At 43.6% G+C, this 57,671-nt stretch carries 50 protein-coding genes (2 of these 50 cut by a window edge); 27 read left to right on the top strand and 23 right to left on the bottom strand.

What is annotated here, in order from left to right:
• On the bottom strand, positions 1 to 345 hold the 5' end (the start) of the coding sequence (locus JMX95_RS08605) for a DUF368 domain-containing protein (RefSeq protein ID WP_201560573.1). It extends 651 nt beyond the left edge of the window; 345 of the gene's 996 nt are visible here — the first part of the coding sequence; its start codon is at positions 343 to 345; the stop codon falls past the left edge of the window.
• A 176-nt stretch (positions 346 to 521) separates the two neighbouring features.
• On the bottom strand, positions 522 to 1,712 hold the full coding sequence (gene serB / locus JMX95_RS08600; protein WP_201560571.1) for a phosphoserine phosphatase SerB: 1,191 nt from the start codon (positions 1,710 to 1,712) through the stop codon (positions 522 to 524).
• Between the two features lie 495 nt (positions 1,713 to 2,207).
• Here serB and JMX95_RS08595 point away from each other — a divergent pair, with 495 nt between their 5' ends.
• The 7 genes from JMX95_RS08595 (at position 2,208) to JMX95_RS08565 (ending at position 7,534) form a co-directional block, all read left to right on the top strand.
• On the top strand, positions 2,208 to 3,674 hold the full coding sequence (locus JMX95_RS08595; RefSeq protein ID WP_201560570.1) for a hypothetical protein: 1,467 nt from the start codon (positions 2,208 to 2,210) through the stop codon (positions 3,672 to 3,674).
• Between the two features lie 184 nt (positions 3,675 to 3,858).
• Complete coding sequence (locus JMX95_RS08590; RefSeq protein ID WP_045443968.1) at positions 3,859 to 4,095, top strand: PA3496 family putative envelope integrity protein; 237 nt, start codon at positions 3,859 to 3,861, stop codon at positions 4,093 to 4,095.
• Positions 4,096 to 4,378: 283 nt separating this feature from the next.
• Positions 4,379 to 4,936, top strand: coding sequence for a YecA family protein (locus JMX95_RS08585; protein ID WP_055124803.1), 558 nt, complete (start codon positions 4,379 to 4,381; stop codon positions 4,934 to 4,936).
• A gap of 85 nt (positions 4,937 to 5,021) precedes the next feature.
• On the top strand, positions 5,022 to 5,468 hold the full coding sequence (locus tag JMX95_RS08580; RefSeq protein WP_201560568.1) for a YbjQ family protein: 447 nt from the start codon (positions 5,022 to 5,024) through the stop codon (positions 5,466 to 5,468).
• 60 nt (positions 5,469 to 5,528) lie between these two features.
• Positions 5,529 to 5,993: a YbjQ family protein gene (locus tag JMX95_RS08575; RefSeq protein WP_201560567.1), complete on the top strand. Its 465-nt coding sequence runs from the start codon at positions 5,529 to 5,531 to the stop codon at positions 5,991 to 5,993.
• 132 nt (positions 5,994 to 6,125) lie between these two features.
• Entirely contained in the window at positions 6,126 to 6,320 is a 195-nt protein-coding gene (locus tag JMX95_RS08570) for a hypothetical protein (RefSeq protein WP_201560566.1), read from the top strand.
• 290 nt (positions 6,321 to 6,610) lie between these two features.
• Positions 6,611 to 7,534 (top strand): bile acid:sodium symporter family protein, encoded by a 924-nt coding sequence (locus JMX95_RS08565; protein WP_055124799.1) that lies wholly within the window; start codon positions 6,611 to 6,613, stop codon positions 7,532 to 7,534.
• A 94-nt stretch (positions 7,535 to 7,628) separates the two neighbouring features.
• Here JMX95_RS08565 and JMX95_RS08560 read toward each other — a convergent pair whose 3' ends face one another.
• Positions 7,629 to 8,750 (bottom strand): formate/nitrite transporter family protein, encoded by a 1,122-nt coding sequence (locus tag JMX95_RS08560; RefSeq protein ID WP_193009055.1) that lies wholly within the window; start codon positions 8,748 to 8,750, stop codon positions 7,629 to 7,631.
• A 317-nt stretch (positions 8,751 to 9,067) separates the two neighbouring features.
• On the opposite strand from JMX95_RS08560, the gene JMX95_RS08555 reads away from it, so the two are divergent.
• The 6 genes from JMX95_RS08555 (at position 9,068) to JMX95_RS08530 (ending at position 16,325) form a co-directional block, all read left to right on the top strand.
• Complete coding sequence (locus tag JMX95_RS08555; RefSeq protein WP_201560565.1) at positions 9,068 to 12,001, top strand: valine--tRNA ligase; 2,934 nt, start codon at positions 9,068 to 9,070, stop codon at positions 11,999 to 12,001.
• Between the two features lie 321 nt (positions 12,002 to 12,322).
• Positions 12,323 to 12,499 carry a hypothetical protein gene (locus tag JMX95_RS08550; RefSeq protein WP_201560563.1) on the top strand — a complete coding sequence of 59 codons (177 nt, stop codon included), beginning with the start codon at positions 12,323 to 12,325 and terminating at the stop codon, positions 12,497 to 12,499.
• A 268-nt stretch (positions 12,500 to 12,767) separates the two neighbouring features.
• Complete coding sequence (locus JMX95_RS08545) at positions 12,768 to 13,832, top strand: RelA/SpoT domain-containing protein (protein WP_201560561.1); 1,065 nt, start codon at positions 12,768 to 12,770, stop codon at positions 13,830 to 13,832.
• A gap of 127 nt (positions 13,833 to 13,959) precedes the next feature.
• A complete protein-coding gene (locus JMX95_RS08540; RefSeq protein WP_265089721.1) occupies positions 13,960 to 15,153 on the top strand; it encodes a VWA domain-containing protein in 1,194 nt (397 codons plus the stop codon).
• Positions 15,154 to 15,448: 295 nt separating this feature from the next.
• Positions 15,449 to 15,871: a YbaN family protein gene (locus JMX95_RS08535; RefSeq protein ID WP_087813547.1), complete on the top strand. Its 423-nt coding sequence runs from the start codon at positions 15,449 to 15,451 to the stop codon at positions 15,869 to 15,871.
• A gap of 244 nt (positions 15,872 to 16,115) precedes the next feature.
• Complete coding sequence (locus JMX95_RS08530; RefSeq protein WP_045453470.1) at positions 16,116 to 16,325, top strand: cold-shock protein; 210 nt, start codon at positions 16,116 to 16,118, stop codon at positions 16,323 to 16,325.
• A gap of 180 nt (positions 16,326 to 16,505) precedes the next feature.
• Here the strand turns inward: JMX95_RS08530 and JMX95_RS08525 are convergent, their stop codons facing one another.
• A complete protein-coding gene (locus tag JMX95_RS08525) occupies positions 16,506 to 17,588 on the bottom strand; it encodes a YeiH family protein (protein WP_201560560.1) in 1,083 nt (360 codons plus the stop codon).
• Positions 17,589 to 17,821: 233 nt separating this feature from the next.
• Between JMX95_RS08525 and JMX95_RS08520 the strand changes: the two genes are divergently transcribed.
• Entirely contained in the window at positions 17,822 to 18,757 is a 936-nt protein-coding gene (locus tag JMX95_RS08520; RefSeq protein ID WP_201560558.1) for a LysR substrate-binding domain-containing protein, read from the top strand.
• Between the two features lie 345 nt (positions 18,758 to 19,102).
• On the opposite strand, the gene JMX95_RS08515 is transcribed toward JMX95_RS08520, so the two are convergent.
• Entirely contained in the window at positions 19,103 to 19,564 is a 462-nt protein-coding gene (locus JMX95_RS08515; RefSeq protein WP_045453475.1) for a universal stress protein, read from the bottom strand.
• Positions 19,565 to 20,001: 437 nt separating this feature from the next.
• Between JMX95_RS08515 and JMX95_RS08510 the strand changes: the two genes are divergently transcribed.
• Complete coding sequence (locus JMX95_RS08510; RefSeq protein WP_201560556.1) at positions 20,002 to 23,079, top strand: insulinase family protein; 3,078 nt, start codon at positions 20,002 to 20,004, stop codon at positions 23,077 to 23,079.
• A gap of 101 nt (positions 23,080 to 23,180) precedes the next feature.
• On the opposite strand, the gene JMX95_RS08505 is transcribed toward JMX95_RS08510, so the two are convergent.
• Both JMX95_RS08505 and JMX95_RS08500 read right to left on the bottom strand, forming a co-directional pair.
• Entirely contained in the window at positions 23,181 to 24,509 is a 1,329-nt protein-coding gene (locus JMX95_RS08505) for a serine hydrolase domain-containing protein (protein ID WP_201560554.1), read from the bottom strand.
• Positions 24,510 to 24,671: 162 nt separating this feature from the next.
• A complete protein-coding gene (locus JMX95_RS08500; RefSeq protein ID WP_045443995.1) occupies positions 24,672 to 25,235 on the bottom strand; it encodes an NUDIX hydrolase in 564 nt (187 codons plus the stop codon).
• A gap of 591 nt (positions 25,236 to 25,826) precedes the next feature.
• On the opposite strand from JMX95_RS08500, the gene JMX95_RS08495 reads away from it, so the two are divergent.
• Complete coding sequence (locus tag JMX95_RS08495; protein WP_201560553.1) at positions 25,827 to 26,561, top strand: NUDIX hydrolase; 735 nt, start codon at positions 25,827 to 25,829, stop codon at positions 26,559 to 26,561.
• A 67-nt stretch (positions 26,562 to 26,628) separates the two neighbouring features.
• Here the strand turns inward: JMX95_RS08495 and JMX95_RS08490 are convergent, their stop codons facing one another.
• The 3 genes from JMX95_RS08490 to nhaA all read right to left on the bottom strand — a co-directional run bounded on the left by JMX95_RS08490 (position 26,629) and on the right by nhaA (position 29,998).
• Entirely contained in the window at positions 26,629 to 27,999 is a 1,371-nt protein-coding gene (locus JMX95_RS08490; protein WP_201560551.1) for an oxygenase MpaB family protein, read from the bottom strand.
• Positions 28,000 to 28,061: 62 nt separating this feature from the next.
• A complete protein-coding gene (locus JMX95_RS08485) occupies positions 28,062 to 28,646 on the bottom strand; it encodes a DUF2799 domain-containing protein (RefSeq protein ID WP_201560549.1) in 585 nt (194 codons plus the stop codon).
• Positions 28,647 to 28,795: 149 nt separating this feature from the next.
• Positions 28,796 to 29,998 (bottom strand): Na+/H+ antiporter NhaA, encoded by a 1,203-nt coding sequence (nhaA, locus tag JMX95_RS08480; protein WP_201560547.1) that lies wholly within the window; start codon positions 29,996 to 29,998, stop codon positions 28,796 to 28,798.
• 496 nt (positions 29,999 to 30,494) lie between these two features.
• Between nhaA and JMX95_RS08475 the strand changes: the two genes are divergently transcribed.
• Positions 30,495 to 31,250: a TSUP family transporter gene (locus JMX95_RS08475; protein ID WP_201560545.1), complete on the top strand. Its 756-nt coding sequence runs from the start codon at positions 30,495 to 30,497 to the stop codon at positions 31,248 to 31,250.
• 106 nt (positions 31,251 to 31,356) lie between these two features.
• Here JMX95_RS08475 and JMX95_RS08470 read toward each other — a convergent pair whose 3' ends face one another.
• The 3 genes from JMX95_RS08470 to radC form a co-directional block, all read right to left on the bottom strand.
• Entirely contained in the window at positions 31,357 to 32,733 is a 1,377-nt protein-coding gene (locus tag JMX95_RS08470; RefSeq protein ID WP_045444003.1) for a dicarboxylate/amino acid:cation symporter, read from the bottom strand.
• 900 nt (positions 32,734 to 33,633) lie between these two features.
• Positions 33,634 to 36,579, bottom strand: coding sequence for an acyl-CoA dehydrogenase (locus JMX95_RS08465; RefSeq protein WP_201560543.1), 2,946 nt, complete (start codon positions 36,577 to 36,579; stop codon positions 33,634 to 33,636).
• 349 nt (positions 36,580 to 36,928) lie between these two features.
• A complete protein-coding gene (gene radC / locus JMX95_RS08460; RefSeq protein ID WP_109591854.1) occupies positions 36,929 to 37,612 on the bottom strand; it encodes a RadC family protein in 684 nt (227 codons plus the stop codon).
• Positions 37,613 to 37,739: 127 nt separating this feature from the next.
• Here radC and coaBC point away from each other — a divergent pair, with 127 nt between their 5' ends.
• Positions 37,740 to 39,167 (top strand): bifunctional phosphopantothenoylcysteine decarboxylase/phosphopantothenate--cysteine ligase CoaBC, encoded by a 1,428-nt coding sequence (gene coaBC, locus JMX95_RS08455; RefSeq protein WP_201560541.1) that lies wholly within the window; start codon positions 37,740 to 37,742, stop codon positions 39,165 to 39,167.
• 39 nt (positions 39,168 to 39,206) lie between these two features.
• Positions 39,207 to 39,989, top strand: a complete 783-nt coding sequence (locus tag JMX95_RS08450) for a sulfite exporter TauE/SafE family protein (RefSeq protein WP_201560539.1) — start codon at positions 39,207 to 39,209, stop codon at positions 39,987 to 39,989.
• 48 nt (positions 39,990 to 40,037) lie between these two features.
• Here JMX95_RS08450 and JMX95_RS08445 read toward each other — a convergent pair whose 3' ends face one another.
• The 3 genes from JMX95_RS08445 to JMX95_RS08435 form a co-directional block, all read right to left on the bottom strand.
• Positions 40,038 to 40,955 (bottom strand): histone deacetylase, encoded by a 918-nt coding sequence (locus tag JMX95_RS08445; protein WP_201540125.1) that lies wholly within the window; start codon positions 40,953 to 40,955, stop codon positions 40,038 to 40,040.
• Positions 40,956 to 41,073: 118 nt separating this feature from the next.
• Positions 41,074 to 41,883, bottom strand: a complete 810-nt coding sequence (locus JMX95_RS08440; RefSeq protein ID WP_201540124.1) for a YbjN domain-containing protein — start codon at positions 41,881 to 41,883, stop codon at positions 41,074 to 41,076.
• A 68-nt stretch (positions 41,884 to 41,951) separates the two neighbouring features.
• Positions 41,952 to 42,986 (bottom strand): hypothetical protein, encoded by a 1,035-nt coding sequence (locus tag JMX95_RS08435; protein ID WP_227676009.1) that lies wholly within the window; start codon positions 42,984 to 42,986, stop codon positions 41,952 to 41,954.
• Between the two features lie 133 nt (positions 42,987 to 43,119).
• Here JMX95_RS08435 and ccmA point away from each other — a divergent pair, with 133 nt between their 5' ends.
• The 5 genes from ccmA (at position 43,120) to ccmE (ending at position 46,613) form a co-directional block, all read left to right on the top strand.
• Positions 43,120 to 43,749 carry a heme ABC exporter ATP-binding protein CcmA gene (ccmA, locus tag JMX95_RS08430; RefSeq protein WP_201560535.1) on the top strand — a complete coding sequence of 210 codons (630 nt, stop codon included), beginning with the start codon at positions 43,120 to 43,122 and terminating at the stop codon, positions 43,747 to 43,749.
• 139 nt (positions 43,750 to 43,888) lie between these two features.
• Positions 43,889 to 44,545, top strand: coding sequence for a heme exporter protein CcmB (locus tag JMX95_RS08425; protein ID WP_201560581.1), 657 nt, complete (start codon positions 43,889 to 43,891; stop codon positions 44,543 to 44,545).
• Positions 44,546 to 44,786: 241 nt separating this feature from the next.
• Positions 44,787 to 45,575, top strand: a complete 789-nt coding sequence (gene ccmC, locus JMX95_RS08420; RefSeq protein WP_060491821.1) for a heme ABC transporter permease CcmC — start codon at positions 44,787 to 44,789, stop codon at positions 45,573 to 45,575.
• Between the two features lie 44 nt (positions 45,576 to 45,619).
• A complete protein-coding gene (gene ccmD / locus JMX95_RS08415) occupies positions 45,620 to 45,841 on the top strand; it encodes a heme exporter protein CcmD (RefSeq protein WP_045444018.1) in 222 nt (73 codons plus the stop codon).
• A 271-nt stretch (positions 45,842 to 46,112) separates the two neighbouring features.
• Positions 46,113 to 46,613 (top strand): cytochrome c maturation protein CcmE, encoded by a 501-nt coding sequence (ccmE, locus tag JMX95_RS08410; RefSeq protein ID WP_045453493.1) that lies wholly within the window; start codon positions 46,113 to 46,115, stop codon positions 46,611 to 46,613.
• A 278-nt stretch (positions 46,614 to 46,891) separates the two neighbouring features.
• Here the strand turns inward: ccmE and JMX95_RS08405 are convergent, their stop codons facing one another.
• The 7 genes from JMX95_RS08405 to JMX95_RS08375 form a co-directional block, all read right to left on the bottom strand.
• Positions 46,892 to 47,740, bottom strand: a complete 849-nt coding sequence (locus JMX95_RS08405; protein WP_201560533.1) for an aldo/keto reductase — start codon at positions 47,738 to 47,740, stop codon at positions 46,892 to 46,894.
• Positions 47,741 to 48,056: 316 nt separating this feature from the next.
• Positions 48,057 to 49,016, bottom strand: coding sequence for a MetQ/NlpA family ABC transporter substrate-binding protein (locus JMX95_RS08400; protein WP_201560531.1), 960 nt, complete (start codon positions 49,014 to 49,016; stop codon positions 48,057 to 48,059).
• Positions 49,017 to 49,234: 218 nt separating this feature from the next.
• Positions 49,235 to 49,921 (bottom strand): methionine ABC transporter permease, encoded by a 687-nt coding sequence (locus JMX95_RS08395; protein WP_060491817.1) that lies wholly within the window; start codon positions 49,919 to 49,921, stop codon positions 49,235 to 49,237.
• A gap of 19 nt (positions 49,922 to 49,940) precedes the next feature.
• The gene (locus JMX95_RS08390) at positions 49,941 to 50,711 is read right to left on the bottom strand and encodes a methionine ABC transporter ATP-binding protein (RefSeq protein ID WP_055124775.1); all 771 of its coding nucleotides are present in this window, start codon (positions 50,709 to 50,711) and stop codon (positions 49,941 to 49,943) included.
• 543 nt (positions 50,712 to 51,254) lie between these two features.
• Complete coding sequence (locus JMX95_RS08385) at positions 51,255 to 53,441, bottom strand: sensor histidine kinase (protein WP_201560529.1); 2,187 nt, start codon at positions 53,439 to 53,441, stop codon at positions 51,255 to 51,257.
• A gap of 102 nt (positions 53,442 to 53,543) precedes the next feature.
• Positions 53,544 to 54,266, bottom strand: a complete 723-nt coding sequence (locus JMX95_RS08380) for a response regulator transcription factor (RefSeq protein ID WP_045444030.1) — start codon at positions 54,264 to 54,266, stop codon at positions 53,544 to 53,546.
• A gap of 297 nt (positions 54,267 to 54,563) precedes the next feature.
• Positions 54,564 to 55,856: an efflux RND transporter periplasmic adaptor subunit gene (locus JMX95_RS08375; protein ID WP_227676008.1), complete on the bottom strand. Its 1,293-nt coding sequence runs from the start codon at positions 55,854 to 55,856 to the stop codon at positions 54,564 to 54,566.
• Between the two features lie 695 nt (positions 55,857 to 56,551).
• On the opposite strand from JMX95_RS08375, the gene pilG reads away from it, so the two are divergent.
• The 3 genes from pilG to JMX95_RS08360 all read left to right on the top strand — a co-directional run.
• A complete protein-coding gene (pilG, locus tag JMX95_RS08370) occupies positions 56,552 to 56,929 on the top strand; it encodes a twitching motility response regulator PilG (RefSeq protein ID WP_045453505.1) in 378 nt (125 codons plus the stop codon).
• Positions 56,930 to 57,211: 282 nt separating this feature from the next.
• The gene (locus JMX95_RS08365) at positions 57,212 to 57,574 is read left to right on the top strand and encodes a response regulator (RefSeq protein WP_045444033.1); all 363 of its coding nucleotides are present in this window, start codon (positions 57,212 to 57,214) and stop codon (positions 57,572 to 57,574) included.
• A gap of 3 nt (positions 57,575 to 57,577) precedes the next feature.
• Positions 57,578 to 57,671: the 5' portion of a chemotaxis protein CheW gene (locus JMX95_RS08360; protein ID WP_055124771.1), read on the top strand. Its footprint extends 437 nt past the window's final position; the window shows 94 of its 531 coding nt (coding positions 1–94); the start codon lies at positions 57,578 to 57,580; the stop codon falls past the right edge of the window.

Below are 57,671 nucleotides of genomic sequence, written 5' to 3'. Positions count from 1 at the left end.
AGCAAAACTGGTGGCGATTCCCAATAACAAAAATAACAAAAAAGTGGCATCAACTTGTCGCCACACCGCAACCAAACCTTTGATTCCGCCTTCCTGTCGGAATATCTGCCAGAGATTGGGGCCGATGCTACTCAGGGCGTTAATCAAGCGCTCATAAATACCAGCAATCAGCGCAATGGTGCCGCCAGAGACACCCGGTACGATATCCGCTGCCCCCATGGCCATTCCTCGGATATAAACCCCAAATAGTTGCTTTGGACTATCGGAGGATGCAGCAGTGCTGCTCTTATCCAGTGGTTGTGGCGCTGACGGCTCATTTTGCCGCGGTGATGGTGATGCCGTCATGGACAATCCTTTTTTATTTGAAAACACAGTGAAAGTTAATGCGATGCCGCTAAGTATGCTAGGACAGTGATACGAAAATTGACTGTTGCAATGTCGCAATGTAATAAGACATAAAAGCCAGATTAATGTTAAAAACACTAACCTAGCTCCATGGTATGGTGTTGCGAGTGTAGTTGTTACTCCGTGGGCGCAAGTGCTGGATAACCAAGGGCATAAAATATGCCTTCAAGCCCTGTGACATTGATGGCGGCATCAGCACGTGCTTGCACAATGGGCTTGGCGTGATAGGCGACGCCTAGGTCTGCAATGGCCATCATCGGTAAATCATTGGCACCGTCACCGATACAGACCACTTGTGACATCTCGATGCCTAAACGTTCAGCAGTATGCTCAACGATAGCCGCTTTTTTGGCACCATTGACGATGGGCAGCTGTACGTGACCAGTGACTTCCCCTTCGTCGATATCTAGGGCGTTGGCGTGAACTTCGTCAACGCCCAATTGCTCAGCGATGTAGCGGGCAAAGTAGGTAAAGCCGCCTGATACCAGTACGGTATGGTAGCCCAAAGCCTTTAGTGCACTGATGGTAGTGCGAGCGCCCATTGATAGCGTTAGGCGGCTGCAGATATCATCTAATACATCGGTCGAGATGCCTTTTAGTAACGCCACACGCTGAGCAAAAGACTCATCAAAATCCATCTCACCGCGCATTGCCGCTTCCGTAATGGCTTCGACTTCTTCACCGATGCCCGCTGTTTTTGCCAACTCAACGATGACTTCTTGCTCGATTAAGGTGGAATCCATATCAAAGCAGGCAAGCTTGTGGGTACGTAGCATATGACCGACTGATAAAATATGGCAATCGACAATATCCAAGCGTTCAGTACTGCTCGTTTGATGGCTATCGTTATAAGCTTCGGTCAAGTCATGACGCAAGCGCGTGGTCAGCTGATCATCAATGATGTGAGCTGCTGCGGTCTTTTTGCCAGGATGCATGAGCGTATCAGTGACTGGAACCAACAAATAGCGGAATACTTGTGCTTGGGTAAAAGGCAAGCGCTGTGCATTTGCTGCTGTTGGCTCTGTATCAGAAACGGTAATATTGACAAAACTGGCATCAGTATCTTCAGCGACGGTGACCAAATGCCAGCTTGGCTGTTCGTCGACCCACGATTGCACATACTGGTGGATATCAAGCGTCGATATTTTGGTCGGTAGCACAACAATAAGAGCAAAAACTGGCAGGGACTGTAGCGCATCAAAATCTTGTAAGTTCGTGTTATCGGGTAACAGTGACGCAATAGAGTCAACGGCTTGTTGCCATGCTTTGCTGTCTTTTGGTAACGAGTAAGATGTATTGTGTGGCATGGCTCAATGGTCCCTTGTATGCTCATATAAGATTGGGAATAATAGCAGCTTTACTCGGCAGCGCCTATAGATGACGCGCAAAGTATCACCGTCGATTAAAGATGGCAGCAATCGTTGAAAAATCATTTGAAATTGAATGTGATTATTATGATAAATTTATAAATCAACTAACGCTATAAGACTTATTATGGTGATATAGTAGATAAGATAAGCGGACTGTATTCATGATGATATCCACAACAATGACTCTCAGTCGCCGCTTACCAAATGTGCCGTAGATTATCCTGAGTATTCGTATTTGAGACAGCAGTTTTTAAGTAACCAAATCTTGTTGTAAATGTTATTTTAGGCAACAACAGACGTGTCGGGTTATGGTACTTAAGTTCAATACATACTTATTAAGATGCGCACTATTATAGTTTTTTTAAATTCGCCAAAAAATGAGGGATAGCCTTGTTTTTTTAATTTCTCTTATCCAAAAAAGTTTACCATATCATGACGTATTTAGCGCCGCGGCAAGGGTTGTTTGCCATTATTCTTCTGGTTAGTTTTTGTTTGCAGACGTTGTTATTGGTCATCAGTACCGATCAACAGCTGAGCAAAAGTCGTGCGTTAAAAGGCGAGCAGATGGTCGCCCAGCTGATTGATGAAGCAAGGTTGTCTTTAGAAAATAAAGACCGTGTCAGCTTGAGTGTCATTGCCAATCGCTATACCAGCGAGCAAGACGTGACGCGCATATTGATTAAAGACAATAACGACGACATCTTGGTGCCTGTTGGCAATGCGCCCATGCAGCAAGGTGATACCATTCGGCAGATTGCCACCAATGGCGATTCGGTGATTGGCAGTGTGTCGTTGACGTTAAAAGATATTAGCAAAGGCGAGATTATCGCTATGCAATGGCCGTTCGTCATCGGTACGATGCTGCTGCATTTGTTGCTTTGGCTGGTTTATGGTTACCTTGCCCGTCCAACCAAAGAGCAAATTAACGCGCTTAGCCGCGATATTCAAGATTTGCATCGTGAGCAGTATATGCAAATCGATCAGCGCAGTTATGATCGGGAGTTTGAACGCCGTGCCACGGATATGGATAAAGAAACATCGGAGCATTCTGTAGAGATTGCGACGGACGGTCAGCCAGCCAATGCACATAAATTGGATGTACATAGTGAAGTAAACCAGTATTTAAGAACGCAACAGAATCAAGCGGCGACTGATACCACTGGCTCTGATAGTCAGCCTATCGATAGTACGACTGAAGAGCGAGCGGAGCATGATGCAGCAAATGGTGCTGCCCAAGATGAGATAAGCCGTGCTCCTAAATCTGGTAGCGCCTCTCGGTTGTCTGCCACCCGCTCATTTGACAGTGTGAGAGTGCAGATTGTATTCCATGACGAGTTCAATATGCTTGAGCGTCTGGCACCGGCTCAGCGTTTACCTTATTTGGCATTATGTACGCAGCTATTGAATCAAGCGGTGACCGAGTTACTCAAGCAGCCATTGTTGTTGGGTGTCAGCGCGATGAACGAGCCGCGTTTCGATGACACGGGTGCTAGCGTGTTGTTAAAGGCGGACAATAGCCATGCCAAAGTGGCGTTAGCAGGTGTGATGCTTGGCAAGCTGTATCTGATGCTTAACAAAATCATCCATGACAAGCACATTGAGCTAAGTCGCTTTGCACTACCTGCTAAAGCAGGGGTCAGCGATGATGCACAGGCGCAAGCAATGACGCAATTATTACACAGCGTCGGCAAAAAAGAGCAAATGCTGATTTTGTTACCTAATGCAGGTCTCAAGCAAATCAGCCACCATGTGCAGGTGCAGAGTATCATGCGCCCAACCACGGTTTATGAGCGTGAATGTGCGGTGTTCGATGGTGGTAATGATTCGATGATTCAACGCTTAGCAGATGTGCGCAATGCGGTATTGATGATTGAAAGCGCAGATGAGTCGGCTATTTAATGCTGCTTATATTCGCTTATTACTATACAATTGTCTGAGATATTGTCTCTGTCGTTATCTTTAAACAGCCTAAAAATAGGGCATTAATAATAAAAAGCATTGACAACGTGAAGTAGAGACTTTATAAGGCATATATATATTAATGTATTCTTAATACCCTTGCTAAAAATGATAGGAGTTTGTCATGAGTGACGCTGATATTGACGACGATTTTGATGATGATTTTGTCGACGATGATGATGCAAAGATGGTGGAAGAAGCCGAGACGAGCGTGCGTACGCGCTTAAGTAGTCTTGAGAAGCGTCGACTGATCGATAATCTGCTAGAAGAAAAGCGTTTGGCCAAAGAGCTAAAGGATGATCTAGACGATATAGACAATTTCGATGAAGATGGCGATGATTGGGATGATGACGATCTTTAGTTTTTAAACTTAAGTCATAGCCTAATGTGAAAGTGCTCAGTCATTTAAGCCGACTAAAGCCTTTTAATAACGGCATATTAGCTGACAGTGTAATGCTAATGATATCGCGATCGTTACTTTTTGACGGTTGCTCGCAACCCGCTCTATGCAATGATTCTTATTTTATAAAGATGGTTTGGGTGCTTTACCGAAACCATTTTTACCTTCAAATTATCCATTATTCTGCACTTAACCGATCGTTTATGGCGACAGCCGCACTCTATCTTTCAAGGACAATTACATCATGAGTAACCAACTAAGCTTCGATGAATTATTAGACTATTTGGACAATCAAGAGAGCCCATTTGTGCTTGATAGTGTCGCCGCGCATGGTTTTTTGACAGCGACAGTTATTGGGCGTCCATTACCGAATTGGCTGGATGCACTGTTTGAAGGCCATGTTAGTGAAATTCCAGAAAACGTTATCGACGGTATTCAGCGCTGGCGCGATTCTATTATCGCTGAGCTAAAAAACGAGACGCCTATTGAGCTACCGTTTGGCGAAGATGCGGGTGATGAAGAAGTGGCCGTTGATTTTTCAGATGAATCAGATATCGTTGCTTGGTCAATTGGCTTTGTCGATGCGATGTATGGCGACGAAGCCAGCGATTGGTTTGAAGATGAAGAAACGGCTGAAGATGTGGCTGTCTTGACCTTACCAATGATTTTGCTAAGCGGTATCGATGATGAAGATCCAGAGCTTGCAGAGATGCGTAAAGATGAAGACAAGCTGGCACAAATGGCCAATAGCATCGAAGGCAATTTGACCGAGTTATTTTTATTGTTCCATACCAACGATTAGCCTTTTTTATCAATATACGGACAGCGTGGTTTGGTCTATATCCAAGTTGTTGCTGTCTATATAACGTTACCGATAAGGTCGTATTATGACTGTGCAACTCTCCAATCTTGAGCATTTGCCCAACTACCAAATCACCGAGCGTTTAGATGTGGTGTACGGCAGTACCGTACGCTCAAAACATGTCGGCAAAGACTTGTTTGCTGGACTTAAGAATATCGTCGGTGGTGAGTTAACGGCTTATACCGAGCTGTTAGAAGAGTCACGCCAAGAGGCGATCGATCGGATGATTGTCAAAGCAGAAGCTTTGGGTGCAGATGCGGTTGTGGGGTTGCGTTTTTCGACCTCTAGCATCGCGCAGGGAGCTTCTGAATTGTTTGTCTATGGCACCGCTGTCAAAGCCATACCGATGCCGCAGCAAGTCTATCAAACCCCACCAAGTGACTCTCATCATCAGTCTGGTCAACAGCCAAATCTACAAAATTCTGCACCGACAGCGACCGATGACTTGCCACGTTTCAAACCTTTTGGTTAGCTAACCAAATCTTAAAGCATCGATGTTTTTTTATGATAAGTTTATGACAAGAGACGTGCCATGAATAATTCCCTTACCCAAATGCTTATCAATTACGCACCGTTTATTTTACTATTCGCTGCTGGTTGGTTTTTTGGGTCGCGTCATGAGCGCCAACATCTCGCGCAGTTAAGCATTGCAGAGCAGGAATTAAGCCATATTATGGTCTCAAGCGAGCGCTTTTATGTGCCAAAACTTGTTGCCCATACTGAGGGCGAGCTGGTACTTGGTAGTGTGGTTATTGCCCAAGATTATTTCAAAATGATTATCGCTCGGGTATTGAGCATTTTTGGCAAAAACTTGACCACTTACGAGACCTTACTCGACCGTGCCCGCCGCGAGGCTCTTGTACGTATGCGTACCGAAGCACAAGCCAAAGGCTATAACCATATCTATGGCTTACGTCTAGAAGTTAGCAATATCAATCAATTGGGCAGCATGGTTGAAGCCATCGCTTATGGCACTGCAGTGAACAGCCGTGAGTAACTCTAAAGCGCAATGAATCACTCAGAATTAATGTAATCAATATCTACGATTGAATGTCAGTCATGCGTTTTGATTGTCCCTCATCTATACCGTCTCTTACTTACCTCACCTGTTATTTATAAAGAATAAACCATGCTTCTTCTACAGATTATCGCTGGATTTATAATCCTTTATATTGTCATAAAAGTCGCTAGTTGGTTTGGAAGCCGCGACAATTCGCCAGTTTTTTTGGATTCTTCTTGGGATCAGGATAATCTTGACGATAGCGATGGTAGTGATTCAAGCAGCAGCGACTCAAGTAGCGGTGATTCAGGTGGTGGTGATTGAAGGTTGTTGTTCAATGATATTTCATCGTTCTGTAAACCCAAACACCATATTTGACTGATGAGTCGTTGAATAAAGCAAATAAGGCTGGCTTTACCCCTATATACTTGCTTTTACCCTGTCTTATTTTTTGCTGTTTTTTTAATTGATTGTCGGTGTTTAACGGCTATTGATTATGAGGATACGCCTTAGCAAGGATTGCTAATCAAGCGTCATTTAATCAGCATACTCGGTCTATAAAATTCATCTATAAAATGAACCTATAAACAGCTCTTATCTACAAGGATGTAGTTATGGAAGGTCTTGCCATAGTCACGTTAGTCAATTCAGTTATCATTCCTATTTGTCTGTTTTTAATCATGATGGGCATGGGGCTGACCCTCGTCACCAACGATTTTAAACGGGTTTTAAAATATCCAAAAGCAGTCGGCATTGGCTTGACCAATCAGTTGATACTGTTACCTATCATTGGCTTTGCGTTAGCCAATATCATGCCATTACGCCCAGAGTATGCCGTCGGGGTTATGCTCCTCGTACTGTGTCCGGGTGGCACTACCTCAAACTTATTTACCTATTTAGCCAAAGGCGATGTGGCGCTGTCGGTGACGATGACCGCGATTGCGAGCGTGATTACCGTCTTTACCATTCCCATTGTGCTGAGCTTTTCATTGATTTATTTTATGGGCAGCGGTAGTGAGTTTGAGTTACCAGTAGTAAAAACGATGCTGACTTTGGTGGTGCTGACGATAGTGCCTATTAGTGTCGGTATGCTGATTAAACGCTATGCACCAACCGTTGCCGATCGCTCACAAGTTTATGTGTCTCGATTTGGGGTGATATTTTTAACGTTTTTAGTGCTATTTTTGGGCTATGTGCAACGCGATATCATTGTCGACGCCTTTATCGCTACGGGTCCCGTATCGGTATTATTAAATCTCTCAACCATGGCGCTCGGTTATTATAGTAGTAAATGGTTCGGTCTCAACTGGGCGCAAAGAACCTCGGTGACGCTAGAAGTCGGTCTACAAAACAGTACCTTGTCGATATTTATGGCATTGACGTTATTATCTAACTACGACATGTCGATGATGCCAGCCATTTATACCTTGGTGATGTTCTTAAGCGCGGGGATTTTGGTGCGTATATTTAGCGCTCAACACGATAAGCTGAGAAAATCTGAAATAGAAAATAGCGTGTTGGCAGCGCGTATGCTGTAGATGCTGAAAACCCATAACAGGTTTAAATATTGAACCTTGTTATGGGTAATAGGCGAATTATCTATTTATAGCATTTAGCATTAACCAATACCAATCAAGGTCGGTGGGTATTTATACTGCTTCTAGCTTCCGCTTGTTCACTAGCCGTTTGTTCTTTCACTTTTTCAATTTGAAATAAGAACGTACGGTTTTTGAGTACTGCCACAAACACCACGCCGCCGACGGTATTGCCCACCAATATCACTACTAAAAACAGTAAATAACGCCCCAAGCTGACGGTATTGCCGTATAGCAAGGCAGAAAAAATCTCAATGTTGCCCACGATACTGTGGTGCAGTCCTAAAAAACCAATACTGCCAGTAATAAGCGCTACCAAAACGATGCGGCTAAGGGTGTCGCGTGCTGAGGTCACAAGCCACGCAGTGACGCCCATCATCCAACCTGCTAAGATGGCGCTACCAAATATGACCCACCACCTAAATCCTAAAATGTGTTCGGCATAAGTGTCGATGTCGCTCACGCTAAACAGCTGCATATTTAAACCCAAACCTATCATCAATGCGGCAAACAGACAGCCGCCAACGATGTTGCCAGCGATGACAATACCCCAAAGGCGTAGCAATTTGTGTAGCGGTTCAATCTTGTTAAGCACAGGTAGGCTTAATAATGAGGTTTGTTCGGTGAATAATAGCGACTGACCAATGACGACGATGATAAAGCCAATTGGGTAAAGTAGGGAGGCGAGCACGATTGCGTATTGGCTTGGTAGCACACCACTCAACAGCGCAAAAGCCGATAAAATCATAAAGAAGCTAATGCCAATCTCAAGCCCAGCGGTAAAGGCACTGGTAAATAGCGAGCCAAGTGAGCGCTCAAAGGTTTCTTTGGCATCCATCACTTGCTCAACCAAGATACTGGCATAGCTCTTTGCTTGACTCAAGTTGTCATCATTGGCGACTTTTTTGATGGTTTCCTTATCTGCTTCGCTCATATCTTCAGAGAAATCTTCGTCTTCTAAACTTTCTGTCGCCTCGGTATCATCTGGAATCGCAGTCTTGCTAATGTCTTTATCTTCAGTAAGAGATGGTTGATAAACGCTATCATCAATCAAGCGCTTATCATCAATCAAGCGCTTATCGTCTCTTTCATTAGCGTCTATTTCATCAGCTTGAGAGTGGCTGCTATTGTTATAGGTGTGCTCGGTATCTTTGGACACGGTCGGCTCGCTGTTTATAAGATCATGATTTTAGGATAAAGACGCCATTTATATGCTAGTGATGTTATAGAATATACCTCATAGCATGACCCATATTTTATAACATCACTAGCACTTATTTTGTTGGAATCTCATTCGATTGGTGACGTTTATGGGCTTTTGCGCTTATTAATGGGGCAATGCCACTCTGCAAGTCTGATAAATTGCCTTAGCATCTAACAAAATCTGGCCATCTGCGTTAAAATCACTCTATTCATTATTTTCATAATTTTTATATTCGCTTTAATCACATTCAATCAATAAAAGATAATGCCATTATGAGTAACCACAACCTTACCACATCTATTCAAGCGGCCTTAAGCCAGTTAGAGAATGCCTATAATCCTGCGGAAGTCGAAGCAGGCATGTATCAAGGCTGGGAAGAAAGCGGCTATTTTAAGCCGACCTTTGATAAAGAAGAGTCGTTCTCTATCGCCTTGCCACCACCGAATGTCACTGGCTCGCTGCACATGGGTCATGGCTTTAACAATGCCATTATGGATGCGCTCACGCGTTATCACCGTATGGATGGTGATAATACGCTTTGGCAACCAGGTACGGACCATGCAGGTATCGCGACCCAAATGGTTGTTGAACGTCGTTTGGAAGCACAAGGCATCAAACGTCGTGACATGACGCGCGAAGACTTCATCGATAAAGTATGGGAATGGAAAGAAGAGTCGGGCGGCAATATCACCAGCCAAATTCGCCGTTTGGGCAGCTCGGTCGATTGGTCGCGTGAGCGTTTTACCATGGATGATGGTCTGTCTAACGCGGTAAAAGAAGTGTTCGTACGCCTATTCGATGATGGTTTGATATATCGTGGTAAGCGTTTGGTCAACTGGGATCCAAAGTTCCAAACTGCATTGTCTGATTTAGAAGTAGAAAACCATGACGAAAAAGGCAGCTTGTGGCATTTCCGCTATTATTTCACGGATAAAGATCTGACCACTCAAGATGGTAAAAACTATCTGGTGGTAGCGACTACGCGTCCTGAGACTTTGCTGGGTGATACCGCTGTTGCAGTCAATCCTAGCGATGAGCGTTATGCGCATTTGGTTGGCAAAACCATTACCTTGCCAATTACGGGTCGTGTCGTGCCTATCGTCGCTGATGATTATGTCGAAAAAGACTTCGGTACGGGCTGTGTAAAAATCACCCCAGCGCACGATTTCAACGATTATGAATTGGGTCGTCGTCATAGCTTACCATTGATTAATATCCTTGATGAGCGCGCCAATATCTTAGCAGCGATGGAAGTGTATCCTGATCTGCAAACACGTGAGCCAGAGTTGGAAACCACGCCAAGTGAGTATGCAGGACTTGAGCGTTTTGCCGCACGTAAGTTCCTTGTTGAGCAAGCAGGTGATCAAGGCTGGCTAGAAGACATCGAGGACTACGCACTCAAAGCGCCGCGTGCTGAGCGTGGTGGTACGATCGTTGAGCCGTGGTTGACCGATCAGTGGTATGTCGCGGTTAAAGAATTGGCTAAGCCTGCGATTGATGCGGTAGAAGACGGCAGCATCGAGTTTGTCCCTGCACAGTACAAAAACATGTATATGTCGTGGATGACCGATCTACAAGACTGGTGCATCAGCCGTCAGCTCTGGTGGGGACATCGTATCCCTGCATGGTATGACGATGAGACTGGTGAAGTTTATGTTGCCCGTGACGAAGCGGAAGTGCGTAGTAAATACAGTCTCAGCGATGACGTGATCTTGCGCCAAGATGATGACGTACTCGATACGTGGTTCAGCTCTGGTCTATGGACGTTCAGTACGCTTGACTGGGCAGACGTCAACGCCGACCCACGCGTGATGGACACCTTCCACCCGACCAGCGTGTTGGTGACAGGTTTTGACATTATTTTCTTTTGGGTGGCGCGCATGATCATGATGACCATGCACTTCGTGAAAAACGAAGACGGCACGCCGCAAGTACCGTTTAAGACCGTCTATGTGCATGGTCTGGTACGTGATGGCAATGGTCAAAAAATGTCAAAATCGAAAGGTAACGTCTTAGATCCGATTGACCTCATCGACGGTATTGATCTGGAAGCGCTGGTAGAAAAACGCACCAGCAATATGATGAATCCGAAAGACGCGGCTAAAATCGAAAAGCAAACGCGTAAAGAATTCCCAGAAGGCATCCCAGCCTTTGGTACGGATGCGCTACGTTTTACCTTTACCTCGCTTGCCAGTACCGGTCGCGATATCAACTTTGATCTAAAGCGTGTCGAAGGCTATCGTAACTTCTGTAATAAAATCTGGAACGCCAGCCGTTTTGTACTCATGAACTGTGTCGATAGCGAAGGTTCTGCCAAGCCTATCGACCAAGCGGCAAACCCTGACGTTTGGGAATTACCAGAAAAATGGATCATGAGTCGTCTGAACTCTACCGTTGCCGATATCCATCAGCATTTCGCTCAGTATCGTCTCGATATGGTCAGCCAAGATATCTATGAGTTTATCTGGAATGAGTACTGTGATTGGTATGTTGAGCTTGCCAAAGCCAGTCTAAATGATGACTCGGTGTCTGACGAACGCAAAGCGCAAATCCGTTATGTATTGCTGCATGTGCTAGAGACGGCGTTACGCTTTAGCCATCCAATCATGCCGTATCTGACCGAGCAAATTTGGCAGACGGTTGCACCGCTACTGAATCGCAAAAACACTGACAGCATCGTAGTCGCTGACTATCCAAAAACGGATGATGCACAAATCAGTGAGCAGGTCGAGGCGGATATGGCGTGGCTACAAGAGCTCATCGCTAGCGTCCGTAACATCCGTGGTGAGATGAAATTGGGTAATGCCGTACGTCTGCCAGTGCTACTACAAAATATCTCTAGCGATGAAGACGCGCGTCTGTCACGTATCAAAAACCAGTTCAAAGCGCTTGCTAAAGTTGAGAGCCTAGAGATCGTCAAAGAAGGCGATGAGGTGCCACTATCATCATCAAGTATGGTCGGGCAGCTACGGGTACTTGTACCGATGAAAGGGCTGATTGATCCAACGGCTGAGCTAGCACGTTTAGGTAAGTCATATGATAAGTTGAAAGGTCAAGCCGAAGGCATCGCACGCAAGCTAGGCAATGAAGGCTTCGTCAGTAAAGCACCTGCGGAAGTGGTCGATGCTGAGAAAGCAAAACTGGCTGAGCTAGAAGGGCAGTTGACCGCAATGACGGCGCAGATGGAACAGTTGAAAGCGTTGTAGTCTAAGCAATCATTATAATGGCCATAACTTTAATACTTGCATTCTTGATCATGGCGATTCTATTTTTCTATTGGAATCGTCATGAGTCATTAGATAAGCATGCCATTTTCGCCACTATATTTATGGTGGTATATGTGCTTGTTTATCTATTTTTAAATCCTCCATACTTTTCACCGAATCGTCATATTGATACCTTGCTGATGATATTACCTCTAGTATCGTATGGCGCTATTCTATTTCCTGAAATAAATGCGACGATACCAGTACAAGGAACAAAGGGATTTGGTTGGTTGGGACTGGTTGTAACTGTGATAGTTTTAGTTGGGTTTAAGTGGTTTTTTTAAGCAAGCTGAAAGTATCTTGCGTAAGCTAGGTAATGAAGGTTTTGTTAGCAAAGCACCTGCGGAAGTGTTAGAAGCAGAGAAGGCGAAACTGGCTGAGCTAGAAGGGCAGTTGACCGCGATGACGGCGCAGATGGAGCAGTTGAAAGCGTTGTAATTGGCATAGTCATATCTGTATGAATAAAAAACGCCATCACAATTGTGATGGCGTTTTTTATTATCTACTGGTTAGTTAGTTACTTAAGAGTTCATATCTATACCATTAATAAATATCTGTGTGCTATGATTTGTCACACTGTATGTCTCTACTACTTTGTCATTTAAAACAAAGTTGATATAAAATGTTTTCCAAAATTAATGACAAATATATTCTTCTATATTTTTTTCATATAACAAGATTTATATTAGATAGTGAGTACCTTCGAATGAAGTCAAACACATACTACAACAACGTATATCAGCTTATATCTGAAGATTTTAATAGCGGACAGGCTCACGAAGTAATAAGAGAATGGCGCTCGCACAACATTTATGCATTAGATATAGCTTCAAAACTACTAGAAAGAATCGTCAAAAACCTTGATCTTAAGAATTGCTACACAGGGCAACGACTAAAAAGGCTAGTGTCAATAAAACAAAAATTAGTCAAAAGTGAAGGTATGAGACTCACCAAAATGCAGGATATTGTAGGTGTAAGGCTTGTAGTCAATGATCTGAAAGAATTAGCAAAGGTAGTTAAGTTATTACAAGACGGTAAAATATTAGGTAGAAATATTTCTATCGTTAGAGAGTTTAATTATATAAAAAAACCAAAAGAAGATGGGTATAGAAGCTACCATATAACTTTCGAGATAAAAAATAAACATAGGGGCATAGAGTACAAAAGGTTATTTGAGTTACAAGTTAGGACGAAGTCACAGCATGCATGGTCTACTGTGGTAGAGACTATAGGAACTTATATGGGAGTAAACTTCAAAGGCGGCGATGGCGAAAAAGACTGGAAGAGTTTTTTTAAAGAGTCTTCTTATATATTTTCATGGTTTGAGAAATTTGAAAGTGGCCGTAAACACCTTACTATAGGTGATGCAGAAGAGGTAATCAGAGGTTCTATACGGCTCAAAGAAATAATGTTGGAGTTAAAAATAACAGAACTACTAGTGCTTCTTAATAATATGACTTCAGACATTAGCTATAAGCTAAATGAAACTTCTAAGAATGATTATGCAATTATATTTATTGACTACATTAAGAAAGAAAGTGTCGTGAGAACTTATCCCAAAGCAGCATCTAAAACTGTTAATAATCTTTATATCAGGTTAGAAGAAGAGCTGAATTATACAGATCAAATCCAAGTCTTATTCGTTGAAATTACAAATTTAACTAACTTGAGAAAGGCTTTTCCGAATTTCTATATAGATGTATCTGAATTCATAATTATTCTAAAAAGATACTTCAATAGATTGAATGATTATGCATCCAACTTGAGCTAAATTTTCAAATAGATCGAAGGAACACCATGAACCATCTCACCGTCGGACAACGCGCGCCTTTAAGCAATCTTGCTATTAATGACACCGCACCAATCACGCTAAGTTCACTCGTCAAAGTCCGATAGAGATGGACATCAGCTGCTTTGCCTTAGACGCAGCGGGCAAGCTGATCAATGATGATTACATGGTGTTTTACAATCAGCCAACCTCACCTTGTGGGCAAATCAAGCTCACCCATTATGAGTCGCAGCCAACGGCGAATAAAGGCATCCAAGCCGAGTTTGAAGTTAATTTATCCAAACTGGCGACTAATATAGACAGCTTGTTTTTTGTATTATCAGCCGACACGCCGCTCAATCAAATTCAATCGTTAGAGATTGGCATTTGGCAGCAATTACAAAAAGCGCAGGCAGCGTATCAAGCAGTAGACTTTGCCCAGCAGCAAGCCAGTATGCTGATGCAGCTTTACCGTAAGAGTGGCGTTTGGCGAGTATCTAACGTCGCGCAAGGCTTTAATGGTGGACTTGCCGCCATCGTGCAGCATTTCGGTGGCGATGTAGAAGAGAGTAGTCCGCAAGTACTCGAGCCGACCGCCACGCCAGTGCAAGCAAAACCATCGCTAGAAAAGGTCATGCTAGACAAAGCCCCAAAGCTCGTCAATCTGGCCAAAAAAGCCACGATATCGCTTGAGAAACGTCAATTGCAGCAATTAACCGCAAAAGTAGCGTTGGTGTTAGATGCCTCAGGCTCAATGAACAGACAATATAAACAAGGCCGCGTGCAAGAGGTGGTCAATCGTCTATTACCATTGGCAGTCAGCTTCGATGACGACCAAGCGCTAGACTGCTGGGCGTTTGCCCGAGATCCGCAGTATTTGGGTGAGATTGGACTGAGCAACTATGACGGCTTCATTGACAACGCTCATGGCGGCTGGCGCAAATGGGCACTTGGCCCGCGCATCAATAACGAAGCAGAAGTCATGAAAGCCGTGACGGAGTTTTATCAAAATGATGGGTTGGATGTACCTGTCTATGTTTTATTTATCAGTGATGGCGGGGTGAATGACAATCGCGGTATCACCAGAGTCATGACGGAAGCCGCGAAACTACCGATATTTTGGCAGTTCGTGGGCTTAGGTGGTCGTGGTTATGGCATCCTAAAAAAACTAGACGACATGGAAGGGCGCGTGATTGATAATTGCGACTTTTTTGAACTCGATGATTTGGATGACATTAGCGAAGAAGCCTTGTATGAAAACATGCTAGAAGAGTTTCCAAGCTGGCTAAAAGAGGCACGCCAGATAGGATTGATAGCGAAATAACTAAATCAGGATAGTATCTTTAACGATAAAACCGTTCATAATCCAGCTATGAGCGGTTTTTTATTGCTAAAAATTCAGTCAAAGGTGGTGAGCTCACTTACCCAACCACTAACCAAACATACCTATTGATAGCAAAAACCTCGTAAAAATAGCCTTGTACCGTTTTGAGTGATATTGCATGCTTAGCTACCTATATAGGTAGGCAGTTCTATAAATGATTATCTGGTTTAAAAATCTAGCTGTCTAACCTTTATCGAATATTAGCCACTCCATATCATTCAATGACAGTATTTTTATGAGCCAACACAAAAAAGCCTTTTACTATCGACCCAAAACCAATCAGCATAACAGCCCAACGGTGCGTTGGACGTTTGTCATACTGGGCTGGCTATTTTTTGTATTAGGGATTATCGGTGTATTGCTGCCAGTCATGCCGACTGCGCCTTTTATATTACTGGCAGCAGGTTGCTGGGCACGTAGTTCGCGACGCTTTCATTTTTGGTTGATTAATCATAAATACTTTGGGAAATTTGTCCGCGATTGGGAAAATAATCATGCCGTGCCACTCTATGCCAAGTGGTTAGCGACAATAATGATGACTATTTCAACAACGATGTTATTTTTTAATATTCCCGCCGATATGATATGGATGGCATGGCTGGTAGCCGTGGTCTGTACTGGGGTAGCGGTCTATTTGTTCCGTTTGCCAAATGCCTAAAATACATTGATTTTCAGGTCAAAAATCGTAATAAATGGGCTTTGGTTACATGAAAGCTAAGATAAGACTTGCGAAATCAGGATGTTCCCCCTATAATACGTCCAAGCTTAAGAGCAGTTCTGCACCAAATCATTACCTCGTAGTATTAGTTATAATCCTTCGTTTTAATATTTATCGTTCAGTAGCTATTTGCAAGCGTTATCGGTCACTAGGCCATTAATAAATTTAAAAGTAGGATTATATTATGTCAGACGTTCAAAAAGGTACAGTTAAGTGGTTCAACGAAGCTAAAGGCTTTGGTTTTATCGCTCCAGAAACTGGCGCAGACGTTTTTGCTCATTACAGCGAAATCACTGGTTCAGGCTTCAAAACTTTAGCTGAAGGCCAAGAAGTTGAGTTCACTGTAACTCAAGGTCAAAAAGGCCCACAAGCCCATAACATCGTTGCTATCTAATTTGTCTTTATAGACACTTAGAGCAAGATGAAAAAAAAGCGAACCTTCGGGTTCGTTTTTTTTCGTCTAAAATTTGGTGTAGATTATTTATAAAAAAGCCTACTTACTATGTTAATAGTCGTAGGCTTTGTTGATTCTGCATAAATTTATAGTGGGCAAGCTATCATAGGAATGAGCGTCTTATAAAAAACTGATACCTATATTGATTAGACCACCGCCAACGATCAGCCAAGCGAACATAATCGCCCCCAAGATAAGGGGTTTAACGCCAGCTTGTTTAATAGCGCCCAAATGCGTGGTTAGACCAAGCGCAAACATCGCCATGGTAAGCAGCACATCGTCTAGCATCACCATACTACGCTCAAAGCTTGCGGTCATCGGCACCCAAGTGTGTAGTAAGACGATGGCAATAAATATAAAGGCAAACCAAGGCACTTTGACTTGTTGGACGCGATTTATAAACGATGGTTTTTTGCCATTGTCGCTGCTACCTTTGGTTAAGGCAAACGATAAAATAAGTAAAAAAGGGGCAAGCATCATGACGCGTATCATCTTGGTGACAACCGCTGTGTCACCCACTTCGGGACTGACTGCGTTACCAGCGACGACGACTTGCGCCACTTCATGAATGGTGGAACCCGTATAAATCCCGTACTGCTGAGCATTTAGCCAAGGTTGCAACCAACCAAGATGGTATAAAAACGGATAGAGTAACATCGCAACCGTACCAAAGACCACCACTGTCGCCACGGCAATAGTGACTTTGTGTGCTTCTGCTTTGACCACAGGCTCGGCGGCAATCACCGCGGCGGCACCGCAAATGCTTGCGCCTGACCCAATTAATAGCGTCGTTTGTTTATCGACTTTTAACCATCGGGTACCTATCCAATAGGTGAGTAAAAAGGTCGATGTCAATACCAACGCATCGCTCATCACCGCAGACAGTCCGACACTTGATACTTGCGTTAGGGTCAGCTTAAAACCATAAAACATGATGGCGAGGCGCAATATTTGACCTTTGGCAAATGCCACGCCGACACTTAAGCGCTCAGCAAGGTTAGGATAGACCGTATTGCCCAATACCATACCAATGAGAATGGCTAAAGTGAGAGAAGACAAGCCAACGATACGTCCATTGGTCCATGTGTTGACACTAGTATTGAGCCACAAACAAAATAAGCTACCAATCAGCACGACAATAAGCCCTGCTAGATGGCGGCTGCGCGGGAGATAGTTATTTACTGATTGGGTCAAGGCGTACATGACTGACTGTCCTATTATGTATTATCTATAATCGAAATAAGCATAAGCTTATGAATAGACATTATAAGACAGACTAATCTATAATAAAAACAGATTAATTAGATAAAACCTATCGATTTTTTGGGTCAATGAAAGTCTTTGGGTTAAAAATATGGGTTTTTAGATAATAAAGGGTTTTTAAAATAACAGGTGGTTTTTAGGTTGTATCAATAAGATAGGGTATCAGAGAAAGTATGAAAAAAGCCATGCAGGTATTACCAAAGATTACCCTCAAGCAATTATCGGTGTTTGTCAGTATTTATCAAACCGGTAGTACCAGCCGTGCCAGTGAAGCGCTGCATTTGTCGCAGTCGGCCGTCAGTAGTGCGCTGACAGAATTAGAAGCAAGGCTGCAGATGCCATTGTTTGAGCGCGTCGGGCGTAGGCTCAATCAGCACCCCAACGCCCATCCTATTTATATACAGGCACAAGCTATCTTGGGGCAGGCCTTAACTCTAGAGCATTATCATAAGCATCAAGCAGGGCAGATTCATATCGGTGCCAGTACCACGATCGGCAATTATGCACTGCCACCGCTGCTTGCCAAGCTATATGCGGCGTTACCCGACGCCCATATCGATATGTATATTGCCAATACTCAAGAAGTGGTCAGCGAAGTTGAGCAGTTAAATATTGATATTGCGCTCGTAGAGGGTATGCCGCGCCCGACAGATATGAAAGTCATTGAGCAGCGTGCGTGGCGGACAGATACCTTGATGATCTTTACCAAGCGCGATAGCAAATGGTTGACAGACATGGCAGCGTATAACGATGCGGATAATTGCTACGAGCTTAGCATTGCACAACTGGCTAAGCTGCCGCTATTGGTACGAGAGGCAGGGTCAGGTACACGGCAAATTATCGACGAGCAGTTGCTCAAGCATTTGCCTGATGCGGAAATTGTGATGGCGATTCAGCAGTCGGAAGCTATTAAGCATATGGTGAGTGCAGATATTGGTCTTGGTTGTTTATCACAGCATGTCATTCAGGCAGAGCTGACAGCAGGAGCACTGGTACAGGTGAAAGTCGCGGGCATCGATTTGTCACGAACTTGGTGGCTAGTGTGGCATAAAGCCCGCCATCAAAGCCCTATTTGGCAAAGCTTTATTGATATTTTGACAGAAGATTAATTTTAGTGATAAATATAGAGGTATTAGCGAGAATATCTACTATTTTAATTAGGGCGTGTCTTCAATTCACTCGATAGTCCTCTAAATGGGCTAAAAATGGCTAAATCTTGCCAAACATCGTCAAATAGCTGGTTAATATCCCGATATTATCTGCGCTATTTTCCTTGTTTGACGGCAATTTATCTCATTTTTATCACCATTTTTGAAATGAAGACACGCCCTAGTAATAAAAAAGCGCAATGTAAGACAATGCGCTTTTTTTAATGAGCTTTTTTAATGAGCTTTTTTAATAGTTTTTTTAATAGCTTTAACTAACTTGGAAACAACGTTAAGTCTTTTTTTAAACTACTTATTAACGGGTTTATCCAGTCTTACGACCAAGCTATCGCATGGGACGTTAGGCAAGATATTATCTGCCGTCGCGCCACTGAGCCAAGCGGCGATACCATGGCGTTCATGACGACCGATGACCAACAAATCAACGTCATGCTTGTGGCAATAGTTGACGATGCCTTCACTGTTAGAGATGGCAGTGGTCACTTCAGAATTCACCGCATGTAGGTCATTACGCTCCAGAAACTGTGCCAGTTTGGCACGCGCTTCCTGACAGCGTTCATCGTCAATCTCATCGTATAAGCTGGAGGCTGGCACCAGCTCATAGCCAAAGCCAACCATGGTATCTTTGACGATATGTAATACCGATAACTTGGCGTTAGGACGATTCTCGACGATACGTTTGGCCTTTTGGGCGACCACATCAGCATCGGACATTAAGTCGGTGACCAATAAAATATGTTCGTAACTCATGAGCGGCTCCTTGTGACAGATGATTTTAACTATAGCATTACTGATGGCTGCTGTTAAGTAAGCTTTGAGTTCGCTTTGTGAAAATCCGACATTCTGCCATATTGGTCATCTTTATCACTACAGTATCTTGACTTATGAAGGTGCGAACCCCATCTAATTCCGTTAGGCAAATTCTTTTTAATTTATACCAGTGCATTGCTGTCACTTAAAATGATGCACGGGTACATGCCATTAAATTTGAATATTACTCATAGGTTAATCACAATAATACTCACAATATTTTTATATAATTATCATATAAAAAAGACCCTACGATAAGTATTACATACACTATTTATCTATTGTTTACTCCGATTTTATTTTATCGCCACTGGCTAGATTTAGTCACTAATCGCATATTATTCTAAATAAAATTAGAGCAATCCATAAGGAAAATTATGACCGACACGTTATCTACTACTGATCTAACTTTGCATCCTGCCTTTGAGCTGATTGAGCATCGCCATATCGATGCATTGTCGATGGACGTATTAATAAGCCAACACGTCAAAACAGGCGCGATGCATTACCATTTAGCACATCCGAGTGACGAAAATGCCTTTTTGGTTGGCTTTCGAACTCAGCCAATGGATTCAAAAGGTGAGGCGCATATTTTAGAGCACGTGGCTTTATGTGGCTCTGAGAAATTCCCCGTCCGTGACCCGTTTTTTTCGATGATTAAACGCTCATTAAACACGTTTATGAATGCGATGACCGCTGCCGATTGGACGGCGTATCCGTATGCAACGCAAAATAAGAACGATTATTTTAACTTGCTGGCTGTCTATCTTGATGCATCATTTTTTCCGAATATTCATCCGCTGGATTTTGCCCAAGAAGGTATTCGTGTAGAATTAGACGAAAATGATAAGCCGCAATTTAAAGGCATCGTCTTTAATGAAATGAAAGGCGCAATGAGTGGTGAGATTGACCAGTTGTATCATACGGTCGCCCATCATTTATTCCCAACGACGACGTATCACTATAATTCGGGCGGCGATCCTGCCGATATCCCAGACTTGACGCATACTGAGCTAGTTGAATTTCATCAGAGCCATTATCATCCGTCAAACAGTGTGATTATGAGCTTTGGTAATATTCCAGTCGCTGAAACCCAAGCTAAAATCCATGAAGATGCCTTGATTCAGTTTGAAGCGGGCAAAAAACATGTCTCGCGTCCTGAAAAACGCCTGTCTGCACCGATTAGCGCCGTTGATACTTATACCGCTGACGAAGCAGGTCCTGACCAAACTCATCACGTGATTGCATGGTTATTACCATCGATTACTGATCCAAAGCAGCGTTTGGCATTGCGTTTATTAGAAGGCGTGCTGGTTGAGCATGCTGGTTCGCCGCTACGTGCTTATTTGGACAGCCATCCACTTGGTAAAGCGCCAAGTCCGCTACTAGGTTTGGATGACAGTCATTATGAAATGGTCTTTTATACGGGACTACGTGGTTCTAACCCTGAACACGCCGAAGCGGTAGAGCAGGGCATTATTGATTTGCTTAAAGAGGTCGCGAGCCAACCAATTGATGATGAAACCATTGAGACGATTCTGCACCAAATCGAGATTGATCAGCGCCATATCGGCGGCGATAGCATGCCTTATGGTCTAAATCTCATGCTAGAAGGTTTTAGCACTGCCATTCATGATGGTAATCCTATTGATGTCTGGGAAGTTGATGAGCATTTGCAGTGGCTACGTGAGCAAGTAAAAGATGCGCAATGGTTACCGAATTTAATCAAGCAGCATTTGCTTGATAATCAGCATCGTGTGCGTGTGACCATGACGCCTGATAGTGAAAAATCCGCCCGTTTGGCGGCAGCTGAGCAGACTCGTCTTGATACCATCGAAATGGATTTGACCGCTGATGATAAAGCTATCTTAAAACAACAAGCGTTAGATTTGGCAGCGCGCCAAGCCGCGCCTGATGATTTAAGCTTATTGCCAAAAGTGGGTTTAGAAGACGTACCGACCGATATCAGCTTTAAACAAGGCACGCAAAAGCAGATTAATTTAAGTGGCAAAGACAGCACCTTATTTGAATATGAAGCGGGCACTAACGGCTTATATTATTATCAAATAATTGTACCGTTGACTGATGCGATTGGTAATGAGGATACAAGCGAGCTACCCGTTAATGAAGTCATTAATCATCCGCTGTTGCCTATCTATTTAAGCTTATTATCAGAGCTAGGTACAGATTCGCTCAGCGCTCACGAAATGCAGGCCAAGCAAGCGGCGCATTCATCAGGGGTGACGGCGCGTATTAGTCAGCGTACCAATGTCGATGACAGCCAAGCGATTAGCAGCTACTTTGTGGTGGCAACGCGCGCGCTGAATCGTAAACCTGAAGCGATTGATTTGCTCAAAGAAGTGATGGAACACAGTATCTTTAGTGAGCATGATCGTATCAAAGAAATCTTGCAGCAGCGTCAAGCAGGCTGGCAATCAAACCTTGCTGGTTCAGGGCATTCCTATGCCATGCAAACCGCCAGCCGTGGTATGAGTCGTCAAGCGCAGTTAGAGTACGTGCGCAGTGGTCTGCCAGCATTGAACGCGCTAAAAGACTTCTTAACTCATGCCAGTACCGACGACGCACAGTGGGATAAATTAGCAAACAGCTTGATGGACTTACATCAACGTCTAATTAGTTTGCCTAAGCACGCGGTTATTATTTGCGAAGCCGAGCAAACTGAACGCTTAAGCAATTTAATTGTTGATAGCTGGAAAGACAGTCAAGCGCCAAAGATTGCAGCGCAGTTAAAAAATACTGATGCGAGTATTGAAGACAATATCCCAAGCGAGTTTGCTGAATTGCAACTTGATACGGCGTTAAATGGTGATAAAGACGCGGTCGAAGCGCTAGAAAGTGATGTGGCGCTCGATGTTGAAGACTTAGCGTGGCTAGTCCCAACCAACGTCTATCATAATGCCAGCGCTTATACCGTACCAGCGGCTGATCATCCTGATACAGCAGCTCTCATGGTACTCGCGCCTTATCTACGCAATGGTTATCTGCATAGCGCTATTCGTGAGCGCGGCGGTGCTTATGGCGGCGGTGCGGGCTACGATGCCAATGCCTGTGCCTTTAAGTTCTTTAGCTACCGTGACCCGCAGTGTGCTGAAACTTTTGCCCATTTTGATGCCAGTATCGAATGGCTATTGAATGAGCCGCAAACAGACGAGCAGTTAGAAGAGGCCATCTTAGGTATTATCTCAGGAATGGATAAGCCAGGCTCTCCAGCAGGGGAGGCGGTTAAAGCCTGCTTTGCTGACTTACATCATCGCGGTGTAGAGTGGCAGCGTAAAATGCGCGCGTCAATATTGGCTGTGACCGTGGCTGACTTACAGCGCGTTGCTAAGCAATACCTACAAGGACAAAAGCACGTACGTGCAGTACTCGCGCCTTATGATAAAGAAGCGGCAGTGCAAGAGTTAGGCTTTAGCATTTATAAAATTAAAAGCTAATCTTCTTCAAGTCTGCTGATTTAATCGTTATATAAAAAACCGCCGCTTTCACTAAAAATGGAAGCGGCGGTTTTTATTGCTTGATAGTGTTTTTTACAGGCTTACTTTTTGATTAAGTAATTGGCGACTGCTTTATAGGCAGGTAAAGAAGTCGGGTCTATTTTGCCGTTACTGGCATCCGGATATGACGCAAAACGAACGATGACCATATCAGCTGCTGGATCCACATAGACAGTTTGACCGTGGACGCCGCGTGCTGCATAGATGGGCGTGGGGTTATTAAATAACCACCACATGCTTGTGTAGCTGCCGTTAGTCAGCTGCTTATAATCGGCTTTCGCAAAAGCCTCTTTATCGCCACCCGCTTCGATATTATCAACGACCGCAGCTGGGAATAAGCGCTCACCATTAATTTCGCCTTTATTGAGCATCAAGCTACCAATGCGTGCCATATCATGCAAGCCTGCACTAAGACCGCCGCCAGCAAACGGCGTACCTTTAGCATCGACCGTCATATAGGCGCTTTGTTCAGCACCGATTTTTTGCCATATGCGTTCCGAGAGTAATTCATTCACCGCTTTACCAGTCGTACGCGAAATAATCCAGCCTAGGGCATCGCTATTAATGGTTCGATAGTTGAAAGCTTCCCCATGTTCGCCGTTCTTCTTAACTGTTTGCAGGTACTCAAAGTAACCATTGGGTCCGTTATAATCTTTCGGTTTTGGTAATGGGCTTGCCGCTTCTGAATACTTCCAGATATCGGCATTAGGATCGGCATAGTCTTCGCTATAATCGAGCGCTGTGGTCATGTCCATGACTTGGCGTACGGTTGCATCACCAAAACCACTGTTTTTGAGCTCTGGAATGATAGACGCCACCAAAGCTTTATCGTCAAGCTTACCTTCGGTCACGAGGATCTCTGCTAACAGCCCAGTCATTGATTTGGTCATCGACATCGCCGCATGATTGCCCAGCTCATTGAGGCAGCCGTTTTGGCGCTCGTATACCACCTTGCCATGATGCATGACCATAATGCCGTCAGTATAATTGGCATCCAGTGATTGCTTCCAAGTCATCGGGCGCTTACTGTTAGTAGGCATAAAGGTGATGGCATCGATATTTTTATCTAACTCATAGCTGAGCTTGGAAGGTGCGCCGATACCGCGACTGACGTCAGTGGTGGGCATCAATTCACGGATATGACAGACCGTCCAACGCAGCTTGGGAAAACTAAAAAAATTAGAGGAAGGTTGAGTAATCAGTTTATCGGCAGGCGGCGGAAAACCTTGCATCCAGCCAAGGGTTTGTGGGTCGGATTGTTTGGCGGTTAACCGTGCATCTTCCGCATGGCTGGTGATACTTATACTGGTTAGGGTCATGGCGATGGTCAGCGGTAGTAGCGGTAAAGAGCGTTGCAATAAAGTCAGCATAATATTCTCGCAAGTCGGCTTAAACGATTAACTTCAGACAATAAAAAACCATTGATAAGTGGCTATATTCAAAACTTAGCATAAGACTTATCAATGGTTTTTACCAACCACTTTTGTAAAGCAATTGATTTTTTTATAAGGTTATTTTTTATATGCTTATGGCTAGTAGCGCTTGATAGCTTGGTCTTTACCGATGATATCCTGATGAATAGGGAAATTTTCATGGTTATCGTATTGCTTTCGGTCAGCAAAGTAACTTTTTAAAGTACGACGTACCGCTTCAAAGGCAAGTTTGTCCCATGGAATGTCTTCTTCGGTAAATAACGCACAATCAAGACTTTCAGAGCCGATGCCATAAGCACCGTCTTTTAGCTCAGTGATATAAATACTATAGATTTGCCCGATATCAGGAATGTCATATAGGCAATATAAATGCGGATTGACGACGACCGCTTCTGCTTCTTCAAAGCTTTCACGAGCAGCCCCTTCTGCCATGGTTTCGCCATTTTCCATAAAGCCCGCTGGCAGTGTCCATAAGCCATACTGTGGCTCGATCGCGCGGCGACATAGCAGTACCCGATGCTTATGCACAACGAGTGAGCCACAAATCACTTTTGGATTTTCATAGTGAATATAGTGGCAATTGGGGCATACCAAGCGTGGGATATTATCCGTGGCTGGTATTTTGCGTTCCGCTTCATGACCGCATTGTAAACAATAGCGCATATCAACTGCCTTATTTAATGATAAATATACATGATAAATAGAAATGAGAAAAAGGATTGTCGTTCTTTGAAGAATTATGATTCTTATTTTATAAAATAGTATGACTTTAGCTTATCAGATGTTAGGTGATCATAGCTGTTAATCCTAAGATAACACAAATTCTCATCACACTGGCAGTGATAATAACAAGCACACAGGTTTGCGCAACTGCTTACGGCTACGGTTGCTATTAATGAATGTATCAGCAGGCAGAGCAGGACAGTCACATAAAGTATATGCAGTCACGATAAGATTGCGCTAGGCTAGACTCACGCTAACTATTGAATGATAGCTTTACCTATAACGAGAGTAATGGCTTCCGCGACTGGTGTTGTTCTAAGTAAGGGCAACCAGCAAAGCGAGCGCATCTATCAGAGTAGGGGGTATTAAAAAATGCCACTTTACGTCGCCAAGCATGACGATGAATGAATGGAGGCCAGCATGTAGATGCGATACGCGTAGCAATAACACTGGCGCAAGCGTTGTACACATTGCGAGAGATAAGCTCCACAATCCGATGCTTAATTCTAATAAAAATATAGGGCAATAATCATGTTACTTCCCCCGCAGTCGCTACGTTTTGATGAGTTTTCAGTCGCTGTGCCGGACTTTATTCGTTATCCCACTATTAAAACGTTGGCGGAACGGGTGCAGCATGAGACCTTAAATGACGTCACCAGTCCTGCGCTGTATGATGCTAGCACTTCTCGTAGCACTCGCATTCTAGATAGCTTGTATCAAACACCCATTGCCGATGCCTCGGTATTGGTTGCCATTACTCATGAACGCCATCCAAAACTGCTACTGACACGCCGCGCTGCGCACATGAACAGCCATGCTGGCGAGGTCTCTTGCGTTGGTGGTAAACATGACGCAGGCGACGGTAATAATGTCGTCACCGCTTTGCGTGAAGCCTGCGAAGAGACGGCACTACCACCTAATAAAGTCCAGCTAATTGGTCAATTGCCCATTCAAACCTCCAAAAGCGGTATGAGTGTGCGTCCTATTGTGGCGCTGATTGCGCCCGATTTATTATTAGTCCCTGAGCTTGGCGAAATCTCGCGCATTTTTTGGGCAGATTTTGAAACCTTGCTGACTCAGCCTACTGTCGAGTATGCGGTAGAATATGCAATGCAAGATAAGATCGCGACCATTCTCACGCCTAGCTGGCAAGTGGATGGTGAAACGGTTTGGGGTCTGACAGGACGAGTCATTGCCAGCTTGTTAGAAACAGGCTTTGATCGCCAGCTTGAGTGGTATTATCGTATCCAAAATACGCGAAATTAATCCGTAAGGTGGCTGACGTCTAATCATTATTCGTTTCTTTTATCTACTATGCTTTATTTATAATTGCTTACTTATAATATTCGTCGTTTTTTTTAAGCCACCAGTTCATATTATCTTGGCGTTTGGCGCGGAAGGCTTCTAGTTTTTCGGCTATCGTTTGATTGTGTTGGCGTGCCGTATCGAGCGCAAAGAGAATCGGCACCGATGATAAGACACCAAAGCGGATTTTTGATTTTGGCAAATCCAGCCCATCGCCAATATCATCGCCGACCAAGGTACGGGTCACGCTAGCATTAACCATCTCAACGAAACGCCCCCGCCGATTGTCTTCGCCCATCAGCTGACGTGGCAAATCATGCAGAGCCTTGGCTAATGGTTGCCCCATTTTAAAATCAAGTTGCTGAATTGATAAATAAGTATAGAGCCATTCCCAGCAGGCGGTTTCATCTTTTGGTAGGCGATCTAAGTCAACCCCCATCCAATAACTGGCAAGATTCCATAGATGCAGAATACCTGCCGCTTCTTCAGTGCTGATGCGTGCGCCAAGCAGCCGTAACCCGCGCATAATCAACAATGAAAATTGCAAATGAGTAGCAATCATATCGGTTTGATTGATAGGAAGACCCCAATAATCAGTATTCCAGCTGCCATCTGGGTTGTGATGTTGGTCGGCATTTGGTATGACGCCTTTAGCAGCATTGCCTTTACCTTTGAGCAAGTTTTGCCGTACTAGGGTATGAATTTGCCGCACCTTGATTGATTGCCGCCAACCTTCTGAGCCAATCGCCAATACTTGCTCGATAGACTGACGTTGATTATGGGCGCTTGTATTTGGCTTATGTAATGGGGGATGTTCAGAGACGGCTAAGATATAGGCATACGTACGCATCAGGCGGGGCAAGGCATCGTGCATCAATGCGCCTGTCTGAATGAGCGGCAGGGAGAGGGCAGGAATGCTGTAGCCTGCCATCAAGGCGACATTACGTAGTAGCCAAATCAGCATCAGCGGATAGCGTCGATAGGCAACCGCACCAATTTGGGCAAGCTTAGGATCGAACCAATCGGGATGGTGGCTAAATTGTTCAGTCAAGGCGTTAAATGCAGAGTTGTTTGTGAGATTAGCATCGAATTTATTGCTATTGCTACTGTCGCTGATAATAAATTGCTGTAAGGGCTTTGCAAAACGAATGCCGTCAGTGGCTAACGCATCTGCCACTGGATCACCAATATCGTAGCCTGCGACTATTTCATTTAATAAATCTTGCGAGATAACGAAGTCTTTTGGCAATAAATAACGCTTGATGCGCTTTAATACTTGCAAGTCGCTATGGTCATCAATCGCGGTCGTCCGTCCGTGACGCTGATAAGGTTTTATTGAGGGTTGTTGGTGATTCAAAGTAGCAGCCGTCTGTTTATCAGTTATGTTGATTGAATCCATATTTATTAAATGCCTCTTTACCAAATATTTTCCTATTAGATCATTTCACAAGGTCAATCATATTAATAGCTATTTGACTGGTTTAGGGCTTCTAATTGTCTTTGCGTGGTGTTCATATGGCGCTTGGCTTTACGCAGTTCGTCGGCTAATGACAGTAGGCGCGCGCGTGCTTCTTTTTCATTAGCAAAGTTTAGCATCGCCCCACTTTCTAGCTTATCAAATTCTTCTTGGTAGGTTTCTATGAGGCGCTTGTCTTTGTCTAACTGACTGTCTAAGGCGTAATAGTCTAAGCCTTTTTGATTGGCAGTTTGCAGTGCATTCGCCAAGGTTAAGGGGCAGACATTATTGAGCTGACGTCCGCGCCGACCGACATTGTAAGCATTACTGGTCGTGCAGTATTGCTTAAGCCCCAGCTGGCGACCGCGCTCCCATGCCAGATAGTTGGGGGCAACACTGGCCTTGGCACAGGCTTTGGCATGTGATGCAAGGCGATCTGATTGGTAACCTGCCACGCCATCGTTGTAGCCAATAGCCTGCCAGTCACCAACGAGGCACTCCTGCTTAGAGAGCGTGGCACAGCTTGATAGTAAAACAATGCTACCAAGGAGCGCTAAGCTTAACAAAGGCCGCAGTACAAACTGTCGCATGATTATCTCTTCTATGGCTATTGATGCAAGTGCTGATATGGCGAATGAAAAATACTTTTAATGAACCATGCTCGGCTGCCAAAATACGTGAACTATAAAATCATAAGCCACCGATAAGCTAAATCGCCTTTAAGTGGCTTATTTTCTTATTAATGAGGGCGAGTCAGATCGACTGAGGTGCCGCTTACATTGTCTTTCAAGCTGACTTTGAGCATGAGGTAACCTGCGATACCAGAGACGATTGAGCCCATAATAATACCTAAGCGCTCATCAAATAAGGCTGTTTCACCAGCAAATGCCAGACCGCCAATGAACAGACTCATGGTAAAACCAACACCACAGAGTAAGGCTGCACCGTAAATCTGCTTATAATTCATGCCTCTTGGCATGGTTGAGATACCAAGCTTAAAGATTAACCAGCACATGATCATCACGCCCATTTGCTTACCGATGAATAGACCGGCCGCAATACCAAGCGGTACTGAATGGAACAGCTCAGCGAAGCCTGCACCTTTGAGCGATATGCCTGAGTTGGCAAATGCGAATAATGGCAAGATACCGAAGGCAACGGTGTTATGTAAATCGTGCTCTAGCTCTTCTAGCGGTGAGTGCTCAGGATCAGTACGGTCAAACATAGGAATAAATAGTGCTAAGACCACGCCAGCCAAGGTGGCATGGATGCCAGATTTGAGTACCGCAATCCACATGATCACACCGATCAGCAGATAAGGCGTGATGCTAGTGACGTTGCGACGATTGAGAAGGTATAAGAAGGGTAGACATAGACCTGCCACTGCCAATGACTCTAATGACAAATCACTGGTATAAAATAAAGCGATGATTAAAATGGCGCCAATATCATCAAAAATAGCAATTGATACTAAAAATACTTTTAAAGAGTTGGGAACGCGGTTGCCTAATAAGCTCAAAATACCTAGGGCAAAAGCAATATCGGTCGCGGCTGGAATCGCCCATCCTTTCCAAAACTCAGGCTCGTTATAGTTAAAGAGCAGATAGACAATCGCTGGCATAATCATGCCACCGAGCGCCGCACCAGCTGGCAGGATGATTTGCTTAACGTTAGACAGCTCACCGATCAGCACTTCACGCTTGAGCTCAAGTCCCACTAAGAAAAAGAAAATCGCCATCAAACCGTCATTAATCCAGTGATGAGCGTCTTTAGCGATAGCGAACTCACCGATTTGAATGGCAACGGGTGCGTGAATAAAGCCCTCATACCACACATTGAGAGGGGAGTTGGCAATAATCATTGCAGCAATGGCAGCCAATGCTAGGACGATACCGCCCGCTGCCTCAAATTCAAAAAATGCTTTAATCCTGCGTATTGCCATATCATCCTCATTTGCTAAACACGAATTACAAATTAATCCAATAACCTCAAATATCTATGACACGACTCATAAAGACATGATAGACAGCAACAGTTTCTCATACTCTTATTGATATAGACAACAAAATACGTCAACCAAAAGTTATAAGTGCCGCTTGCCACATTAATAATAGCGATATTATAAAGTCGATAGAGCAGACAAAAGCGTGCTCAGTCGTTACATAGTTTTAATCAATCGCTGCTTATTTTAGATACTTATTAGGCCGTTAGACAAATCTAGCAGACTTTTTTACGTTTTTGGCTTTTTTTAGCGTTTTATCTTTATAATGATTGGCATTTTGTGATGTTCTGTCACAGCTTTAATACATATCAGCAGTACTATCAGCTAATGAATAGCAAAGTTGATAGCAACATTGCTACTAATATTTTATTTCCCGTTCTTAAAGCCAGTTTTAGAACTTCCTCATTTTCCATCATAAAATTTACAGGTCAGCGTCATGGAATTATCGCTTTCGTTAGAGGTTATATTAATGCTTACCGCTGTGGCAGCGTTGGCAGGCTTTATTGATGCTATCGCTGGTGGTGGCGGTTTATTGACCATCCCCGCCATGTTACTTGCCAATATCCCACCAGTGCTAACGCTCGGTACCAATAAGCTACAAGCCGCTTCAGGTGCGCTAGCAGCCTCTATTACGATGATTAGAAAAGGGGTGGTCAAACCGCAACGTATCAAAGTAGCTATTGTTGGCGCTTTTATCGGTTCTGTTCTCGGCACTATCGCTGTACAGATGTCGCCGCCGGATCTGCTTGAGACACTGATTCCGTTTTTGATTGCGGCTATCGGGATTTATACCTTGTTTGCGCCTCGACTTGGCGAAGTAGAAGCTGCGCCGCGTATCTCAGAAGGCAAATGGCAAAAAGTGGTTGCACCATTAATTGGTTTTTATGATGGTTATATTGGACCAGGCACAGGGATGTTTTTTGCGCTCGGCAACGTGGCGTTGCGCGGTCGGCAAATTATCGAAGCAACAGGCGCAGCAAAGGTATTGAATTTATCGACCAATATTGGCTCGTTAATATTCTTTATTTTGGGCGGTAATGTGTTGTGGAAAGTAGGGCTTGCCATGATGGTGGGACAAACGATAGGTGCATATTTTGGCTCTCATATGGTGGTCAAGGGCGGTAGTAAGCTGATTCGTCCGATGATTGTAGTGGTATGCTTGGCGATGGTAACCAAATACGTTTTTGGTTGATTGTTGTTCATCAAGTAAATGTATTTAGTAAGGCCAAAAAAACCTCAGCCAATATGACTGAGGTTTTTTATGGATCGTGAATAAATTATCAAAATCTATTCAATGCCTAGCGGCGACGATCGATATCATCGTACTCACTGCCCATGATCCCATCACTAAAGACTTCAGAGAATTCACGCTCATTGTCTTCATCAATGTGACCATCGAACACGTCTTTTGCACCAGCGTTAGGATCGTTATAAATAGCCAAATCCATTTTGCCTTCTGATTTTGCCACAATAGCCGTCACAGCGGCATCGCCACCGACGTTCACTGCGGTACGTAACATATCAAGGATACGATCCACACCTAAGATAAGACCGATGCCTTCGATAGGTAGACCGACTTGGGCAAATACCATTGATAGCATAATCAGACCAACACCCGGTACACCAGCAGTACCGACGGAAGCCAAAACAGACATTAGAATGACAGTCAGATACTCAGTCACGCCCAAGTCAATACCATAAATATTGGCAATGAAAATGGTCGCCGTACCCTGCATGATGGCGGTACCATCCATGTTGATGGTCGCACCAAAAGGCACCGTAAACGAAGCAACTGAGTTATTGACACCCATGCGCTTGGTGACCGTACGCAAGGTAATAGGAATCGTCGCGTTCGAGCTTGACGTACTAAAAGCAAAAATCTGAACTTCACGCATTTTTGCCAAAAAGGTTTTGATGGATAAGCCCGAAGAGACTTTGAGTACAATCATCATAGTGACAAAGAAATGGAATGCCAATGAGCCGACCAATACCGCCACATAACCGAGCAGTGACCAAATCAAGTCTAAACCCAGCTCTGCCATTGCTTTGGTCAATAGCGCAAATACACCATAAGGTGCAAGATTCATAATGATGGTCACCATTTTTAAGATGACTTCATTGATTAATTCTAAGCTCTGCACTAAGCCTTTGGCAGGTTTACCCACCATCAAGATACTAACACCGATCAAAATAGCAAAGAAAATAATCGATAACATATCACCATTTGCCATCGCGCTGATGGGGTTTGATGGGATAATATTAGAGAACACATCTAGCAGTGGTGGTGCTGAAGCTGCTTCAAATGCCGCTTCGGTTTCGATATTCATGCCTTTACCGATACCAAATAGCACGCCAAGCCCAATCGCTGTTGCGATAGCCAGAGCTGTTGTCATCATATAAATAAGAAATGTCTTGGTGCCGATGCGACCAAGCAAACGAATATCCCCAATACCGCAAACACCGCAAATCAGTGAGATCAGCACCAAAGGCACGACTAACATTTTGAGTGAGTTGACAAATAGCTTGCCGACAATGGCGAGAAAGCCATTGGTAATGTACGTATGAATGAAACCGCCTTCAGCGTTCAGTCCTGAATAGTTTATAAACAATCCCAGTATGATACCGAGTACCATAGCGACAATAATCTTGCCGGTCAGTCCCATATTTTTCCACATAACTTATATCCTTTGTGTACGTGCCCCAGTAGCGAATAGATAGGCTGCTCACATCAATGTGATTGTTGCCATTGTTATCACCGCTCTTGCTACGTCTATTAAATTCTTTCAACTTCCACTTAGTGTCACGTTTTCGGGGCACAATATAAAATAATTGTTAAGGATACTGCAACGTTTTTTTATGACTAAGGTAATATAAATCAATAGTTAAGTTGTCTGCGCCGAATTTTTCGCGAGTAAAGTAGGTAAATGACAAGGCATATTGACCAATATTAGCGCGTGTTGAACATTCAAAAATAGATACTGCTGATCGCTAAAACTGTTCCAGATAAGGCGTAGAACAACGGTAATGTTCATGCCTTAATTAGTTTTATAACACATTTCCTATATGGAGCTGGAAGAATTTAGTATTATTTCCAATATTAATAGAGAGAGACAGGGCTGTTTTTTACCATTTCATTGTTAAAAGTAGACGCTTAGAATGACTAAGCTGACTATTTTTAATGTTGAGCTGCCTAAAAAACAGTCTTTGTCAATTGCCATGGTTGAATCATCAAACACGCCTTAATGGTTAAAAATGGCGATTCATAACTAAAAAAAGACTGCTCAAATTGGGCAGTCTTTTCTAAGTGAATGATCAGAATGTATCGTGCAAGGCTTCTATAGTCATTCCACTATAAAAGTATTACTGCGTTAACCTCGCTTGAAGTATTAAATATACATCTACACTCGGTTGCCTTGTACTACTTTTAAATTGAAACGACTATAGCAGCCTTAACACCTATTGTTTTTTAAATATTTTAAGCCTGATTCTTTTGTGTCTTGTTATTTCAAAGCTTGTTATTTCAAAGCCTATTGTTTCAAAGCTTGTCATTTTAAGAATTATCAAAGCTTTTTATTCTAAACTTTGTCACTTTCATCACGGCGTAGACCATCCTGCCATTTAGGATCAGTAGCGGCAGGTTTGTCTATATTATTTTTCACATTTTCTGCATCTTCAGATATTTCAGAACGCTCTAGGTCGTCAGCATTATGTTGATTCAGACGATGGTTGTTACTCATGCGTTCACTTAAGTGTGACTCTGCATCACGGTGGCGATGATCTAGTGCTTCCACCTCAGGCTCAGACTCATCAAAGTCGGTCTGTGCACGTACCTCCTCAATGGTATCTTGCTCTTTGACCATTTCTACATCACCGTCACTCTCATAACCATGATTGGGATTGGCATCGCCAGTTGGTTTGTCTGTACTGACGGGCGTACCCAAATCATTAGAGTCGACATCATTTTCAGCTGTGATGTTTGTCGCAATACCATTTCTGGCTTGCGCGTCATTTTTTAATTGTGCATAGTCCGTCAGTTGCTGTACGGCATTATCAAGGCTGTGTGGATTGGTGCGCTCCTGAGCATGCAATAAATGTTTATCGAACACGTCAGTCAATAATGAGTCAAAGCGTATGGCGTTGTACTGAATAAGCACTTCAGCTTCTTCTTCGGTAATATCGCCGTTTTGGCTGGCATATACCACATGATCCTCAAAAGTAAGCCCTTCAAAACTGTCCTTGTGTTCAGCCTTTTTAAACCTCTGCCATAATGGCTCGATGCTAAGTAACGTTTGATAAGCGTGTTCCATACGTCCAGTGACATCATCGGCTTCAGTATTATAATAGACCATGGTTTTAAGATAATCACGGAACGGATTGGCTTCAAAGTCATCCATAAAAGCATCGCCCAGCTTGCGTTTGAGCTCATCGCTTGGCGGCGTAAAGATAGAGCCGCTGGGGAAAGTCACAAAACTGACCAAACTGGCCGCCATACGATTAGGGAAGTTTGCAAAAAAGGCTTCAAAAGCTTCTTGAATGGTATATAAGCTATTTTGTAAGGCAACCTCAGCATGCAAGCGTTCGGAAGCTGATTTAGTACCATGCTCATAAAACTGCAAAATAGCAGTGCTAATGAATAAATGGCTATGAATATCAGCTAAGCGTCCAGACAGCATCTCTTTACGTTTTAAGTCACCAGCGAGCAACCCTAATGCCATGTCAGCCGTTAAGGCAAAGCTTGCGCTCAGGCGGTTGATGTGTTTGTAGTAGGGACGAGTAAAGCTGTCCGCAAAGCTTGGTGCATGATTACTGCCACCGACATAACCTGCGACAAATGCCTTTGCGCCGCGATTAAAGGTATAACCCAAATGTTTAAAAAACAGTGTGTCGAACTGTTTGAGTGCGCTTTCTTTATTTTCGCTTTGCAGCAATTGCAGCTCATCAAATAGATAAGGATGGCAACGCATCGCGCCTTGACCAAATATCATGAGTGAGCGCGTCAAGATATTTGCGCCTTCAACCGTGATAGATACTGGAATTGCCTGATAAGGTGTGGCCAAAAAGTTACGTGGACCCATCTGTACCGCGCGACCACCAACCACATCCATACCGTCATTGACCACACTGCGCATGGTTTCAGTCGCATAGTATTTTGCCATTGCCGTCATAACCGAGGGTGTGCCGCCTTGATTTAGGCCACAAGTAACCAGATGACGGAACGCCTCTAACATATAAGTGTTGCTGGCCATACGGCTGGTCGCGTCCTGCACCCCTTCAAATTTACCCACAGAGATTTTAAACTGTTCGCGTACTTTGGCAAAAGCACCGACAGACAGATACGTCATTTCACTGGCTGAGGTTGATAAAGCTGGTAAAGAGATGCCGCGACCAACGCCCAAGCACTCCATCAGCATACGCCAACCGCGACCCGCATTTTCGACGCCGCCAATGATGTAATCTAGTGGAATAAAGACGTCTTTACCATCGACTGTACCATTCATAAATGGCGAGCCAATTGGATTATGGCGTGGTCCTATGATGACACCTTCATGGCTGGCAGGCACAAGCGCACAAGTGATACCGTAATCGGTCTTATCAGGATTGCCAAGCAAACCTTCAGGATCGTGCATCTTGAATGCTAACCCCACGACCGTGGCGATAGGTGCGAGGGTAATCCAGCGCTTAGAAAAGTTCATACGCAAACCGAGCACTTGCTCGCCCTCATGCGCACCATAACAAACCACTCCTGTATCTGGAATCGCACCAGCATCGGAGCCCGCTTCAGGACCAGTGAGACCAAAGCAAGGTACCTCGTCGCCTTTGGCAAGACCGGGTAGCCAGCGCTGTTTTTGTTCGTCCGTACCATAATGCATCAACAGCTCACCAGGGCCGAGCGAGTTTGGCACCATACAGGTAACCGCAGCGGTCGGCGAGCGCGAAGCGATTTTACTCATGATACGGCTTTGTGCATAAGAGCTAAAATCTAAACCGCCAAACTCTTTTGGAATGATTAAGCCTAAAAATCCATTGGCTTTGATAAATTGCCACGCTTCAGGCGACAGCTCTTTGTCTTCATGCTGAATTTTCCATTCATCAAGCATGGCGCATAGTACTTCTACTTCATTATCAATAAAGCTTTGCTCTTCTGCCGACAGCTCTGGATAGGGATATTGAGCAAAAGTGTCCCAGTCGGGATTGCCCATAAACAGCTCTTTTTCCCACCAGCTGGTACCCGCATCGAGTGCTTCGCGCTCGGTATCGCTCATGCTCGGCATTGCCCCGCCCAAAGTCTTGTAAACAGGTCTGGTAATCAGTGACTGACGAATAGGGGCGACGAGCAAAACGATGCAAAGTAAAGCAATTGGTATCCCCAAAATGAGCGACCAAGGACTGATAAAGGCAGTGACAAGGACGGTAACTAGGGCAACGATACTGCCTGTGACTCGTGATAGGGACAATAAAAAGATGGCCAAAACCATGGCTAATTGAATAATGATTGCCAAAATAAATAAGCCAATTGCCATGACTGTCTCCTTTTATAACGCTAAACCAAAAGCGCGAAAAATGTGTGTGTATTAAAGTATTTGAATAAATCTTGTTGTTATTTTTGCTGATGTTTAAGGGTCTGGTGAACAAATTAAACCAATGAGCCGTTATGGATTTTGTAGCATATTTTATAATCAATTTTAATTTTTTGAGCATTTTACAAAAGTGGCTTTGATAACTGTCTAACCAGTGACAGACAAATAAAAGACAAATTTAGCCATCAATATGAAACAGTTGCCGATAACTATCAATAGCTAAAATGCTACGCTGTGTCGATTATATGTATCAAGATTTTCTCATATAGGCAAAAACAACAGTCGTAATTAATTATCCAAAAGGCGCTAAGCCGCTTTCGGCATAAGATAATGTCTCATTGCGTCCAACAATGATGTGGTCTACCAAGGATAAATCGATTAAATCGCAGGCTTTTTTTAGCTCGTAAGTTAATAAGTTGTCTGCCGTTGAAGGGGTCGCGTCGGTATGCGGATGATTGTGTGCGACAATGAGTTGGCTGGCGGCGTGACTCAAGGCATGACGCAGAACGTGTTTGATACAGACGGAGCAAGAGGAGATGCCGCCAGTAAACAGTATCTCAAAATTAATGAGATTTAACGCATTGTCTAAGCAAAGTACCGCAAAGACTTCGCGATGCTCCCCGCGCAGCTGAGTGCTGATATAGTCTTTGACCATTTGCGAGCGCCCAAGTGCGTGACCAGTTTTGAGCTGACTGTCCAAATAACGCGTGCCCATCTCAAGTGAGGCCAATATCTGCGCGTATTTGGCAGGACCAATACCATGACAAGCAAGAACCATCTGTTGCGGCGCTGCCAATAATTCTGCCAAGCTACCAAATTGCTCGATCAAATGACGCGCCAGCTCGATAGCTGACTGTGACTGCGTACCTGTGCGCAGAAATATCGCTAATATCTCGGCATCAGATAAATGCGCTGCCCCAAATTTTAGTAGTTTTTCACGTGGTCTATCATCTTCATGCCAGTCTTTAATCGCCATTGTCACTCCTTGAGAATGGATTGCTGCCAGATATATTGAGTAAATACGGAAATTCTTACCCAACTTATCTCATAATTGTTACTATAAGCGCAATTTTATCTTTCAACTTTTTATTGATGCCATGCTTATGTCCAATATTGTGCTTGCTATCACTGGCGGTATCGCCGCTTATAAATCTGCTATCTTTGCCCGCCTATTAATCAAGTCAGGCTTTGAGGTGCGTGTCATTATGACCACAGGGGCACAAGCTTTTATTACGCCACTGACCCTGCAAGCTTTGACTGGGAATGAGGTGCATATCTCATTACTCGATGAAAAAGCAGAAGCGGGGATGGGGCATATCGAATTGGCGAAATGGGCAGATTTAATCATCATTGCCCCAGCCTCTGCCAATACGCTGGCGCGTCTCGCGATGGGCATGGCTGATGATTTATTGACAACCGTATGCCTTGCAACGGCGGCACCAGTCATCATTGCGCCAGCCATGAATCAGCAGATGTGGGCGCATCCTGCGGTCAATCTCAATGTCCAAACCCTGCGCGATATGAATTATCAGATTATTGCGCCTGCTAGTGGCGAGCAAGCCTGCGGTGATGTGGGAGCAGGGCGTTTGCCTGAACCTGAGCAGCTATTGGCAGAAGTATTATTATTCAATGCCATGCAAACCACGCCGCAATTATTGGCAGGTAAACGAGTGGTAATTACTGCAGGACCGACGGTAGAAGCTATCGATCCGGTGCGTTACTTGTCCAATCACTCTACTGGCAAGATGGGATTTGCATTAGCACGTGCGTGCGTGGCTGCTGGTGCAGACGTTATTTTGATTGCGGGCGGCAAAGTGGCACTGCCGACACCGCTGAATGTCACGCGCATTGATGTGTTGTCGGCTAAAGAGATGCTGATAGCAGCCAAGCAGTGCGTGGATGGTACGCACAGTGCGCTACAGTATGTGCCTGAAGATGAGCACGACCATCCTCACGATCACGATCACGAAAACAATCATAGCCATCAACATGAACATCATGGCGAGTGTGATTGTGGCGATGATCATAGCCACAGTCATAACCACAGCCATGAAATTGATGATAAGCAGCATCATGCTCATAGCGAGAATCAAAATGTAATGGCGGATATCTTTATTGCCACTGCGGCTGTCGCTGATTATCGTACTGAAGAAGCTGCCCCGCAAAAAATTAAAAAAACCCAAGATGCTATGACGCTGAGTTTGGTCAAAAACCCTGATATTTTAGCGACGATTTCGCTTGCGCATCCAGCGCTGTTTGTCGTCGGTTTTGCGGCAGAAACGCAAGATATCGAGCGCTATGCTCGTGGCAAACTGGTGTCTAAAGATTTAGATTTGATCGCTTGTAATGATGTTTCCCGAGCAGACATTGGTTTTGCCAGCGATGACAATGCCATGCAGGTATTTTTCTCAGAGCGTTATGAGCACGATAGCGTCACACTTGAGAAGGCGAGCAAAGATAAGATTGCCGAGCAGTTGGCTGGCATCATTGGCGAGACAATATGGCAACGCCACAATGGTCACAATGCCTAGTTATGTCACTATTAATCCAGATATTAGGTCTTAATGTTTATGGCTAATATGATGGATAGTGATAGCACCCAGACGTTGCTCTTGATGGTAATCTTTGCGCTGGCATCGTTGCTACACGGTATTAGTGGGCTGGGTGTGACGTTGGTGACGACCACTGCGCTTGCTAGTATCTATCCGTTACCACATGCTATTGTATTGGTCATTTTTCCGTCATTATTGCTTAATGCGATGACTTGGCTCGCGGGTGGCGACCGTACGATCTGGCAAAATTTCATCTATTACGGCAGGCGCTATTGGTTACTGGCGTTGACCAGCTTAGTTGGTAGTATTCTAGGCGCGAAGCTCTTACTATGGGTCGATAGCGCCTATATTTTATTACTATTGGCAGCCGTTATTGGTTTTTATGTCATAAGCAGCTTGCTTGGTAAGCAACTCCGTCTACCTGCTACCAAGCCTGTGTTAATCATCGTTGGCTTTAGTGCAGGGGTGATTGGCGGCTCGACCAATGCCATGTCGACCATATTGATGATGTATCTACTGTCTGCCAGCGATGATAAAAACACTATCGCCAAAGTCGGTAACATGTGCTATTTTTTGGGTAAAATTGCCCAAATTATCGTATTACGTGAGCCTATTATGGCGCTCAGCAGTGGTGAATGGCAGCTGATTACTCTGCTTAGTGTACTATCGATTGCTGCGCTTTTAGTTGGCATCCGCTTGCGTCGCTATTTGCCTCAAGCGCGCTTTCGTCAGCTTATTTTATTGATACTTACCGTGCTTGGTATTCGTGTCGGCTGGCAGGGAGTTATGGCATTTTTGTAAGATAGCTCGCGAGGCAGCTGGCTGTTTAGATGCTATTTTATGCGCGCGTTATTTTGTTATTTCATCAAAAAATATCTGTTGCGTCAAACGAAAGGTATTACAGTGCGCCTCAACCACATCGTCGATATCTTCTGAATAGCCACCACCCATCACGATAGCGATAGGAATTTTAGCGGCTTTTGCTTGGCGTAATACATATTCATCACGCGCTTTACAACCCTCTATCGTCAGCCCTAACTTTCCTAATTTATCAGTTGCCAGTACATCGACAGCGGATTGATAAAAGATCATATCTGGCGCAACGTCGCTAATCAAACGTGGTAATGTCGCCTCTAGTAACTGCAAATACTCCGCATCGCCAGTATCATTGTCTAGTTCAATATCCAAATCTGATACTTGCTTTCGAAATGGATAGTTCTTTGCGCCATGCATGCTAAACACAAAAACGCGTGGCTCATCCATCATAATACTGGCATTGCCATTGCCTTGATGGACGTCTAAATCGATCACCAAAATCTTTTGCGCTTGTCCGCGATTTAATAATAAATTACTCGCGATACAAACATCATTAAACACGCAAAACCCTTCGCCATGATCAGCAAACGCATGATGCGTGCCACCTGCGACATTCATCGCCGCGCCATATTGCTGCGCATATAATGCACATTCATAAGTGGCATGAGCAATATAACGCCCACGTTCTACCAGCTCTGGTGTCATTTCAAAGCCAATGGCTCGCGCTTCCTTTCGTGGTAGCGTTTGGGTTTTCAGCTGATACCAGTAGTCCGCAGTATGCGTGGTCAAAATTTCATCTTCGCTCAAACATGCAGGGGCAAAAAAGTTGTCGGTACTGATAGTGCCTTCAGCCAATAGCCGCTCAGGAATCATGGTGTATTTTTGCATGGGAAAGCGGTGTTTTTCAGGCACGGAATATCGAAAAATATCAGAGTAAGCAATTTTTAGCATAGTGTTAGAGGATGTCTTTTTTGAAAAGTATATTAAGGGTAAATAGATTTAAGCGCTTTAACAATAAGGTGCTGATGAGACATTGTAAAAGCTACAGATAGCTATGGTAGTCTGTTCATTACTGCACAAATTGCGTTGGCAAAAAAAAGGTTCTAGAATCTGATTGTTGACGTAGCTCGGTTAGTAATGTCGGTAAGTCTTCCGCAGGGTTTTGATTATCGATCAAATCACTAAATATCTCATTCGCGACCGTGGTCATCGCGATGACACTTTGTAATAAATGCTCGATAGCATCATTACCGATGCCTACCGCTTCGACATCGATAGCGTGTTTGTAGCGTATTTCGCCATCATTGACATCCATTTCTAGATTGCCGATTAACAAGTCATAATTTATTTGAGTAATCAGTAGCATCGCCGCGCTTTGATGACTCTCTGGTATTAAAAATGGCAAAATTCCATAGACTGCTAGCAGCTTGTTGTTTTCTTGCACGCGAAACAAATAGCCGCAATCGAGACTTTTATTGCGCATTCTAAGCGATAAGTGATGCGATTGCTGACGGTCATTGTTTTTGTTGCCACTGCTTTTGGGTCGATAGTGAGTATAGTGCCACTGCTTATCATTAAAGTACTGTTTCAGAAAATCGATAATGGGCGTGTCGCTAGCTTCGTGTTGACTGGCACTCGAGTTAAAGGCGTCAGTTTCTGAATATTCGCTTGTGTTTTTGACATCAGATTCAGAATCGATTTTGGTATCATCATGAGCGTCACTAGTATCCTCATCATCTTTATCACTACTATATGTATCACTACTATATATGTCATGAGGCTCTGTTTGTATCATATCAATTTCATCAGCCTGCGCTACTGAACCAGTCAGTAACTGTTTGAGTTTTTGCCACAAGCTGAGTGTATTACGTTGACTCATAAGTATGGTGCTGTCAAATAAATGAATGAGATGGGAAACTGAGACAAATACATCAAGACAGTAAACGACTAGGTATTAAATGCTAAGCCTTTTTTAATATTTGGTTGCTCATAAAACGCTTGTAACATTTCACGAGTATGTGCCGTCAACCACTCGCTTTCAATGGCATCGTGCACCACAGGTAATAGCGCTGTACTTAATTGAGTCATGGCTTGCTCATCAATATGAAGACTCGAAACTACCGTCGCAATAGTATCTGACTGATGATTACCATACCAAGTATCGATGCTCGCTGCCACAAGGCTGTGTAAGTAAGGTGACTGGCGCAGGCGGTTATAGCTTTGCTGAATGCTGGCTTCGATATGATCGATACTGCTGTTTTCAGGTTCATCACGCAGATAAGTCTGTAGATGACTGACAGGCTGGTCTTTGATTCGCGCCCAACCAGTGATTAATAATCGCGCGACTTCGTCATTTGATAAATGCTCTTGCGCATTGGCTTCTGCGCGGCGTGCTAAATCTTTAATATTACGATGCAAATACGCCTGCAGTTTTTCATCAAGATTTCTATTGGTCGCTTTTTCAAAAGAGCTGCGCCCAAATTTCATCAGTTTACCAGCAGCGCCGGCTTTATCCAGCGTGGTTTCCATAAAGTCATTAATGGCATGATATAGCGTTTGGGTTAGCAAATCGGCAAAAGTCTCGTTGCCGACCAATGTATGAATCAAGATATTGCGTTGTTGATCGTGGCTACCGACATAGTTGGCAAGGGTTTCAACTTGAGTGTCATCCACCAGCTCAGACAACGGCACATTGTCATTGACTGGATGATAAATAATCGTATGCAGGATATCGCGAATATCTTTACGTATCACATCAGTCATCGGTTTATTGAGTAGCCAGTCATTAATCAGCTGTTGCAAATTATCGGCGCTGACATATTTATTTAATGGCTGTGCAGCAAACCATTGCCATGCCTGCATAGACAGCGGTTCAGCTTGCATGCGTAGCCATTGCTGCATAAAGGCAACTTGTGCCTCGATTAAGCCATCTATGGTTAGCGCTGGCATATCTAAATTTTGGTTATCTTTTGAAGTCTGCATAGGTTTTGAGGTCATAATAATCGACAATTTGTTATACTGTGTGGGTGGGGTAAGCATAAAGTATTATGCCATGAACGTCATCTGTGTTTGTGATGAATATTGACTGCCGCTTAATAAATAATGAGAGGTTTTGATGACAGCTCTGAATACCGCCTTACTTGCGCTTGATGAGCTGACCGTTCAGCGCGGCGAAACCCCTCTATGTGAAGGGGTAGTACTCAATCTGGCAGCTGGTAGCATTTGCCATTTAATTGGTGCCAATGGTACTGGTAAGACCACTTTACTGATGCAGCTGGCTGGGTTATTGCCAGTGTTAAGCGGTGAGGTTTATTATCAAGGAGCAGCGAATTTACCTATTCAGCCTTTGTACGTGTCGCACCAGTTGGGTATACATCCAAATCTAACGGTCGCGCAAAACCTGACCTTTCTGCTAAATTTATATGGGATTAGCCCAAGCGTTACTGATATTGATGATGCCCTCACTTGGGTAGGATTACAAGGCTTTGAGACGATTAGCTCAAGCCATTTATCTGCTGGGCAAACCCGCCGCATTACCCTTGCAAGGTTATATTTATTGACCCCTGAGGTGACACCATTATGGCTACTTGATGAGCCTTTTACTGCCCTTGATGTCGATATGGTAGCGCGAATGGAAGACAGATTGCGCGATTTTGCCCATGAAGGCGGCGCTATATTAATGACCAGTCATCAGGCCGTTGGTGTTGCCAATCAAGTGCTCGATTTGTCCGATTATATGGTTTGAATACTAGTTTGCATACTCTCAGTATAAGTGTTCCAAGCATCCGTAGAAGAGCAAATAAATGATAGAAATAGACGGTTCAGTACAAACAGTGAATAAAAGCTCAAATACTGACTTAGCTGCGGTGCGCGGTATCAGCTTTATGCAGTTATGGCGGCGCGAGTGGCAAGTCAAACAGCAAGGCGCCGTGCAGTGGCTTTATCCGCTAGTGCTGTTTTTGGTCATTATCACCTTATTTCCGCTAGCAGTGGGTAGCGAGCCTGCGCTATTGCAACGCCTTGGCGTGTCGGCGGTGTGGATTGCCGCTCTGTTGTCACTAGTCATGGGTGTCGATGGTTTGTTTAAGCCTGCCCTTGATAATGGCACGCTGGCGCAATTGGTCGTTGCCAAAGCGTCATTGCCCTTATGGGTGTTGATCCGTTTGGTTATCCATTGGATTTTTAGTAGTGGTATTGTGGCAGCGCTTAGTTTACTTGCCGTGCCTTTGTTTCAGCTTAGTTGGTTTGAGGCGTGGATATTGATGGCTTCTATTGTGACGGGCAGTCCGATGCTCTTGATGCTGTCAGCGGTCGCGAGTAGTTTGACGCTGTCATTAAAGAATGGTGCGGTGCTAGTGCCTTTAATTGCCTTACCGATGCAGTTACCAGTGTTGATTTTTGCCACAGGAGCGGTTGATTTATTTGCCACTGGTCTCAATGGCTTACCGATACTGGCTTTATTATTAGCAGGTAGTATTATCTCGGTTTTGGTGATGCCATGGGTGATTGCCATGACGTTAAAAATAGCGTGGCTGAATTAAAAACGACATAAGTTGTGTACAACTCTCTGTATTGAGAGTTTGTAATAAAAAACGCTATAAAAAACCTTTGTATTAACAGCATGTTGAAAACTGGCAATTTTGCTATAATAGTCAGTTAACTAAGCAAACAATCACTTGTAGATTTTATCCAGTGTTTAACGCCGGCAGGTTAACAGGTAGTCGCGCCCATGATGCGCTATATCGGTTACAACCAATACGCTGTGCCAATAGGTTTATTTCCATGCCCAACTTGAATAACGTCTCATCTCCTAGCTTGTGGCAGCGCATCTGGCAAGGCTTTTTGACCACTGTGGGTACCAAGCAGTTTTTTCGCATTTTTTCGCCTTGGGTCAAGTGGTTAGCCATATTAGCCAGTATTTGCCTGTTGATCGGTAGTGTCTGGGGTCTCGCTTTTGCGCCACCTGATTATCTGCAGGGCAACAGTTACCGCATTATCTTTATTCACGTACCCGCTGCCAGTATCGCCATTTCCATCTATTTTGCCTTAGCAGTGCTCGGGGTCATTTTTTTGGTTTGGAAAATAAAAACGGCTAGCTTAGTGGCACAGGCGCTTGCTCCGCTAGGATTCTTGCTCTGTGTGATTAGCTTAATCACGGGCTCTATTTGGGCGAAACCCACTTGGGGTACTTACTGGGTTTGGGATGCACGTTTGACCTCTATGCTCATCTTGGCGTTTCTGTATGCGGGCGTGATGGCGTTATTTGCCGCGTTTGAGCATACTGCCAATCGTGGTAAAGCCGCCGCCATTTTGTCTATTGTTGGCGCAGTAAATCTACCCATTATCAAGTACTCGGTACAGTGGTGGAACACCTTGCATCAAGGCTCGACCTTTACTTTGACCGCCGCGCCTAAGATGTCAGCAGATATGTGGATGCCCTTATTACTGATGATTATTGGTAGTTATTTATTAGTGGCAACATTAGCGATTTATCGTACCAATACCCTTATCTTGTATCGTGATCAAGGCAAAGCGTGGGTCAAAGAATACATTCGCGGGCAAGCTAAATGATGGTCATGACTGTCGCCAAAAAAAATCACGGCTAGGAAAATATTATGCAGCCTTACTTTTATAGCGTATCTGAGTTTCTTGCCATGGGTAAGCATGGTGTTTTTGTTTGGTCGTGCTGGGCAATTACCGTTGGCATGATGCTGGCGTTTGTTATTTATAGTCGGAGACAACGACAGGCTTTAATCAAGCAGTTGACCATTCAGCAAGCGCGGCAAGCACAGCGTACTGCTAAAACAACCATGCCTGTCACCAAGCAGCCTAATTAACTAGTAGGTTCGTCCTATCTAACGTTAGCCGTTAATTTTTAGCCACTCAATCTGTAACTTAGCACTTGATAAAGAGGTGACTGCCACAGAGGTTATAGGGCTTATTGATTTGTCCGAAAAATGCTACCATATAGCCATTAGAAGAGTACGATTAGAAAGACATTTTTAGAACGTTTTTCTAATGGTAGTTTCTTCAAATTTTTCTGTTTTATATATTTGTATGGCATTGACTATAGTTTATAAAACAGTGACTCATCAATGAGGTAGTGGTATGAACGCAGTTCGTCGCAAAAAACTGATGTGGGTTATGTTTACGCTTGCAGGAGCGGCGATAGCCGTGGTATTGGTTCTTTATGCCATTGGGCAACAGACCGATTACTACTTTGATGCTACCGCGATTGCACAAGGTGAAGCACCACAAGATAAGCGTATTCGAGCAGGCGGTATGGTCGTTGCGGGTAGTGTCCAGCGCGCAGAAGACAATCCACTAAACGTTGAGTTTGCCATTACGGACTTTCAATCGACAGTACCAGTGACTTATCAAGGTATTTTGCCAGATTTATTTGCTGAAAACTCAGGCGTCGTCGCGACAGGTAAGATGCAGGGTGATACTTTTGTCGCTGGAGAAGTATTGGCGAAGCATGATGAAAACTACATGCCGCCAGAAGTGGCCAAATCGATGAAAGAAAACAATCGTAGCGGTGTAGTGCCTCCTTCTGAGCAATATAATCCTGCTGAAAAGGTACATGAGACGGATACTCTACAGCAGTAATTATATAGTCCATACCATAGTAAAAGAGCCGCTAATATATTATTAGCGGCTCTTTTTTTACATGAATTTTAGTACTAGGACGTGCCCTCAGTTCAACCGATTAACCTCTAAATGGGCTAAAAACGGCTAAATTTTGCCAAACATCGTCAAATAGCTTATCAATATCTCGAATATTATTTGCGCTACTTTCCTTGTTTGACGGCAATTTATCTCATTTTTATCACCATTTTTAAAATGAGGACACGACCTAATAAGTTTTGATAGTTTCTTACAAGAACTTAGTCGTCCCATTCAGGTGAGTAATCTGGATGCTCGATTTTACGACCATCACTACTGGCAAGTTTGCCAATTTGCTCTAACTCATCGGTACTCAATTGCACTTTCATTGCGTCTAAGTTGCCTTGTAAATGATCAGGGTTAGCAGTCTTTGGAATGGCAACGCGATGCTTGTCTGACAGAATCCAAGCCAATGATATCTGTGCTGGCGTGACATTATGTTTGTCAGCGATTTCTTTAATAATCTCATTATCGAATACATCACCGCGTGCAAGTGGTGAATAAGCTTCGAGTAGAATGTGGTGATTGTTCAAAAAAGTCTGCAAGGTTTTTTGCTTGATGAAAGGATGAAACTCAACCTGATTGACCACAATCGGCACATCAGCATATTTCTCAGCTTCAATGATATTGGCAATATTAAAGTTAGAAACCCCGATATGGCGTGTCAAACCTTGTTTCTGTAGCTCGCACAAGGCAGGAATGGTTTCGGATAAAGGAACACGGTCATCCGGCCAGTGCAATAGTAGCAAATCAACATAATCAGTATCTAAGTCTGCTAAAGAGCGTTTGGCGGCGGCAATCAATTTCTCAGGCTCAAACTTCATATCATCAGGAAAAATCTTTGTGGTCAAAAAGAACTTATCACGAGATACTCCTGATTGTTTGATACCTTGCCCCACTTCTTTTTCATTACCATAAGCTTGAGCGGTATCAATGTGCTCGTAACCCATTTTCAACGCTTGACTGACGACATCAACACAATCTTGACCGGTCGATTGCCATGTACCAAGCCCTAGTACAGGAATATTTGCTTGTCCAGCGGTACGAATATTATAAGTTTTAGCACGCATCTTATGATCCTTGTTATTTATGTATTTATTGATAGAGCATCGAATCATCAATATTCTGATCACCCTCTCTATTTGACCTACACACTATAGAAAAAATTGGCGGCAAGTAAAAGGGCACGTGACGCTTTCCTACAAAGGACAAACAGGCTGTAACGTCATTTTTAGTAACTGATAGACAGCAGCGCGCGGTTAAAAAATAAAAATCGTAAAATCGAGCCCATAAAAAACGCCCATCACTATCTAGCAATGGGCGTTTACAAGCGGGACGAAGACGATATTTAAGTGTTTTGGATTTAAGTGCTTTTGGTTTAAGAGCTTATTGAGTAGCAGCTTCTACAGGTGCAGGTTTTGTTGCGGTATCCGTGTGCGCACTGTGATCAGAGCCCCAGATTTTTGGGTACTTATAACCAGGGAAAGTTTCATGAGCATACTTTTTAAAGGCTTCTGAGTTATATGCATTGGTCACATCTTCGACCCATTTTTTGCCAGCATCTGCTGATTTAATGGCTGACCAGTTGACATAAGCAAAGCTAGGCTCTTGAAATAGCGCTTCAGTCAGCTTGATACCAGCATCCGTGGCATAGTTGCCATTGATGACGGCAAAGTCGACTTCATCACGAGCACGTGGCAATTGAGCGGCTTCTAACTCAATGATTTCAATGTCGTATTTGCTGTTATCAGCGATGTCAGTTTTTGATGCCGTTAGCGGATCAATATTGTCTTTTAGCGTGATCCAGCCAAGATCATCCATCATTACCAGCGCACGAGCAAAGTTACTTGGATCATTTGGTGCAGAGACTCTCATGCCTTTATAGACATCATCAAGCGTGGTCTTTTTACCTGAGTAAATGCCAAGTGGGGCAGTAGGTACTTGGAAAACTTCTACCAGATCAAGATTGTTTTCTTTTTTGAAGGTATCAAGATAAGGCTTATGCTGGAAGATGTTGATGTCCAAATCACCTTCAGCCAAGGCAAGGTTTGGGCGTACATAGTCAGTAAAAGCAATCAGCTCAACTTCGTAACCTTGCGCTTCCAGTGAGCTTTTCACTTGGTTGCGCACCATATCGGCGAAGTCACCTTCGGTGGTACCGATGACGATTTTGGTATGCTCAGGATCGATATCGCTAGCGGCAGTTTCTGCTGTTGAGCCTTCCGTAACAGGCTCTTTAGTCGCTTCCGGTGCTGATGAGTTGTTGCAACCAACCAAGACTAGGCTTGATACGCCAACGGCAGCAAATGCAGTCGCTAACTGACGGCTGATATCTGTTAATTTCATGGAACTTCCTTAATAAGAGGGATGGGATGGAGGGCAAACGCTGGCCATTAAAAAAGCAACATTAGGGATAGTAATGCTGCTAAGTTAACGACTGTTAAGTTAGTATCAAAATTAAAGGGTCTCAGTAACAAAGTCAAGCATTTTGCTTAGGATGAATCGGCATTAAACCCTGAGTATTATTCATATTAGCGTTAACTGACTTTGTCTAAGTCTTTTTTCTATCGTTTATCCAACCGGTTAGCCAACCAATTACCCGATGCTTGAATGGAGACGACCATTATTGATAGGACAATAACGATAAAAATCATCACCTCCGTTTGATAACGATAGTAGCCATAACGAATGGCTAAATCCCCCAGACCACCGCCGCCAATCATACCTGCCGCTGCTGAATAAGAGAGCAGGCTGATACAGAGAATCGTCACGGACAATACCAGTCCTGAGCGTGCTTCATTGAGTAAGACTTTAATAATGGTCAAAGGACGTGCGCCCATAGACTCGGTCGCCTCAATGATACCGCGTGGCACTTCACGTAAGTTTTGCTCGACCAAACGGGCAAAATAAAACGAACCTGCAATGGCGAGTACCAATGAGGCCGCAATCGGTCCAATACCCGTGCCAACGATAGCCTTAGTAAATGGGCTCATGGCAATCATCAAAATGACAAATGGGAAAGCGCGCATAAAGTTGGTGATACCACCAAGCAGACCATACAATGTTTTGTTTTGCAAAAACTGTCGATCACTGGATAAAAACAAAAATACGCCAAACAACCCACCTATGACAATGGCCACCGTCGTTGAGATGCCAAGCATAATAAATGTATCAATAAACGCGTTCACAATCTCTTTGCGCAGGGCAAACAGCTTGTCTATCGAGGCGGACAATTCACTACCAGTTAACATATTTATTTCTCCTGCCTCATTAGTCTTCGTGCACTAAGCCTTTGCCAATCGGGGTGGTCGCCTGAATCAGACCGTCTCTCACATCTGCAACTTCCAAGAGTTGACCTTGATGCAGTAATGCGGCGCGATCACACAGCCTACGGATGACACTCATCTCATGAGTCACAATCACAATGGTGACGCCAAGTTGTTCGTTGATATCACGTAGACAAGTCAACAAGCTGCGGGTCGTCGCAGGATCAAGCGCACTGGTTGGTTCATCAGCCAATAATACTTTAGGACTGGGGGCAATCGCTCGGGCAATACCGACACGCTGTTTTTGTCCGCCTGACAGCTGCGCAGGGTAGTGACCAGCGCGGTCTGTGAGATCAACAATCTCTAGGCAATCCATCACTCGTTTATGAATGTCGCGGCTCGGATATCCTGAAACAGTTAAATTAAAGGCCACGTTGTCAAAAACAGTACGATTCGACATCAGATTAAATTGCTGAAAAATCATACCAATATTATGCCGAGCGATACGCAATTCACTGGCAGACAAAGTGGTCAAGTCAGTGCCATCGACGATGACTTGACCAGCATCTGGACGCTCAAGCATATTGATTAGGCGTAGCAGAGTAGACTTACCTGCACCCGAGTATCCCATTAGGCCAAAGATTTCGCCTTGCTGGACAGATAACGAGGTCGGTTCAACGGCAGTAAACCAATGTGGTTTGCCATCTTTGTCTTTGATTGATCGGTCGCTTAAAAAACTCTTGGTCACATTGTTTAAGACAATCATGTCATTCATGGAGGGCTCAAAATTCAATAATTTTTTTAATAGTCACAAACGCGCTGTCGGGCCTCTTTAACAATGTAAGAAGCCAATTAAGAAACAACCGTTAATAACCCTATAATAAGGGGCGCTAATATAGCATATTATCGAGCACTTTGGATATGAACATCCGTGACAGGCTTATGATTAATAGCTATTAGTAAGAGGGGGGTTGTAGAATGTGAGTCGCGACGATCGAGTAAAATGAAGTGTCTGTTCATAGCACATTATATAGTCATTCCACCATAAAAATATTACTGCGTTAACCTCGCTTGAAGTATTAAATATACATCTATACTCGGTTGCCTTGTACTACTTTTAAATTGAATCGACTATAGTATCGCTGACTAGGTCGTGTCCTTATTTTAAAAATGGTGATAAAAATGAGATAAATTGCCGTCAAACAGGGAAAGTAGCGCAAATAATATCGAGATATTGATACGCTATTTGACGATGTCTGGCAAAATTTAGCCATTTTTAGCCCATTTAAAGGTTAATAGATTGGACTGAAGGCACGTCTTAGTCATGCTGGTGATAATGTGGGTCGTGCTTGACTGGTATGACAACTAAAAACCTGGTATGTCCATTCAACGTATCAGTAATGATGCGCCCTTGATGTGCGGTAACGATTTGTGATACTAGTGATAAGCCTAGTCCAGAGCCTTTATTTTTTTGTTGCAACCGCACAAATGGGCTAAATACTTCTTCACGTTTGTCTTCTGGAATACCCGTGCCTTCATCAATCACTGCCAATACTGCATATTTCGGTAATGGGCGTACAGGATCGGTCTTGGCTTTTTTTAGATGTTTGGCAAATAAGCCTTCTTTGCGCGGTGTACTGAGTACTTCTGTAGGATTTTGAGTGTTATTTTGAGCATCACCCTTGTCGCGCGTAGTGCCACCTTTATTTATTACGGCACCTTTGGATTTAGGAACTGTATCATTCAAGGCAGTACTCTTAGCGTCATTGATAACTGCAGACGACTCTTCAGTGTCAGGAACTGCTTTCCAAACCATCTTTTTAATTTTGTCAGTCAAATCATTGGTAAAGTTATGATAATTAGCAATCAATGAGGATGCACTGGTGCTTCCAACGGTATCGTTACTGTTGACTGAGTTTGTTGAAGTGCTTGAGTCAGTTTGAACACTATTCGCATCAGTAGACTCTGTTAAGGTTGCACAGGTTTCAATAGAGTCAATGTCTCCGTTGATATTATTAATATCAGCCTTATCGATTTTGGTCTCTATATTTACATCGGCATCAGCATCGGCATCGGAATTGAGGTCATGCTCAACCGCAATATTTTCTCCGTTTCTATATATCGGTGGTGCTGGCAACAGGATAATAGCATCTGTTGCTTCGGGTTTAACTTTACCAGTAATATGAGAAGAATCGTTTGAATGTGTATGACTATGCGCAATATGATTGTGCGTATCGTCTTCATTAACCTCGATTGGTTGGTGATAAGAGTCAAAATCAGAGCTATTATAATCGGCAAAGCTACTGTAGAGTATCGTTTGTAGCAGATAATCAGGTATGGTATCTGCTTCATCAATAGTTTGCACGCCATACAATAGTACCGTCACGGGCGGCTTGCCGTGTAACATGGCATTGGTTAACAAGTTGCGAATCAAATGGGTCAACATCGATGATTGACCATCGATCACAATATGTTCACCAATGAGCGTCGCTTCAGGATAATGTTGCCGTTCTTGATTCACCAGATCGTATAAATCTAAACTTTCAACTTGCTGCAAGGCATGACCGGCGTCTAAACGACTCACCAATAAGATACTCTCTACCAAATCATTGAGTCCTGACAAATCGCGGTTAATCGCTTGCGCACGTTTATCAAACTTTGCTTTGGTATCAGATGGTAGCGCCCCTGCGAGCATATCCATCATCTCAATCTGTAAGCGGATACGAGTAATGGGGGTACGTAGCTCATGAGAAGCATGTGCTAAGAGCAGGTTATTGGCATCGATAAGGTGTTCGATTTTTTGTGCTGCTTGGTTAAATCCACGCGCTAGTGAGGCGATCTCATCGTTACCACGAGCATTCACTCGTACGGTAAAATCACCATCACCCAGTTGCGCCATCTGCTGGCTCATCTGATTGATGCGCCAAGTGATGGTACGAGCAATCCACCATAGGACACCTGCCATAATCAGTAACAGTAGTAGTGTGCCAGTAAATAAATTCAGCGCAGAGGAGAGTACTGGTTTTTTAGGCGGTAAGCGTGATTCATACAAAAGCGTATAGCCGGTGCTGCTATAAACCTGAGCTTGCTTGGTAGGGGAGGTGTCTGCGAGAGAGGGAAAAACGCGTGAAAATAAAGAGGGCGGTGCGGGCAACTCCAACGGCAAATCGCTGTTATCCGTTTGCATTAGCAATCGACCTTCGCTGTCATACAAGCCCATCTTTGCCTGCAATGACTCATCAAAGATATCAAAGCTCTTTTTGACCACTGCTAGCATAAAGCGCGCTTGCAAGCGATTGTCCTCGCTAACAGAGATATTCAGCTCATGCAAGAAGGGGTCTATTTGTCCTAAAATCTGGGTGGCTAATACTTCTGATCGAATACTTGCATCTTTATCGTGTACAAGTTGCGTCAACAGCACCATCGCCACTGCAAATAAAATAAGTGCCAGCATGACACTGGCAAATAATTTGGCAAATACCGAACGAAATCCCAACTGCTGCATTAAACCATCTCTACTATCAGCCGTTTATATCGACTCATACTTCTAATTTGCATAAACAAATCAAAAGTATGGTTTTTATCGATTAATTTGCCACTTTTGCGATCAAACCTGATCAGTGGCAAATTGATAACCAACACCGCGTACCGTAATAATACGTTTTGGCTGGCGTGGGTTGTCTTCAATTAAAGCACGCAGGCGCGAGATATGAACATCAATGGCGCGATCGATATTATCTGAGCTGTCATCATTGGGCATGGCTTGCCACAGTTGCTCGCGATTCAATACTTTACCAGAATGGGTGGCAAAGTAATGCAATAATTGAAACTGATGCGTCGTTAAACGGACAGGCTCGTCATCGATGGTCACTTCATGGCTGTCAGGAAAGACACTCAAACGACCAAAGGTCAAGCTGTCAGACTGGCTATCTGCTTGATTGGGCTGCTCATGGCGGCGAATAACAGCTCGGATTCGAGCGAGAAGCTCACGTGGCTCAAAAGGCTTAGATATATAATCGTCAGCACCCATCTCAAGACCTAGCACGCGATCGGTGGTATCGCCTTTCGCTGTCAACATGATAATGGGCACTTTATTGGTCATGTTGTTTTTATTGCCGCGAATTTTTTGACAAACTTGCATACCGTCCATGTCAGGCAGCATTAAGTCAAGCACGACCAAATCAATGTCACGCTCTTTGGCATCCAATAAATCAAGCCCTTCTTGACCAAGCCCTGCATGATGGACGTCATAATAATTCATGGTCAGGTAATCGCTGATTAACTCAGCTAGATCAGGATCATCTTCGATTAATAAAATCTGCTTGCTCATGGGTTATCCTCTAGTTGTTGTTATGGTTGGCCAAACGTTTCATCTGTTTTGATATTTTGTATCACGATAAATACATCGATGATTTTAGGATCTCAAACAGTTAAACGATTAAGCCTCTAGGTTCTCAAACTTTCTAAGATTTCTCAAACTTTCAAGATATTGAGTCATTTAATACCAATGATTCAGAATACTCGGTTAATGCTATATATCATACGGCCATATTGCCTAATTACGCAGTTACAAAACAAGAGAGGCTTTGTTAATGTTTCTACACAATGTAACTGTCGGCATGCATAGCTATGAGACATTGACTTTTTTACCTTTAGCATCAGCCGGTAAATCAGCCAAACAAATCAAACTATCGTTGCTAATACCTGCAATTAAATACTGCTTTGTGATAGGGTCATATTCGACTACTTCAATAGGCTGGCGTGTCAGGCGCTGATCCTGTCCAATAATCCACACGTTAGCAGTTAACGGTGACAGAGGCTTATATGGTGACGTTTGCAATTCTGTCAAGTCAACATCGTGCAACGCGCGCTTAGGTACGATAGTGCCCACATCTATTTGACCATAATTAACCCGCCCCGTGACTTTCATATCTGGCAACAACTTGTCTCGACTTGCTTCATTGTCAATGACGTTAACATAGACCAACAGCTTTTTCGGCTGGCTGGTCGCGGTCAGTTTACTGACTTGTCCTGTGAACTGTTCTGACATACCTTCAGCTGTAAAATTGACAGTCTGACCAACTGAAAGTTGCGGTTCTGCTTGAATAGGTAGGGTCGCGATAAAGTGTAATTTAGTTTCATCGCTAAGCTGTAATAAAGGCGTGCGCGCCTCTAGTCTTTGACCTGCTTTGACATATAAGTTTTTTACACGACCAGAAAAACTGGCACGCACAGTGACCAAGTTATACTGACTCTGCTGCGGTTTTGAGCTCGCCGTGCTATTGGCGCTGGTTTGGTCATTGTTTTTAAGATTGCCGACTGCGTTTTTAGGAGCGCCCACTGTGGCGTTTGCTGCTGCCTCTTCTTTGTTAGCAATTGGGTCGTTTTTAGTGGTTGTTGCGCTATTTTCTGCTGTAGGCTGATTTGGTTTTGAGCTAGCGTCTGTTTTTTGTGAGTGTGTTTGCTTTACATCAACCGCATCGTTCGTCATCTCAGAATCTGGGGCAACGCTGTTCGATGCCGAAGATTTTTCCTTGGCTGGGTTGGATGCATCTGCTGTTTTGCTTTCTGATTGCACGCGTCGAACAATAAGCAGCGGCATATCTTTTTCTACCCATTGACCCTCAGTAACCAGTATTTCTTCGACGTTAATGGGGTATGCAGCGACAAGCTTAGTCTGTTTGATAGGTTCGATCTTACCTTGTAAACCAAGACTGGGCTGATAACGTGAAGGTTTTATGCTCAATATATGATCTGGCGTCATGGTCACACTATCGTCGGTAATGACAATAGGGGTATCTACAGTCTCACTATTTTCTGCAGTCACAGGCTCATTGGTAGGCGGTGATGGCTGACAGGCAGCAAGAAGAAAAGCACTCAGTAGATAGGTGCTATTTTTTAAAAATTTAGAAGCCGTCATAGCAGTCACCATAGTAGTCATCGTTTTATTATATAGTGAATTGCCACTGGGTGAAATAAGTGCGGAAAACTTAATAAACCACTGACATTAAGGCTACTAAATCCAGTCATTAGCTAAGGTAGGAGGGATGGTAAGTCTGAACATATTTTTATATTACTGACCAGTTCGGATATTGGCTCACTCATAACTGGAAATTAGTCGATAACTGTGCTAAAACAAACATAACAAAATACAATGATACATTTTTATCACAAAAGAAAATTATTCAGCAATGTGCCAAGCGTTTCTATATAATGCAGAAATATCATAAGGTTGATGGTTCTTCTGCTTCGGGCTTACCTCTTTTATCGTCATGGTCATGGTCATCAGTAATAAAAGGTACTTTACCTTGTTTGAAGCCAAATACGGTTGCAGTGGACGATAATAAAAGCAAAATAAGTTGTCTAAAAAGCCATAGATTTGGCGCAATTTAGTAAGCTTATTAATTAGAAAGTGCGTATAGTAGCCCATGTTGACGCTCTGTTTGACAGGCAGATACTGGCAGATGATATGTCGACTGTCATAACATATGGTAATGCAAATTTAGCGTCTCATATCAGTCCAATAATGGATGATATGACAAGTTGAAATAACCGTTAAATTTTTGCATTGATGGATGGTATTAAGAATAAATAGTCGTTTATAGGACACTGATAATGGAAAATAATTTTGATGGTTTAAAAGTAATGGTAATTGATGATTCAAAAACCATTCGCCGTACCGCAGAGACTTTATTACAAAAAGCGGGTTGCGAAGTTGTGACCGCCATTGATGGTTTTGATGCTTTAGCAAAAATTGTCGATAACAATCCAGATATTATTTTTGTCGACATCATGATGCCGCGTTTGGATGGCTATCAGACTTGTGCGCTAATAAAAAATAACCCTGATTATGCCAGCAAACCTGTGATTATGTTGTCGTCTAAAGATGGCTTATTTGACAAAGCGCGTGGTCGTATCGTGGGTTCAGATGAGTATCTGACCAAGCCATTTAGTAAAGATGAGCTGTTCGAGGCAATTAATCAGTACCGCTAATATAAATAAGTCCGCTTGTAGATATATCGTTAAATATCGTCTTACAAGTTGGTATCATTTATGCATTGCTATGCTTTATATAGAATCAGATAAATTAGGCTAGGCATTACGGTTAAGAGATTTAGTATTGATAAAATATTACTAATAATTGCTTAATATTTAATCGAAACTGTTAAGAGAGTGGCCCTGCCATTCATGGTTGGCGTGCTACTTTCAGTCGGATTGTCTCAATAATATAACAACATATCCTTATGGATACTTTCGAAAATAAAGGAAATTCCTATGACTACAGTTTTAGTCATTGACGACTCACCATCTGAGATGGCGAAATTTCGCGACATGCTTGCCAGACATAATTTTAAAGTATTAGAGGCCATAAATGGTGAGCAAGGTTGCCAGATGGCGATTGATCACTTACCAGATGTCATTTTAATGGACGTGGTTATGCCTGAGATGAACGGTTTTCAGGCCACTCGTAAAATTACTCGAGGTAAAACCACCGCGCATATTCCAGTGATTATGATCAGTACCAAAAATCAGGAAACCGATCGAGTTTGGGGAAAACGCCAAGGCGCTAAAGAGTATATGGCTAAGCCCGTTGACGAAAATGGATTGGTTAATATCATTCGTAAAGTAATGGAGTAGATTGTGGCTTCCAGAGGGTTTATTGAGCTTCTGCGTTTAGCAGACTTGGCACGCGCGCGCAAAAGTGGACGCCGCGGTGGACAAGAGTATGACTGGC

The organism is Psychrobacter sp. NC44 (genome assembly GCF_904846655.1).
GTDB lineage: Bacteria > Pseudomonadota > Gammaproteobacteria > Pseudomonadales > Moraxellaceae > Psychrobacter.
The sequence above is the reverse complement of the archived record's forward strand: the minus strand, read 5'-3'. Positions and strand labels throughout refer to the sequence as shown.

Excerpts from the sequence above, each read along its gene's own strand:
- pilG (WP_045453505.1), top strand. The coding sequence starts at position 56,552 with ATGGAAAATAATTTTGATGGTTTAAAAGTAATGGTAATTGATGATTCA.
- JMX95_RS08490 (WP_201560551.1), bottom strand. The coding sequence starts at position 27,999 with ATGGATTCAATCAACATAACTGATAAACAGACGGCTGCTACTTTGAAT.
- nhaA (WP_201560547.1), bottom strand. The coding sequence starts at position 29,998 with ATGGCAATACGCAGGATTAAAGCATTTTTTGAATTTGAGGCAGCGGGC.
- JMX95_RS08585 (WP_055124803.1), top strand. The coding sequence starts at position 4,379 with ATGAGTAACCAACTAAGCTTCGATGAATTATTAGACTATTTGGACAAT.
- JMX95_RS08470 (WP_045444003.1), bottom strand. The coding sequence starts at position 32,733 with ATGTGGAAAAATATGGGACTGACCGGCAAGATTATTGTCGCTATGGTA.
- JMX95_RS08395 (WP_060491817.1), bottom strand. The coding sequence starts at position 49,921 with ATGTTAACTGGTAGTGAATTGTCCGCCTCGATAGACAAGCTGTTTGCC.
- JMX95_RS08535 (WP_087813547.1), top strand. The coding sequence starts at position 15,449 with ATGAGCCAACACAAAAAAGCCTTTTACTATCGACCCAAAACCAATCAG.
- JMX95_RS08380 (WP_045444030.1), bottom strand. The coding sequence starts at position 54,266 with ATGAGCAAGCAGATTTTATTAATCGAAGATGATCCTGATCTAGCTGAG.
- JMX95_RS08515 (WP_045453475.1), bottom strand. The coding sequence starts at position 19,564 with ATGAGTTACGAACATATTTTATTGGTCACCGACTTAATGTCCGATGCT.
- JMX95_RS08435 (WP_227676009.1), bottom strand. The coding sequence starts at position 42,986 with ATGCAGACTTCAAAAGATAACCAAAATTTAGATATGCCAGCGCTAACC.
- ccmC (WP_060491821.1), top strand. The coding sequence starts at position 44,787 with ATGCCCAACTTGAATAACGTCTCATCTCCTAGCTTGTGGCAGCGCATC.
- JMX95_RS08530 (WP_045453470.1), top strand. The coding sequence starts at position 16,116 with ATGTCAGACGTTCAAAAAGGTACAGTTAAGTGGTTCAACGAAGCTAAA.
- JMX95_RS08375 (WP_227676008.1), bottom strand. The coding sequence starts at position 55,856 with ATGACGGCTTCTAAATTTTTAAAAAATAGCACCTATCTACTGAGTGCT.
- coaBC (WP_201560541.1), top strand. The coding sequence starts at position 37,740 with ATGTCCAATATTGTGCTTGCTATCACTGGCGGTATCGCCGCTTATAAA.
- JMX95_RS08520 (WP_201560558.1), top strand. The coding sequence starts at position 17,822 with ATGAAAAAAGCCATGCAGGTATTACCAAAGATTACCCTCAAGCAATTA.
- JMX95_RS08570 (WP_201560566.1), top strand. The coding sequence starts at position 6,126 with ATGCTTCTTCTACAGATTATCGCTGGATTTATAATCCTTTATATTGTC.
- JMX95_RS08445 (WP_201540125.1), bottom strand. The coding sequence starts at position 40,955 with ATGCTAAAAATTGCTTACTCTGATATTTTTCGATATTCCGTGCCTGAA.
- JMX95_RS08590 (WP_045443968.1), top strand. The coding sequence starts at position 3,859 with ATGAGTGACGCTGATATTGACGACGATTTTGATGATGATTTTGTCGAC.
- JMX95_RS08510 (WP_201560556.1), top strand. The coding sequence starts at position 20,002 with ATGACCGACACGTTATCTACTACTGATCTAACTTTGCATCCTGCCTTT.
- JMX95_RS08555 (WP_201560565.1), top strand. The coding sequence starts at position 9,068 with ATGAGTAACCACAACCTTACCACATCTATTCAAGCGGCCTTAAGCCAG.
- JMX95_RS08485 (WP_201560549.1), bottom strand. The coding sequence starts at position 28,646 with ATGCGACAGTTTGTACTGCGGCCTTTGTTAAGCTTAGCGCTCCTTGGT.
- JMX95_RS08465 (WP_201560543.1), bottom strand. The coding sequence starts at position 36,579 with ATGGCAATTGGCTTATTTATTTTGGCAATCATTATTCAATTAGCCATG.
- JMX95_RS08440 (WP_201540124.1), bottom strand. The coding sequence starts at position 41,883 with ATGAGTCAACGTAATACACTCAGCTTGTGGCAAAAACTCAAACAGTTA.
- JMX95_RS08595 (WP_201560570.1), top strand. The coding sequence starts at position 2,208 with ATGACGTATTTAGCGCCGCGGCAAGGGTTGTTTGCCATTATTCTTCTG.
- JMX95_RS08390 (WP_055124775.1), bottom strand. The coding sequence starts at position 50,711 with ATGAATGACATGATTGTCTTAAACAATGTGACCAAGAGTTTTTTAAGC.
- JMX95_RS08400 (WP_201560531.1), bottom strand. The coding sequence starts at position 49,016 with ATGAAATTAACAGATATCAGCCGTCAGTTAGCGACTGCATTTGCTGCC.
- JMX95_RS08385 (WP_201560529.1), bottom strand. The coding sequence starts at position 53,441 with ATGCAGCAGTTGGGATTTCGTTCGGTATTTGCCAAATTATTTGCCAGT.
- JMX95_RS08425 (WP_201560581.1), top strand. The coding sequence starts at position 43,889 with ATGCAGTTATGGCGGCGCGAGTGGCAAGTCAAACAGCAAGGCGCCGTG.
- JMX95_RS08545 (WP_201560561.1), top strand. The coding sequence starts at position 12,768 with ATGAAGTCAAACACATACTACAACAACGTATATCAGCTTATATCTGAA.
- JMX95_RS08365 (WP_045444033.1), top strand. The coding sequence starts at position 57,212 with ATGACTACAGTTTTAGTCATTGACGACTCACCATCTGAGATGGCGAAA.
- JMX95_RS08540 (WP_265089721.1), top strand. The coding sequence starts at position 13,960 with ATGGACATCAGCTGCTTTGCCTTAGACGCAGCGGGCAAGCTGATCAAT.
- JMX95_RS08500 (WP_045443995.1), bottom strand. The coding sequence starts at position 25,235 with ATGCGCTATTGTTTACAATGCGGTCATGAAGCGGAACGCAAAATACCA.
- JMX95_RS08525 (WP_201560560.1), bottom strand. The coding sequence starts at position 17,588 with ATGTACGCCTTGACCCAATCAGTAAATAACTATCTCCCGCGCAGCCGC.
- serB (WP_201560571.1), bottom strand. The coding sequence starts at position 1,712 with ATGCCACACAATACATCTTACTCGTTACCAAAAGACAGCAAAGCATGG.
- JMX95_RS08475 (WP_201560545.1), top strand. The coding sequence starts at position 30,495 with ATGGAATTATCGCTTTCGTTAGAGGTTATATTAATGCTTACCGCTGTG.
- radC (WP_109591854.1), bottom strand. The coding sequence starts at position 37,612 with ATGGCGATTAAAGACTGGCATGAAGATGATAGACCACGTGAAAAACTA.
- ccmD (WP_045444018.1), top strand. The coding sequence starts at position 45,620 with ATGCAGCCTTACTTTTATAGCGTATCTGAGTTTCTTGCCATGGGTAAG.
- JMX95_RS08405 (WP_201560533.1), bottom strand. The coding sequence starts at position 47,740 with ATGCGTGCTAAAACTTATAATATTCGTACCGCTGGACAAGCAAATATT.
- JMX95_RS08565 (WP_055124799.1), top strand. The coding sequence starts at position 6,611 with ATGGAAGGTCTTGCCATAGTCACGTTAGTCAATTCAGTTATCATTCCT.
- JMX95_RS08505 (WP_201560554.1), bottom strand. The coding sequence starts at position 24,509 with ATGCTGACTTTATTGCAACGCTCTTTACCGCTACTACCGCTGACCATC.
- JMX95_RS08450 (WP_201560539.1), top strand. The coding sequence starts at position 39,207 with ATGGCTAATATGATGGATAGTGATAGCACCCAGACGTTGCTCTTGATG.
- ccmA (WP_201560535.1), top strand. The coding sequence starts at position 43,120 with ATGACAGCTCTGAATACCGCCTTACTTGCGCTTGATGAGCTGACCGTT.
- JMX95_RS08580 (WP_201560568.1), top strand. The coding sequence starts at position 5,022 with ATGACTGTGCAACTCTCCAATCTTGAGCATTTGCCCAACTACCAAATC.
- JMX95_RS08495 (WP_201560553.1), top strand. The coding sequence starts at position 25,827 with ATGTTACTTCCCCCGCAGTCGCTACGTTTTGATGAGTTTTCAGTCGCT.
- ccmE (WP_045453493.1), top strand. The coding sequence starts at position 46,113 with ATGAACGCAGTTCGTCGCAAAAAACTGATGTGGGTTATGTTTACGCTT.
- JMX95_RS08575 (WP_201560567.1), top strand. The coding sequence starts at position 5,529 with ATGAATAATTCCCTTACCCAAATGCTTATCAATTACGCACCGTTTATT.